A 57671-nucleotide genomic window follows, 5' to 3' on the forward strand; every position below is an offset into this window, starting at 1 on the left:
GCTTATTTTTGTTTTTAACTTATATCATAGATCTATGGGGTATTCTTTTTAATTTTAAATATATTTTTCAATTTATAACCATAGCTAAATCTATTTTCTTTCTTGGTCATATTTACCTGTACTTCCATCCTATCTGGATAAAGAAAAAATTCAAAATAATTTATTTCATTTTTTTTGACCTCGATATCTGCTGTCTGTTGTTTTCCTTTAAGCATATCATCGTATTCTCCTAAAAATTTAAAGTCTGAAGACATGCTGTCAAAATGGGGTGTTACTTTAAATAGGAGAACATAAGTTTTCTTATCAAAATCATACGTTAAGTTCTGTTCAATTTTTTCGATAAAAAAAGAAACATCAGATTGATCATTCTTCTTTTTCACATAGAAAAATTCATTAGGCAGTACCAGTTTTATGTCTTTTTCCATCATATTCAGGTCTCCTCTTGGAAGAACATAATCATTGGTCATATTCTGAAGAGACATATTACTCAATGATCTGAAAAAACGGTCAATATTTTGTCTTGTTACATTTTCATCCTTATCCTCAATATAAGCTTTATAAAGAGCCAGTGTACATTCGTCACCAGAAGTCTGGGAATTGATATCTTTACATAATCTTGTTAACAGTCCTGGTGCAAATTCATCAACCTTTTCTTCAACATTAATTTTGTTTGCCTTATTAATATCTCTGACCAACTGGACATATTTTGAAATCTTACTGTTTGCCGGAATATCCATCATATTAAAAAAATGAGCAAGAACCTGTTCATTCGTCATATTCCGACAAATAACCATGTACAGGAAATTGGTGACATTATTGCGGGGGTTGTAGGTGGCAAAGTCTACTGTTCCAAAAGCCATTTTCCATGTATTATTATTTCGGACTGCAACCGTGGAAATATTCTTTCCCATCAGCTGGCTGTTCATCTGGGGAACCAGCACAAATCCAGTATTCAGGAAATCATATTTTCTGTTTTCAAAAAAAATCAGTTCCAAAGAATTAAAACTACTGTCTCTTCCACTGGAACGTTGAAGATTCTGGTAAAATACCTCACCCGCAATTCTTCGTCCTTCGTCGATAAAAAAGTTATATTCTGCCGGAAGATTGACTTGTTCTCCCTGAGGCATATAAATTCCCTTCAATCCGTTTCTGTACTGAGCAAAAGAATAGGAGTACAATAGAGAAAAAACAATAAAAACTCCTTTATTTAAAAATTTCATGGTTAATAATTTAATCAAAATTCCTGCAAATATGATATTTTTTTTCGGGGTATAAAAGTAAAAAAAAGCAGCGTTTTTCTTAGGGAAAACATAAGGAATAGCTAACCAATAAAAGATTCAAAATTAAAATGTATTGCTGAAATATCAACTGTTGTAAATCATATTCAACATCAATAATTTATGCGTAAATTTATTTACTGAAAAGTTGATATTATGGATGATTTTATAGCAGCACGCGCTCAGATGGCACTTTCTCTGGGCTTTCATATCATATTCTCCTGTGTGGGTATGGTGATGCCTTTTCTGATGGCTTTTGCCCATTGGAAATACCTAAAAACCAATAATGAAGTATATAAAGGATTAACAAAAGCATGGAGCAAAGGGGTAGCTATCCTTTTTGCTACCGGAGCTGTTTCAGGAACCATGCTTTCTTTTGAACTGGGGCTTTTATGGCCCGGTTTTATGAAACATGCCGGTCCTATTTTCGGAATGCCGTTTTCTCTTGAGGGAACCGCTTTTTTCATTGAAGCGATTGCTATTGGCTTCTTTTTATATGGATGGGATAAATTCAATAAGTGGTTTCACTGGTTCTGTGGATTTCTTGTAGGACTGAGCGGACTGGCTTCCGGAATTCTGGTGGTAGCCGCCAATTCATGGATGAACTCTCCAACCGGTTTTGATTATATCAATGGACAGTATCTTAATATAGATCCTATTAAAGCGATGCTGAATGACGCATGGTTTCCGCAGGCTCTTCACATGACTGTTGCTGCTTTTTGTGCGACAGGATTTGCCGTAGCCGGAGTACATGCCTTTATGATCATGCGAAAAAGAAATATTGAATTTCATACCAAAGCTTTTAGAATTGCTGTAGGTTTTGCCTTGATTGGAGCATTTGGAGCACCTTTAAGCGGTGATATTGCTGCAAAATCGGTAGCGAAAAGACAACCTATTAAGTTAGCAGCCATGGAAGCTCACTTTGAAACGGAGAAAGGCGCGTCCTTTGTCATTGGTGGAATTCCTGATGAAGACAAGGAAGAAATAAAATATGCCATTAAGATACCTAAAGTATTAAGCTTCCTGGTGAGTAATGATTTCAATTCTGAAGTAAAGGGTCTTAAAGATTTCCCGAGAGATGAATGGCCTCCGATTGCAGTTGTTCATTATGCTTTTCAGATTATGATCTTCTTCGGAGTGGTGATGATTGGTATCGGAGTTATCTATTTATATGCTTTCTTCTTCAGAAAAGAATGGCTGAGTAAAAACTGGCTTCTAAAAACCTTTTTAATAGCAACTCCTTTCGGATATATCGCTCTGGAAGCCGGATGGACAGTTACCGAAGTGGGAAGGCAGCCCTGGATCATTTATGGAATCATGAGAACAGTAGATGCCGTTACTCCCATGCCGGGAATACAGTATTCATTCTACTTCTTCACTGCAATCTTCGTATCATTATCATTGATTCTTGTTTTCCTTTTAAAGAGACAGATCCAAATGGTACCGAAGCTTTACGACCCTACCGACTCTCTGTTTAACGATAAAAACAAACCATCATGATCTACGTTGTAATAGGTTTTCTCTGGCTATCCATCTGTCTTTATATTATTCTGGGAGGCGCGGATTTCGGAGCCGGAATTGTAGAGCTTTTCACCCATAAAAAAGCCAGAAACAAAACCCAGGAAATCATGTATGAGTCTATTGCTCCTGTGTGGGAAGCCAATCATATGTGGCTGATCATTGCGATTGTAATTCTCTTTGTAGGATTTCCCGAAATTTATACTACCATGTCGACCTATCTTCATATTCCTTTGGTTCTGATGCTTTTAGGAATTATTGCAAGAGGAACAGCGTTTACGTTCAGACATTATGATGCTGTAAAGGATAACTGGCAGGTTTTATATACGCATATTTTCTACTATGCGAGTCTTTTAACGCCTTTCTTTTTAGGATTAATTGCTGCGGCAACGGTTTCACATTCTATCAATCCTGATGCTGTTGGTTTTCTGGATTTGTATATTTTCAGCTGGCTGAACTGGTTTGGGGTTTCCGTAGGATTATTTACGGTAGCGCTTTGTGCTTACCTTGCCTCTATCTTTTCATTGAGAGAAACCCGTGATAAGGCTGATCTTTTACTCATGATCAGAAAATCCAAGCAGACAATGATCTTTGTCGTGATTACAGGAATTTTAGTATTTGTTACTGCTTATATTTCAGATATTCCTCTTTTGATGTGGGTATTTTCAAAGCCTCTGGGGATTATGTCTATTGCCTTTGCTACCATTGCGTTATTGCTTATTTTAAGAGCAATGAACCGTCAGAAATTACTTCCGGTACGTGCATTGGCAGGATTTCAGATGGTGATGATTCTGGTTGCAGCAACCTATCAGCATAATCCTGATATTATTTTATTAGGAAACGGACAGCATCTTTCACTGCTGGAGCATATGGCACCTCCGAAAACGATTGCTGCATTGGGTTGGGCTTTGATGCTGGGTTCCTTATTTATCCTTCCGTTTTTATTTTATCTGATGGCTTCTTTCAGTAAGCTGAGAAAATAGGTAAAATATGCAGAGTTATAAAGACAAAACAGAGCTTATTGAAGAGCTGAATAAAAGATATCTACTGTATGATCAGGAATTTAACGATATAAAAGAAGATGAAAAGGATCTTCTGCGGGCTGGAGTTGACAAAACTCCATCACAAAATATTTCCTATCAATTGGGATGGACCCACCTGCTTTTGCAATGGGAAGCTGATGAAAGCAAAGGAATTGAAGTAAAAACTCCTACTCCGGAATATAAATGGAATAATTTGGGAGGATTATATCAGTCTTTTTATGACCAATATGGATTTTATAGCTTGCAACAGCAAAGAGAACTGTTAAAAAATAAGGTTGATGAAATTATTGACTGGATAGAAAACCTTGACGAGGACACATTATTTACTCCTGGGCAGAGAAAATGGGCAACGACTCCTGCTCAATGGCCGGTCTGGAAATGGATACATATCAATACCGCAGCACCGTTTAAAAATTTCAGGGCACAGCTTCGGAAATGGAAAAAAGAAAAAGGTACAGAATAACTCTGTACCTTTTATATTTATATTTTCTGAGAAATATTAAGCCAATTTTATCAAAAGATTTTCGTCAATCTTCTCCACTTTCACAATATTATTCTTTGTCAAAGTCTTAGAAGCTTTATCCCATTTTTTTCCTGAAAGTTTAGATTTTTCTTTCACCTCACTTAGAGAAAACTGCTCACCTGATTTCAAAATATCAAGAATAGCATGTTCATCCTCTCCCAATTCAATTTGAGGAACCGCTTTTTCAGGTCTCATCTGAGGGAAGAATAATACTTCCTGGATTGATGCATTATTCGTTAAGAACATGATCAATCTGTCCATACCGATTCCTAACCCTGAAGTTGGCGGCATACCATATTCAAGAGCTCTTAAGAAATCCTGATCGATGAACATTGCCTCATCATCTCCTCTTTCAGATAAAGCCATCTGTGATTCAAAACGCTCTCTCTGATCAATAGGATCATTAAGCTCTGAATATGCATTGGCAATTTCTTTACCACATACCATTAATTCAAAACGCTCTGTTAAGCCTTCTTTGCTTCTGTGTTTCTTTGTCAATGGAGACATTTCGATCGGATAATCTGTAATGAACGTCGGCTGAATGAAGTTTCCTTCACATTTCTCACCAAAGATCTCATCAATCAGTTTTCCTTTCCCCATCGTCTCATTCACTTCAATACCGATAGACTTGGCAAAATCGTATAATTCTTTTTCCGTTTTTCCTGTGATATCGAATCCTGTAAATTTCAGAATCGCTTCTGTCATGGAAACTCTTGGATAAGGAGCTTTCCAATTGATGGTATGCTCACCAAAAGTAGATTCTGAATTTCCATTAACCTGAGTGGCACAGAATTCCAATAACTTCTCAGTGAAATCCATCATCCAGTTGTAATCTTTGTAGGCTACATAGATTTCCATAGCGGTAAACTCTGGGTTGTGTGTTCTGTCCATCCCTTCATTTCTGAAGTTTTTAGAGAACTCATACACTCCGTCAAAACCACCTACGATCAATCTCTTCAGATATAATTCGTTAGCAATTCTTAAATATAATGGAATATCCAACGCATTGTGGTGCGTGATAAACGGTTTTGCAGCAGCTCCACCAGGGATAGACTGTAGAATAGGTGTTTCCACTTCAAAGTAACCCGCATCGTTGAAGAATGTTCTCATGGCATTGAACAATTTTGTTCTCTTCACGAAAATTTCTTTCACCTGTGGATTTACTGTTAAATCTACATAACGCTGTCTGTATCTTAGTTCAGGATCTGTAAACCCATCGTGTACAACACCATTGTCATCCGTTTTAGCCTGAGGAAGAGGACGTAAAGCCTTGGTAAGAAGGATAAAGTTTTTCACTAAAACAGTCTTCTCTCCTACCTGAGTCGTAAACAGTTCTCCTTCGATACCGATAATATCACCGATATCCAAAAGGTGCTTGTATACTTCATTGTATAATTCTTTATCTTCTCCCGGACAGATCTCATCTCTGTTGAAATAAACCTGAATTTTTCCTTTAGAATCCTGCAATTCTGCAAAAGAAGCCTTTCCCTGAATTCTGCGGGACATCAATCTACCAGCGATCTTCACCTGTTTACTTTCAGAAAAGTCCTGTTTTATAGATTCTGTAGTGTCTGTGATTGTATATTCATCCGCAGGGAACGCATTAATCCCCATTTCAGTAAGCTTATTCAGCTTTTCTCTTCTAATGATTTCTTGTTCTGATAATTGCATTTCTTATTTTTCTAAAAGCGTACAAATTTAGGCATTTTTGAGTTGACCATCAATTGATTTTTTCATAAATCTAAATTATTTCCGAAAAATTGAGTTCAGTGGATGGTTTTATAAGCTGGAAATGGATATCATTTTGAAATAAGCATTGGCCATTTATTTAACCACAGATTTTCACAGATGTTTTTGAAAATATGGGGCTATACTGTATCATACTTGCATTAAGCCTTGCCTAAAGCCTACTTCTATTGATGTATGAAACAGATTTGGAGATTTAATGGCAACCTAATCTAGCCCCGATAGGAACGTTTACACCGCAACATTATCTGGCATTGAGCGTAGGCGTGAGGAGTATGAGTGGATAGCGGGATGAAGCTCCCAAAAGAAAAGAAATTATTATTTGGTTTTCCAACCCTTTCGGTTCTGCTGGGGAATAAATGTCCAGGCCAGCATTCTGCTGATTTTTTGCCCCTGAGCCATATCAATAGTTTTGATTTCTATAGCTTTTACCTTTTTTAAAAGATGAGTCAGCTTATTGAGATTTTCCTTTTTGGAAACCAGACATGTGAACCAAAGAACCTGTGATGAGAACAGTGCACTTTCATTAATCATTTTGGTAATAAAAGCCAGCTCGCCTCCTTCACACCATAATTCCGACTGCTGACCGCCAAAATTAAGCAAAGACTGCCTGGGTTTTGATTTCTTGAGATTTTTTGTTTTTCTGATATTCCCTTTTATGGCAGACTCTTCAGAATCATGAAAAGGAGGATTACACATAGTAAAGGTAAACCTGTCTTCAGGATTAATGATATTTTTAAAAATATGATCAGCATCAGGCTGACTTTTCAACTGAATGACAGAGGAAAGATCTTCATTTTGGTCCAGAATATGTTGAGCATTTTTTAAAGAATCCTGGTTAATATCTGTTCCCAGCATTGTCCAGCCATACGACCTGTGACTGATCAAAGGATACACAAGATTGGCTCCTGTTCCTATATCCAGCCCTTTTACAACGTTTCCTGTTGGGACTTCATTAAAATTTTCAGCTAAAAGATCGGCAATATAGTGCACATAATCTGCTCGTCCCGGAATGGGAGGACAAAGATTGGTGTCCGGAATATCCCAGCCTTTAATATTATAAAAATGTAATAGTAGAGCTTTGTTGAGCAGTTTAACTGCTTTTGGAATACTGAAATTAATGGTTACCGTTTGATAAGCATTAACAAAGACATAGTGTTTCAGTTCCGGCACACAAGAAATGAGCTGATCAAAATCATAGGGATTACGATGCAGATTTCTTGTGTGCAGACTGGATTTTTCAGTAGACATATTTTATTTCTTCTGACTTAAAATATATTCCACCATTTTTTTGGCATCTTCTTTAGACACCTGTGGATGGGCAGCCATAGGCACGCTTCCCCATACTCCACTTCCGCCCTCTATGATTTTGGAAGCCAGCAGTTCAGTATCCTTTTCAGAGTACTTACCTGCGATTTCCTTATAAGAAGGTCCTATCATTCTCTCATTCACAGAGTGGCATCCTGAGCAGTCTAATGTTTCCATGATCTGATCACCTGAAAGATTAGATTTTGCCGGTTCTGAAACAGCAGCTGTTTCAGAAGAAGCTGCCACTTCTGCTGTATTTTCTTTTTTAGAACAGGAAAGGATCAGAAGACCCAGAGTTCCTGCCAAAAGTATTTTTTTCATTATTTCTTCGCTGTAGAATCTGTTTTAGCAGCTTCAGTAGCAGGGGCAGCCGGAGTTGTAGCAGCTGGAGCAGCAGGCTTAGCAGTAGAATCTACAACAGTAGCTGTTTCTGGCTCTTCAAGCATTGTGTTGCTATCCTGTAAAGAGTGATCTGCTTTTTTTGAGCAGCTTGCTAATAATAAACCTCCGATAAATGCGATTGCTAATACTTTTTTCATTTTTTTCTAATTTGGAAGCAAAAATATAAAAAATAAACCTTTAAACTTATGACAAATGTTTTCTTTGATAAATATTTTTTAAGATCTGAATTTGAATAAAAAATATTTCAAACATTAGGGATATTTAAATAGGGTTGCTATTTTTGTAAAACGGATTATCCGAACCAAAATCAATCTATTAATAAAAAGTTTATGACTAAAGAAAATGTATTTGGTACAGCTTTTTTTGTTGTGCTAACTTCCCTCCTTCTTTCGTGTGATAACTCATCAAACGAACCACAATCAGAGTATTCTGATACAATTGAATCGGTCACTCTGCTAAAAACCACAAAATCATGGGACGGAACGACTTACCCTGCCTATCCAAGCAAACAACCTGAAATTTCTGTTCTTAAAATTGCCGTACCGCCTAACAAAGCATTGGACTGGCATAAGCATTCTGTAATCAATGCGGCTTATGTAGAGAAAGGAGAAATTCAGATAGAAAGAAAAGAAGATGGTAAAACGCAATGGGTAAGAAAAGGTCAGGTTCTTCCGGAAATGGTAAATGTAGCCCACAGAGGAAAAACCGGAGATCAGGGAGCAACGCTGATTGTTTTCTATAGCGGAACTCCGGATATTCCTTTGTCTGAACCAGTAAAATAGTTGGTTTAAACGCTATCTCCGCAAAGTAATTATGATAAAACTCTATTTTTTTGTTCGCAACGGCACTTTGTTTAGCTAATGACAACCGCTTTTGCTGAGTGAAACGCCTTTGCGACGGTTTTAACAGTAATTTAATAACATCTTTGTGATCCCAGCGTTTAACAAAAGATTATTATAGTTATATTTAATCCATGGTTTTAATTTCAAAAATCCTGTTTTTCACCAGCCATCATGGTTTTTATACTGTGATTCTGCTGTTTGTATTCTTTGGACTTCTCTCCTATCTGACAAAAAAAGCATGGTTTTTGATTCCGATCATTCCTCTTGCGATACTAAACGGGTTCGGAGGACAGTTCTTAAATGCCTGGTTCCTGAATAAATATGGTGTCGAAAGTACCGCTATTATCACGTCTGATGTGGAAACCAATTCTACTCTCAATGAGATGTATATTCACGATTATGAAGCTATTGTAAAGAAACAGGACGGGAAATACACCACTACTTTTTTCTCCACGACTTCTGCAGCGATCTATCCCATCAGCAATTCAATCAGAATACCCGGTGATAAGGATATTCCTGTAAAATACATTCCCGGATATGAAAAGAACATAGTCATCCTTTATGATCAGTCCAGAGAAGGAAAAATTTTATTAGAATACGAAAAGTTAGCCCCCGTCAATTCTGCAAAAACCAAGTATGAGGCAGACAAAACGAATAAGGAATTTATTGAAGAATATATAAACGCATTGGAAGAGTATGTAAAAGAATATGATGATGAAACCTACAAAGAAAAAATCAAAGAATTGAAACATGAGCTCAAACAACTTAAATAACAGACTCTTATATTAAGTTTTTTTATTTTTCTGATTTTTTTTATTCATTGTATTAAAAAAATTTCTACATTTGTCCCATGTTTAAAATGAGCAACAATATTTGGTGGTGGCTTTCAAACTCTTCGTCGGGTCTGGAGGTATTGTCATGTTGCTAATCACACAGCAGAAATAATAAAATAAACAATATATAGGCTTTGACGGATACCGTTAAAGCCTTTTTTTTATTCTTAAACCTTACAAAAAACAACACGATGTATACGAACACCATTACAATAAAAACTGTTTCGAAAAAAACACTGGGAGACCTTCACACTCCCATGAATATCTACCTTAAGATCCGAGACAAATTCCGGGATACTATTCTTCTGGAAAGCTCAGATTCAAAAACTATTGACAACAACTTTTCCTTTATTGCAGTGAATGCCATTGCCGGAATTGAAGTGAAAAATCTGAACGAATACGAAATAAAGCTGCCTGCTTCCCCTCCTGTAAAGCAATTTATTATGGAGCGAAATATCACAGATATATTTGAAGAATTCCGAAAGATTTTCAAATGTGAAGAAACTAATGATTCTATTGAACAGACAGCACAAAGTCTTTTTGGATATACAAGCTTTGAAGCGGTACAGTTTTTTGAAAATATCAACCTTAAAGCACAAAGTAAGGAAGTTGAAATTCCTGTTCTGAGATACAGATTATACCAATATGTGATCGCTATCAATCATTTCAATGACGAAATGTACATTATTGAAAACTCTATTGATGGGGTAAAATCTGAGTTTCATCTGTTGGAAAACCTTATTAAGAACCAGAATACTCCGGTTTATCCTTTTGAAAAAACAGATGAGGAAACGTCTAATATTACCGATGAAGAGTATATTGAACTGGTAAAAACAGCCCAAAAGCACTGTATGCGCGGAGATGTTTTCCAGTTGGTTCTGAGCAGAAGATTTGAACAGAAATTCAAGGGAGATGAATTTAATGTATACCGTGCTTTAAGAAATATCAACCCTTCTCCTTACCTCTTCTATTTTGATTACGGAAATTACAAATTATTCGGATCAAGCCCTGAAAGCCAGCTGATTATTAAAGACAACAAGGCAATCATTCATCCCATTGCCGGAACTTCAAAAAGAACAGGAAATTTTGAAGCTAACCTTGAAGCTATTGAAGTTTTAAAAGCTGATCCTAAAGAAAATGCAGAACACACCATGCTGGTAGACCTTGCAAGAAATGACCTTGGAAAGCTTGGAAAAAATGTAACGGTTACTAAACTTAAAGAAATTCAACTGTTCTCTCACGTTATTCATATGGTAAGTGAAGTAACTGCAGATATTTCTAATGACATCAATCCTCTTGAAATGGTTTCTGCCACTTTTCCTCAGGGGACTCTCAGCGGAGCACCCAAACATAAGGCGTTGCAACTGATCAATCAATATGAAAAAGATTCCCGCGGATATTACGGTGGATGTATAGGAATGATCGGATTGAATGGAACCTGCAACCAGGCTATTATGATCAGAACATTCTTAAGCAAAAATAATACACTCTTCTATCAGGCTGGTGCCGGTATTGTTGCAAAATCGGTTCCGGAAAGTGAACTGCAGGAAGTCAACAACAAGCTGAATGCTCTAAAAAAAGCAGTTGAAAAAGCTGAAAAAATAGTTGAAGGTTAAAAATAAATTCAATCAACGGATAAACTAGCAACACACTAACAAAAAAGAAATGAACAACAATATAAACACCCAGCAGCCACAGCTTAAAGTTCTCGTTTTTGATAACTATGACAGCTTCACGTATAACCTTGTCCAGATTATTGAAAGAATTCTGAATCAAAGAGTGGATGTAGTAAGAAATGATAAAATTACTCTGGAAGAGATTGAAAAGTATGATAAAATAATCCTTTCTCCCGGACCTGGAATTCCTGAAGAAGCAGGTATTTTATTGGAGCTGATTAAAGAATATGCCCCTACAAAAAGTATTCTTGGTGTATGTCTGGGACAGCAGGCTATTGCGGAAGCTTTTGGAGGAAGTCTTATCAACCTGTCTGAAATTTTCCACGGAGTAGCTACCACTACTGAGCTCGTGAAAGAAGACACTAAACTTTTCAAAAACTTAAGCTCAGGATTAGAAGTCGGAAGATACCACAGCTGGGCAGTTAATACGGAAGGTTTTCCGGAAGAACTGGAGATCACAGCCGTAGATAAAGACGGAATGATCATGGCTTTACAGCACAAAACCTATGATGTGCACGGAGTACAGTTTCACCCTGAAAGCATTTTAACGCCTGAAGGAGAAGTAATCATTAAAAACTTTCTTTTAGGATGAAAACATTAGAAATCCCCTCAACAACAATAAAAACTCCCCAAATGAAAGAAATACTGCAATACCTGTTCAACCACAATACGCTTTCAAAATCAGAAGCCAAAGCAACTATGATTGAGATTGCACAGAATAAGTTCAATACCGCAGAGGTTACTGCTTTCATCAGTGTTTTCCTGATGCGGAATATTACCCTGAAAGAGGTGGAAGGCTTCAGAGAAGCTTTGTTACAGATGGCTGTCCCTGTAGATATTGATACCCGTGACGCCATTGATATCGTGGGAACCGGAGGTGACGGAAAAGACACCATTAATATATCAACATTGGCCAGCTTTGTGGTAGCCGGAGCCGGGCAGAAGGTAACAAAACATGGAAATTATGGAGCTTCTACCATTACAGGCTCATCCAATGTACTGGAAGAACTGGGATATCAGTTCAAAAACAGTTCAGAACAGCTGAATGAAGATCTTGAAAGAGCTAATATCTGCTTTTTGCATGCTCCTTATTTTCACCCTGCTCTGCAATCGGTTGGGCTATTGAGAAAATCTCTGGGATTAAGAACATTCTTCAATCTTTTGGGACCATTAGTGAATCCTGCAAAACCTAAATATTCTATGATTGGAGTTTACAATCTGGAAATTGCAAGAATTTACCAGTATCTTCTTCAAAAAGAGGAACGTGAGTTTATTTTGGTGCATGGTCTGGATGGATATGATGAGATAAGTCTTACCGATGACAGCAAAATAATTACAAAAAACGGTGAAGAAATCTATTCTGCAGAAGATTTAGGCTTCAATCCGGTAACGCTGGAAGATATTAAAGCAGGAAGCTCCATCCAGGAAACCGCAAAAATATTTATGAATATCCTGGAAGGAAAAGGGACAGAACAGCAAAATTCTGTGATCCTTGCCAATGCTTCAGTAGCCCTTTACAATACTCATAAATTTGGCACGTATGACGACTGTCTTTTCTTGGCTCAGGAAAGTCTGCAAAGTGGAAAAGCCTTGAATAGCTTTAACCTTTTAATTAATTAGTCTTATTATTTTTTAACCGTTAAGAATTTTTAAGGGATGAAGAATAGTTAAGATCATAGCTAAAGCTATTTATTCAGCCAAATCCCTTATTCTCCATCTTTGATGGATCTTAATTTATCTTATCATCTTAATATCCCTTAATGGTTTATAATTTTTATCATCTTATTAAATTCTGTATCAAATGACTATACTAGATAAGATTATTGAACGAAAAAAAGAAGAAATTGCTGCTGCAAAATCAAGCGTTTCTGTCAACCAATTAAAAGACTCTGATTTTTTTGGAAGAAAAACCTATTCTCTGAAAGAATCTATCAAAAATAAAAGCGGGATTATCGCTGAATTTAAAAGACAATCTCCTTCAAAAGGAATCATCAATAATAATGTTCAGCCCTTAGAAGTGGTTTCCGCTTACGAAAATTTTGGTGCCAGTGGAATTTCTATTCTGACTGACAGTGATTTTTTCGGGGGGAATTTCGATGATATTTTAAGTGTAAGAAGTGAAATTAAAATTCCGATACTCCGAAAAGATTTCATGATTGATGAGTACCAGTTTTATGAAGCCAAAAGTATAGGAGCTGACGTTGTTTTACTGATCGCTTCCTGTCTTTCCCCTGCTCAGGTAGAGGAATTCACGGAACTTGCTCATGAACTGGAAATGGAAGTCTTACTGGAAATTCATACGGAAGAAGAACTGAAGCATTGTAATTCAAAAATTGACCTTGTGGGGATCAATAACAGAAATCTTAAGGATTTCAAAGTTGATCTTCAGCATTCTGTTCAACTGAAAAATCTGCTTCCAAAAGACGTATTATCTGTTGCAGAAAGTGGTATTTACAACCTTGAAGATTTTAAATTTTTAAAAGTAAAAGGATTTGATGGTTTTCTGATGGGAGAATATTTCATGAAAAATACAGATCCAGCCAAAGCATTTGAAGATTTTTCATTACAAATTAACTCATAACGATCAACTACAATGAACCTGCAACTTACTAATCCTCTTTCCCCTCAACTTAAAGTCTGCGGCCTTACAAAACAGGACCAGATTCAAGAGCTGATCGCGATGAAGGTAGATTTTCTTGGCTTTATTTTCTATGAGAAATCGCTCAGATATGTTTTGAACCATCTAAGCCTGGAAGAAATTGCAAGTATTGACCATCATGGAAAAGTAGGTGTTTTTGTGAATGAAGAAACGGATGCTATTACAAGAATTGCTCAAAAAGCAGGGTTGAATTTTGTTCAGCTTCACGGTGATGAAAATAACGATTTTATTATTGAATTAAGACAAAAACTGAATCCGGAAGTCGGGATCATAAAAGTGATAAGAATAGGAAATGACCCCTCTGAAAACAAAAATAAAATAACACAAACTTTCAGCCTGCAACCTGCAGCCTACAATCTACAACCTATTTCCTATTACCTGTTTGATACCGACAGTAAAGCATTTGGTGGAACAGGAAAACAGTTTGACTGGACTTTATTGAATGAATTTGAGATTCCTCTTCTCTATTTTTTAAGCGGTGGAATTTCAGAAGATAATATCGGAGACATTGAAACATTGAAACAACAGCCTTTTGCTTTGGATATCAATTCAAAATTTGAAACGGAACCAGGAAACAAGAATATTGACAGGATAAAAAAGTTTAAAACCTTATACCAGCAAAATAGATAAAAAATAAAAACACACAATGATGAACATACATTTGCTAAAGAAGACATTTTATAAAACATTATTTCCACCCAAATTCGGAAATGAAAAAATCCAGAATCTGTATCACTTTGTTTCTCAAAATGACAGCAATATAGAACATTGGGAAGTCGGTGGATTATTGTCTAAATTCATTAGCACGATTAAAGATTTTGAAGAAAGTGACATCCAGTATTTTTTTGAGAGAATCAGCCTCTGGAACAGTTATTATCTGGTCATTATTTCTGATAAATTTTTAGAAAATCATGTAAGATCAGTGGTAAAATATGATTTAGGACTGATTTATGCTAAAATATTTCTGCTGTATGAAGATTCCGATCCTTATTATCTGATTGACAACCTGGAGATTGCAATCACCATGTATCAGTCAAAAATAGATAAAGCAACCTTAATAGATTTAATGCATAAAATAGAATTGTTATATTATAAAAAACTGATTACCAAGCAACAGTACGATTACCATCTTACATTTATTAATAGTTTAAACCCATGAAATATCAGATAAAAGAAAGCAAGGATTTACTAGAACGTGACATAGAACATATCTTGCAACTTTGGGACGTTTCTGCCTGGAGTACTATGAAACCAGACTATTTCCGTACTTTTTTCAAAGATTCGGAATTTCATTTACTGCTGGATGCCGATGAAAATATACTGGCGGTGATACGGCTGAATTTTGATTTTACCTTAAAAATATCAGATCATAATTATTCATTTGCAGAAGTTGTAGGACTTGTTTCCGCCTATGAAAAGAAGGGATATGGAGCCGCTTTGGTCCACAGTTTCAAAGAGAATGTCATTCAGAGAGCGTTGGAAACGATTGGCTTTTGTCATTCTGATCTTCGGCCTTTTTATGAAAAATGTTCGATCGAAATTCTTCATGACAAAGCTAAAATGATCAAAGAAAGTATCGATTCGGAATGGGTAGCCTCTGATGAAGATGATGATATTTTGATTTTTAATGCTTCACAGGAAAGAAAAGAACTGCTCAATCAGCTAAGCTTACAAAACAATGCTTATTTAATTACTAAAGAATAAAAAAATGAATTATAAAAACCCCGATGAAAACGGATATTATGGAGAGTTTGGAGGAGCCTTTATCCCCGAAATGCTCTATCCCAATGTAGAAGAATTACAAAAAAATTATCTTGAAATTATAGAGTCTGAAGAGTTTCAGGCTGAATATCAGGATTTGCTGAAAAACTATGTAGGTCGTGCTACACCATTATATTTTGCTAAAAATCTAAGTAATAAATATAAGACTCAGATTTACTTAAAACGGGAAGACCTCAACCATACCGGAGCTCATAAGATCAATAATGCACTGGGACAGGTTCTACTGGCAAAACGCCTCGGAAAAACAAGGATCATTGCAGAAACCGGAGCCGGACAACACGGCGTTGCCACTGCTACAGCCTGTGCTTTGCTTGGTTTGGAATGTATCGTCTATATGGGTGAAATTGATATCCAGAGACAAGCCCCGAATGTTGCAAGAATGAAAATGCTGGGTGCAGAAGTTATAGCAGCTACTTCAGGCTCAAAGACCCTTAAAGATGCGGTAAATGAAGCATTAAGAGACTGGATCAACAATCCTGTGACGACACATTATGTGATTGGAAGTGTCGTAGGTCCTCACCCTTTCCCGGATCTTGTGGCAAGATTTCAGAGCATTATTTCAAAGGAGATCAAAGAACAGCTTAAGGAGAAAATCGGAAGAGAAAATCCTGATTATGTGATTGCCTGTGTAGGTGGAGGAAGCAATGCTGCCGGAACTTTCTATCATTTTGTAGAAGAAAAAGAAGTGAAAATCATTGCTGCCGAAGCCGGCGGTCTGGGAGTAGATTCAGGAAAATCTGCAGCGACTACATTTTTAGGAACTCTTGGAGTCCTTCATGGAAGTAAAAGTCTTGTGATGCAGACCGAAGATGGACAGGTTATTGAACCACACTCTATTTCTGCAGGACTGGATTATCCGGGAATCGGGCCTTTCCATGCGCATTTATTTCAGGAAAAAAGAGCAGAATTCTTTAGCATTAATGATGATGAAGCCTTAAAATGTGCTTTTGAACTGACCAAACTGGAAGGAATTATTCCTGCACTGGAAAGCTCTCATGCCCTTGCTGTTTTGGATAAGAAGAAATTTAATGAAAATGATGTGGTAGTCATTTGTCTGAGTGGCCGCGGAGATAAGGATATGGAAACATACCTCAAAGAAATAAGAAGTTAGATGCTAGAAATTAGTATAGCATTAATCAGAAAATAATAACCTCTTCTAACTTCTCATCACTAATTTCTAACTACTATAATAAAGAAATGAAAAAACTAAATATATACTTCACTGCAGGAATTCCACAACTGGAAGACACCACTGATATTATAAAACTGATTCAGGATTCCGGAGCAGACATGATCGAAATCGGAATGCCTTATTCTGATCCTGTGGCTGACGGGCCGGTGATTCAGAAAGCCCACGAACTGGCTTTACAGAACGAAATGACGATTGAAAAGCTATTATCTCAATTAAAAGCCATCAAAAATGAAATCAGAATTCCGATTATCCTGATGGGATATATCAACCCTGTATTGAGTTTTGGATTTGAAAAGTTCTGTGCGGCATGTTCTGAAAGTGGTGTTTCAGGATTAATTCTTCCTGACCTCCCTCCTATCGAGTTCGAGAAAAATTATCAGTCTATATTAAAGCAATATAATCTCAATTTTACCTTTCTGGTAACCCCGGAAACTTCCGATGAAAGAATGATGTATCTGGATTCTTTAAGTTCAGGTTTTCTCTATGCAGTAAGCTCCTCTTCTACAACGGGGAATGAAAATGCGGTCTTAAAAAATGAAAACTACCTTTCCAGAGTAGCTTCCCTTCCACTTAAAAATCCAGTGATGATCGGATTCGGAATCAAGTCGAAAGAGGATTTTGAAAATGTAACGGAAAAAGCGGATGGCGGGATCATCGGAACAGCCTTTGTGAATATTTTACTTCAGGATAAAGACTGGAAGAAAAGTGCCATAGATTTTATCCATTCCATCAAAGGGTAAAATTCACTAAATTTGTATATCAAAAATTGAAATGAATACAAATCAGAATAAAGCAGTAGAATTTGAAGATTTAGGGATCAAAGAATATCAGCCTGCCTGGGACTACCAGGAACAACTGATGAAAAATATCATTGATACCAAAATAAAAAATAGGGATCTTCCCGAAGAACAGCATATTACAACTCCTAACCACCTTCTTTTTGTAGAGCATCCCCATGTGTATACTTTGGGAAAAAGCGGACATGAAGAAAATATGCTTGCCGGTATGGATCAACTGAAAAAAATTGATGCCACTTTCGTAAAGGTAAACCGTGGTGGAGATATTACGTATCATGGCTACGGACAGGTTGTAGGCTATCCTATTCTGGACCTTGAAAACTTTTTTACGGATATTCATTTATATATGAGAAACCTGGAAGAAGTGATCATCAGAACCATTGCTGAGTATGGTCTTAAAGGAGAACGTTCTCCTGGAGAAACCGGAGTTTGGCTAGACGTTGGTAAGCCTTATGCCAGAAAAATGTGTGCTATGGGAGTGAAAGCTTCCCGATGGGTAACCCTACATGGTTTCGCATTGAATGTGAATACGGATATGCGCTATTTTGAATACATTATTCCATGTGGTATCAAAGATAAGCAGGTGACTTCTTTAAAAAGAGAGCTTGAAAGAGAACTGACACCAGAAGAAATGGAAGAATTAAAGGCTAAGATCAGAAAACATTTTGCAGACGTTTTCCAGGCAGAATTGATCTACAAATAGTCTGTATAAAATAAGATATAACAATCATAAAAACCAGTTTCAATAGTTGAAACTGGTTTTTTAGTTTAAATTATTATAATGTTTGATTCCCACGGAATGGGTAAAAAGATAGATAAACTGTACATAAAATGCAGGCATTCATCCACTAAAAACGGATCTATTTATATTTTATCTATTCCAGAGAATCCAGCCCGTAAGAATCAAAAACTTCGATATTTTACAATTTCCTGCTTTTCCTGAATATCACTATCAAAATCATTAGGTTTTCTCCCCTTTCCAATATCATAAAATCAAAAATATAACACAATTATGTATTTTTTGAAAAAAAATCTTGCATATGTTTTAATTTTTATTACTTTTAATATCACAAAATAGTGAACTATTACAATTAAAAAGTTCACTAAAAACTAACCACCAAAATATAAAAACTATGAAAAAATTTCTGCTATCCATGATGGTATTTGTGACGATGATGTCATTCAATGCCTGCTCAGATTCAAGCGCCAACCAGGATCCGAATCTTGTAGCAAAAGAGTCTAACGAAACTGCTATGAAAGATTTTGGCAAGACCGTCCCGGTAGGGATCGAGAAAGAAGATGGAAAATTCAAAATCTCATTTATGGTTACTGCCCAGCCTTATGAAATTAAGGACAGTAAAGAAAATGCAGCTTATATTTCCATGATCAAAACGGCTGTTGAGAACGAAACACCTATTCATGTTTTCCTGAAGGCCAATACTAACGAAATTGCAAAAGTAGACAAAGCAACAGATGATGACATCCGTTATTTCAAATCTGTCTTCACCAAAGAAGCAAAAGAAGAAAACAGGAAAGCGGTAAGTGTTATTCCTAATCTGGCCACTTTAAACAGTCTGTTTGCCCAAATCAAAAATCAGGCTTGCGGAACTTCTACGGCATCTTCACCATGTATCACGTTCAGATATCCTGTTGATGGCTGCTATGCAAGAGCTCACAAAATGAGACAAATATTACTGAATGCAGGTTACGACTGTGAAAAACAATTCGTATATGGAAACCTGAGAGCTTCTACAGGAACTTGCTGTGTATCTTGGGTATATCACGTAGCCATATTGGTAAGCTTTAAGAATGCTTCAGGAGTTGTTGAGAAAAGAATCATAGATCCTTCATTATTCTCAAGCGGACCTGTAACTGATGCTGCATGGAGAGCTGCATGTACCAATACCAGCTGTGGATCTGCTTCTGTATCTTCTTTCGCCAATACGGCAGGAAATGTTTATTACAGAAGTCCGTCAGGATCTTTACTGTATGATAACAATTATGTAAATACCAACTGTGTATTGAATATATTCTCATCCCTATCAGGATGTTCTCCTTCTCCTGCACCAAGTGTAGCTAGCTGTGGATTTTAACTAATTTATAGAGAGCTCCTGTATTTATTGTAATATATTGCAGGAGCTTTTTCACTTAATACTTTTCGTTATGAAACCCTGGTCCTATCTATTATTACTTTTTATTATGATCACATCCTGTTCCGGTAACTCCAGTTCACAGAATTTAACCTGGTATAACAATTCCACGATAACCAATATTACCGAAGATCCCGACAAACCGAATGAGGTTATACGTGTTTCTATCGGCATAAGTGCTCAGGTTTTTTATCTTTCAAAAAAATCTACTGACTACAAAATTCTTCTGGAAAAAGCGACCCAAAGCTTTAAGAAAAGTAAAACATATGATATAGGTATTGAAAATAAAACCAATATCATCAAAGAGATTAAGGAGGTCAAATAATCTTTGATCCTCATCAAAAGCTTAAATGATCCGGCGTTATCTGATCACAGAAATCCCGGCATCTACTTTTATCTCAGCTCCATGGATGTATGAAGCTTCCTCTGAAGCAAGGAAAAGAACGACACTGGCTATCTCTGATGGTTCTCCCTGTCTTTTGAAAGGGATTGTAGGAATAATATCATTAATGGCACTTTCGATCTGCTCCCCGGTTAAACCTGTATTATTAAAAATATTGGTTTTAATATGTCCCGGGCTTACTCCATTCACACGAATACCCCGTTCTGTGAGCTCTACCGCAAAGGTTTTGATGAAAGACTGTACTGCTGATTTGGCTGCCGAATACACCGAAAAATTAGGCATGGCAATATCTGTCGCCACTGAAGTATTGAAAATAACCGAACTTCCTCTTTCCATCAATGGCAGCATCTGCTGAACGGTGAAAAAAGGTCCTTTTACCAGCATATTGAAAAGTTCATCAAACTGGTTTTCATCTACATATTCTACGGGTACAAATTTTCCGTATCCTGCATTGGCAAAGACCAGATCAATATGTTCCGTATATTTTCTGACTTCCTGCTGCAGCTTTATCAGGTCTTTCATATTTCCGGCATTGGATACAATTCCAGAAGCCTTCTCCCCTAGTTTTTCCAAAGCCAGATTCACAGTTTCTTCACTTCTTCCTGTGATAATCACAGATCCTCCTTCTTCAATGAATCTTTGAGCGGTTGCCAAACCCATTCCATTGGTTCCTCCCGTAATTAAAGCGGTTTTGTTTTTAAATCTCTGCATTGTTTTTAGTTTAAAATTCTATTACAAAGATTAGAATAGCAGTGCTTTTAAAAAATCCGAATCATGTGGAAATGGGTAAAGGCAAATTCGTTTTTTCTCTTGCTTATTTTAGTTCATCAATAATCGCTATCAATAAAATCTTTCAAAATTAAATTGCGTGCAATTTAATTTGTCATATATTTGCATAGTTAATTTACTTCAAAAAATTAGAATTGAAGTTCAATAATCATCAAGTAGTTTAATTTAAAACCAAAAGAAAAATGTCATTAATAGAAAATCTAAACTGGAGACACGCTGTAAAAGCTTATGATCCCAACAAAAAAATTTCACAAGAAGACCTTAATACTATTTTAGAATCAGCAAGGCTGGCTCCTACTTCATCCGGTTTACAACCATTCAGAATTATTGTAGTAGAAAACCAGGAGTTGAAAGATAAAATGGTAGCCGGAGCTTTGAACCCTGAAGTGATGAGAGATTCTTCTCACGTTTTGGTCTTTGCAGCATGGGACAGCTATTCTAATGAAAAAATTGACAAAGTTTACGATTATCATACTGATGTAAGAGATCTTCCAAGAGGACGTTTCGGAAGCTATACCGATAAAATCAAAGAAATGTACAGCGCACAGTCTGCAGAAGAGCATTTTGCACACACTGCCCGCCAGACGTATATTGCTTTGGGTATTGCTCTTGCACAGGCTGCAGAGCTTAAAATCGACAGTACACCGGCAGAAGGTTTCAGCAACGCTGTAGTGGATGAAGTATTGGGATTAAAAGAATTAGGACTAAAAAGTGTAAGTCTTTTATACCTTGGATACCGTGACGAAGCTAATGACTGGCTGTCTTCTATGAAAAAAGTCAGAATTCCAATGGATGAATTTATCATAAAAAAGTAATACCTTCATCGAATCTTTCGTACTCAAACTTATGGAAAATCCGAAAACACCCAAATTAGAAAACCAGATCTGCTTTCCGTTGTATGTAATTGCTAAAGAGATTACAGGGCTTTATCGTCCTTTTCTTGATGAGCTCGACATTACATATCCGCAGTACCTTGTGATGATGATATTATGGGACGGAGACGGCCTGACGGTATCTCATATTGGAGAAAGGCTATTTCTGGATAGTGGGACTTTAACTCCTCTTCTCAAAAGACTGGAAACCAAAGGATTCATCATCAGAAAACGTAAAAAAGAAGACGAAAGAGTGGTTGAAGTATTTTTAGATGAAGCTGGCAAAAAACTTCGTGAAAAGGCTTGTGAAATTCCTGGAAAAATCCAGAAAAAAATTGATATACAGCCTGAAGAGCTTTTACAGCTTAAAGAAACAGTTTTAAAAATCTTAAACAAAATAGAAAAATAAATGAAAACATTATATACAACCCAGGTTACTGCTCAGGGTGGCAGAAATGGACATGTGAAAAGTGAAAACGGAGTATTGGATCTTGAAGTAAGAATGCCTAAAGCTCTTGGAGGAGCGAATGATGATTTTGCCAATCCTGAAATGCTTTTTGCAGCCGGATATTCTGCATGCTTCGATAGTGCGCTGAACAGAGTAATCAGTCTTTCTAAAGTAAAGACGGGAGAAACTACAGTAACGGCACAGGTAAGCATTGGCCAACTTGAAAATGGTGGTTTCGGACTGGCTGCAGAGCTTGATGTGAACATCCCTGGAGTTTCTATTGAAGAGGCCCAGGAGTTGACAGAAAAGGCACACCAGATCTGTCCTTATTCTAATGCTACCAGAAATAATATAGAGGTGAAGTTAGCGGTAACTAACAACGATTAATCCAATTTTTTTAAGCATAGTTATAACGAAAGGAGCTGTTTCCGTGGAAACAGCTCCTTTTTATTTTTTATTTTCCCTCAGATTTCGCAGATGGGCACAGATGATTATGTTTATTGTAAATGATTAATGCTGCTATTTATTTTCTTAAAAATAGAGTAATTTTATGTAATGGAAATCATTATAGATATTGTTTGTCAGGTTTATGCGGGACAAAAATCAAGAGAGATCATTGATTTGGTTTTGAATACTTTTATTCCCGACTATGAAAAATTAAATCTTGATTACACATATCCAAAACACGATAAAAATTATATTTTTAAAACAGAGGAGGAAATGATCAGTTATTTCATTGAAACTCCTTCCATCGATCAGACATTTTACTGGAATAAATATCATGACAATCCGAACAGAATAATGGTAGGAGCCAACATTACTGATGATGATAAGCTTATAATGAGCTTAACGATGGATGCTACTGAAGAAGAAAAGAACATGTATTTTAATCAGCTTAAAAAACTTTTACAATCTGATATTGGAATAGTTACTTACGTGAATCCCGCAGAATATGAAAATGGAAAAGATTTTATTGCAAAATATGAATAGAAAACAGAAATTCACTCAATCTTGTTGATCGATTCACATTATATAATAGCTTGTCATAATTCAAAATTTATAACTCATCATTATCTTCTATCTTTCATCAAATCGCTTTTCTGATAGGCGTCTACTTTTTTGTAAGAGTTATTTTTCTCTTTTTCCTTTTTATCGGAAATCAGGATTCCGGAAAGGTGGTCGATCTCATGCTGGAAAATAACGGCTGTAAAACCTTCCACTATTTCTGAATATTTCTGCCCTTTCAAATCCACATATTCCAGTTGAATCACTTTACTTCTATAGAACTGATCTCTGAAATCAGGAATAGATAAATCTCCTTCAGGGCCAAGGTTCTGCAGATCAGAACGCCAGATAATTACCGGATTGATAAAGTATTCCAATGGAGTTCCTTCTTTGTCAAAACGCTGCACCCAAATAATTTTTCTGTTGATTCCCACCTGAGGGGCTGCAATTCCTACTCCACCATCTGTTGAAAGAAGAGATTCTTTCATTCTTTTGACCAAAACAGCGGTATTCGGGTCAAGGGGATCGGCTTCCGAAGAAATACTCAGCAATGTTTTATGCTGATTGTTATCTGTCGTCTGATAGATTGGCAGCGCAGTATTTGCATCTCCCTGATTAATAATTGAAAGCTCATTAGAAGTGAGTTTCTGGGCATTCATTAAGCCTATAAAAAGGATCAGCAGGATGGGTAATTTCTTCATGTTTTTTGAATGTGATACAAAGGTAAATATTGTAGAATAAAAATGATTATTTATCCGTGAATTTTAAGTTTTGGCTAAAGCCATTGGAGTTTTATTATAAAAATAAAACGGGCTAAAGCCCGTTCCTATTGAATTGTATGTAAGTAATTGATTTTTGTCATTCTGAAAGGAATGCAATGGATTGAAGAATCTTATAATAAATTAATAGTGAGATTCTTCCTTCGTCAGAATGACACCTTTGCGAGAGAATAATTAAAAGGTCTTTGTCATATCTCCCGGAATAATCAGATTAAAATCTGTTGGGATATAATCTTTGGCGGGTACTTTCAACTCAGTATCATCTGATTCAAAAACTGAGATGACGGCCATTTTCAGGTTAGGATTTTTCTGTTTGATATACCAGTAAATTCCACCAAATTCTTTGCTGTGGTAATTTCCGTTGTAATGAATAAACATTTTTCCTGCCTTGTAGTTTTTCAGAATAGATTCAGCCATGGTAGCATCTTTTGTTGCCTGGGCTGAAATAAAATTCATTACTTTTGTTCCTTCAGCATGGTCACCCATCATTTTTTTCATCTCTTGATATCCGGGAGTGTCCAAAGTAACTTTGATAGGCAGCTGAGCAATGTATGTTTTCTCTTTTTCGCTTAATTTATTTAAAGATTCAAGACCTTCTTTAGCAGTTTGAGATGCATATCTTCTCGGAATATTGGTTGCAATAAAGTTCAGTTTTTTATCTTTAGCAAAATCTACCAAAGGTTTGTAATCTGTACTATAATTGTTCCATAAACGAGCGGAGTCTTTAAATGTTTTAGCATCAAACTTTCCGTTTAAATATTGGTCCAGCTGAGCCTGATTGTCTCTTTCAAACATTTCTGCTCCCAGAATAAGCTGTCCGTTCTTTTTTGCAAAAAGTGCTTCTGTTATTTTAAGCTGAAGCCAGTGGTTGATGGAGCTGTTATGATTTTCACCAAAAAAAACCACATCATAATCCGCCAGTTCTTTTACCAGTTTATCCGTCTTGACCTCCTTTCCTTTTTTATCATAAAATTGATACGCTTTAAAGTCCTGTGCCTTTAATGAGCAGAAACCTGCCAGCAGTATCGCGATGAAAATATTTTTCATTTTATTTTATATTTAAACACAAATTACACAAATATTTGACTTTCTCTGCATTACAATAGTGAATTCGTTCATTTACAAATCTGCCTTTTTACTTTTTTATCCACTATCCGCCAAAATCTGAAATAAAAAAGACCGCTTTGAATTTTACAAACAAAACGGTCTCATTCAAATTATCTAATTATTACTTTTCTAATGATGCTACAAGATCCTTCCATTCCTGAAGTTCAGGAATTCCAGGTTTTCTTTTTCCGAAGAACTGAACGATAAAGTCTCCTTCGTTGTTGAATACTTCGATAGCTGTTACTTCTCCGTCTTCTGTTGGTTTTTTCACGATCCATGCTTCTGCAATTTTCGTTACATCCAGGTGTAAATTGAAATCCGGGTCCATCACGTTGAACCATTGCTGATGCCAAAGTGTTTTCTTTACATTTCCTGTATGGATCTGGATAATTCCTCTGTTTCCTACGAAAACCATGATTGGAGTATTCTTTTCAGAAGCATCTTCAAGGATGTTTACCACTTTAGCATTATCAATTTTCTTAGCAAATCCTTCCGGTGCCAATCTTAATGCCTGTGTTCTGCTTACACCGTATTTTCTGGTCATCATGAAGAAATCATGTGTATCTTTTAGTTCTGTCCAAGCTTTTTTGAAACCTTCTACATCAATTTCTGAATCTGCTTTTTCAGCCTGTTTTGGAGCTACTGCTTCAAAAGTAAGTGCGTGATTCTGATCTTCTGCTTTAAATTTTTCTACAATGGCATCGAAAGCTGCTTCATTACTATCTTTAGTCAAATAAATCTTGTGAAGCGCCAAACCGTCTTTTCCGAAAAACTGAAGGCTTTTTTTATCTCCTTCCGCTACCGCAAAAGCAAATTTCCAGTGGTTAAGGAAAATTCTAAGATCAATATCTTCACCTACAAAAAGCTGTGCATGAGGACTGCTGAAATCTCCGTTCAGATACGTTCCTTTTCTTTCATGAACACATTCTTCATTACGGGTAAGGGCCATTACTTTTCCTAATTTTTCAGCTTCAGTAAGGATTCCCGGGAAATCTGGGTTCAGGGAAGTTACTCCTTCTCCAATGCTTGTTGCCAATAATTCTGCTTCACTTACTTCTAATTGTGCTGCTGCATTTCTTATTCTTATATGTGGATTTTCTGCTTTCAGAGCCTCCCATTTTTCCTTTAAATCATTAACTAATGTGCTCATTATTTTACTTTTTTATGGTTAAAATTGTATAAATTCTTTGTATTGTTTCGTTTCCTGTTTTGCTTTTTATTTCTTCTTCTTTTTCAGAAGTTTTCATTCTTTGAAAATGACTTTTGGAAATCAGTTCTTCCATTTCACTGTTGCTGTACAAGGTGAAATCAAATTCTGTAAAGGGTAGTTTTTCCATGAAGTCCCTCTGCCCGAATGTAAGAACGAAGGTTCCGTCATCTTTCAGAACTCTGTAGATTTCATTTAAGAATTCCACTGGGTTTTCCCAAAAATACACGGTATTCACTGTAAATATTTTATCAAAAACCCTATCCTGAAAAGGGAGCTTCTTTCCTTCATACAATATAAATTCAGCCTGATTTTCGAATTCTTTATTCAGTCTTTTGGCTTCATTATGCATGGTTTCGGAAATATCAATTCCCGTATATTTCAAATTCTTTGCGAGACTCATGATGCTTTTCAGATGTCCTGCATTTCCGTGTCCTATTTCAAGAATTTGCTGATCGTCATCTATCACAAGTGTTCTGATACTTTCTAACGTCATGCTGATGTTAGTGGCATTCATCATTTCACCGATCTCAATGCCTTTTTCCCCTTCTGGGTTGGCGAGATTCTGTGCGAGGATTTTGAGTTCTTCTTTTTCCATGGTTATCCAAAAATGATCATTGGGTTATTCGTAATAGGGTGGTCACAGATGGTACAGGGAAAGTTATAGGCATTGCTGATATTCTCTGCTGTAAAAACTTCCTGTGGGGTTCCATAGGCGGAAACCTGCCCTGATTTCATTAATAAAATCTTATCTGCAAATTGTGCAGCAAGGTTCAGATCATGCAAAACAACAATAGCACTGTTGGCCTTTTTGGTAAAGTTTTTTATAATTTCCAACGCCTTATACTGATGTTTTATATCCAAATTATTCAAAGGTTCATCCAGAAAAACCAGCTTATGGGCAATCTCGTTTTCAAGCTGCGCCATTACCCTCGATAAGTGTACACGTTGCTTTTCGCCTCCTGAAAGTGTATTGTATTCTCTTTCTTTAAGATGAAAAATATCTGTTTCGTACATCATATTGTTCATGGCTTCAAGATCTTCTTTTCCGGGTTGGGCATCAAAATACGGATACCTTCCCATCATAATTACATCTTTTACCTCAAGAGGAATATCATTGCTGTTATGCTGTGAGAACTTTGCTTTGTGTTTTGAAAGTTCTTTTATATTCCAATCTCTAATGGGCTTATCTTTAAACAGGACTTTGTTATTACCGGATTTCACCTCATCTGCCAGAACGCTCAGAAGGCTTGATTTCCCAGCTCCGTTAGGGCCTACAATGGCTAAAAATTCACCATATTCCAAAGAGACATCTACCCCATCCAGAATACGGAATTCTTTATGTTTATAATTTATCTGGTGCGCCTTGATCATTACAGTGATTTTTTAAATTTTACCAAAATAGCGATGAAAATAGGACCTCCCATTAAGGCTGTCAAAATTCCGATCGGCAATTCTGACGGTGCCACAATACTTCTGCTGAAGGTATCTGCTGTCAGCAACAAAATGCTTCCACACATTGCTGATAATGGCAAAATAAAAGCATAATTGGATTTGAATAAAAGTCTTAAAATATAAGGTACAATAAGACCTACAAAACCAATTGTTCCTGAAAACGCCACACAGCTTCCTACCATTAAAGCTACAATAATAATAATCTGCCTTTTTAGTGTTTCCACATTAATTCCTAAGTGCTGTGCATCTTTTTCTCCCAACATCATCGCATTCAATGCTTTTCCTTTAGGTAGTAAAATAATGAAAGCAATAACCAGAACAACGGCCAGGATAATATTCTTTGTCCATGTTGCTGCTGCTAAACTTCCTAAGTTCCAAAAAGTAAGATCCCTGAGTTGTTCATCTTTTGAGATGTAAATCAAAAATCCGGTTATTGAAAAACCGATCGCCGTTATTGCCACTCCGGTAAGCAGCATCATGACTACATTGGTCTTTCCTCCGTTTGTTGATATTTTATATACCAGCATCATTGATAAAAAAGAACCTATAAAAGCCGAGATTCCTACCAGTGAAAACTGTACTGCTTCAGGAAGATATTCTTTAAAATGCCCTCCTAAAACAATTGCAATTGCTGCCAGCAGGGTTGCTCCTGATGTAAGTCCTATTAAATCTCCCGTCGCCAAAGGGTTCTTGAAAAGTCCCTGAAGACTTGTTCCTGAAACCGACAACATACTTCCTACTAAGATGGCCATAATAATTCTGGCTGCTCTTACGTCCCAAATCACATATTTATCACTCAATGATAAATGGGTGTCTCCTTTTATAAATTGCCACAGAACCATGAATGGAGATTTCCCTCCAAAATCATAGACTCCTGTATTAAGTGACAGTACTGCTATAATGGCAAGCAGTACTGCACTTATAATAAGATAAAAGTATAGTTTACTTTGTGCTTTCAATTAAAAGTTTGTTTAATCCTACTGCTGCTTCTCCTACTCTCGGTCCAAAACCTGAAACTAAACCTCCGTCCATTGCGATGATTTTCTTATTCTTACCTGCGTTGGTTTGAGATACGCCCGGCATTTTTAGCGCTCCTTCATTTCCTCCTGCTCCCTGCAGACCAGTTTCAAAGAAGAACAATACATCAGGATTAGCTTTTACAACTGCTTCAGGGGTCAATGGTTTGAAATCTTCAAAATCAGTTACGGCATTTTCTCCACCAGCAAGGGTGATCAATGAAGCCATTGGTGTATTTTTACCACTAACCATCAACATATTTCCTCTTGCATAGATGAACAATACTTTTGGTTTTTTAGCAATGGGCTGTACCTGCTTCAGATCAGCATCAATTTTATCATTTAATTTCTGATAATCTGTATTTCCGATAGCTTTTGCTACTTGTTCTATAAGTTTTTTGGTTCCTTCAACCGTGTATTCCTGTTTGAAAACCTCAGTCTGAATACCTGAAGATTTGATTTTCCCCATCAATTCCGGGTTGATATCTTTATCCGAAGCTAAAATTAATGTCGGAGAGACTGCCATGATTGGCTCAATGGTCATTGATCTCATGTGACCCAAATCTTTTGCTGTAGCTTTTAAGCTTGCAGGATAAGTACTGGTAACATCTGTTGCAACGATTTCCTTTTCGTGGCCTAGAGCACTTACGATTTCAGTAATCCCACCGTTTAATGTTACAATTTTATTGTTGGTTTTTGGTGCTTCAGAAGTAGCTTCTGTTGTATTTTCTTTTGCGGCTCCTTCTGCTTTTTTGCAAGAGTATACTGCTACAAGAACAGAGGCTGCAAGGATGAATTTTTTCATGATATACTATTATTTGATTATTTATAAAGGTTCGAATTCAAAATTGGTGTATCCACGGTCTCCTTTCGTATTCTTCATGGTATTGAACCTCAATTTGAAATAGAAACCTTCAGCATCTTTTAATACAAAGAAACGGTCTGCATACACAAAAGGAACCGGGTTGGAAGCTGTACCTGTAGTTGTTCTCCATTTATCTCCGATAGCTCTCTGATCATTGAACACAAATTTTGCCGGCTCAACATCTTTTAACTTAAATGCACCATATGCAGCATCTAAACTTCCCGTAACACTTACCTGATATGCTCCTACTCCATTAAGCGTATTTGTTGTTACAAAATCAGCATAAAAATAACTTCCTGCACTGGTTGTAGGCCCCATGAATACTTCATTGGTAAATGTTGTGAATGCTAAATCCCAGCTCTTTTTCTTAGGCTGAATCTTTACCGGAGTTCCTGTTTTCAGGTTAAAGAATGTAAAGTTGTACTCTGTATCTTTGGTAATGATATATTCTTTGATATCTGTTCCTGTTGCATTCAAATCTGCATAACGGATTTTATATCCATTCTGAGCTCTCAGGATCTGAATTTTTTTCCATCCTCTCGGATCACTGGACAATGAAACAGAACCAGCTCCAATGTTTGATGAAGAAGGTATTTCTCTCCCAAGATTGATGAGATAAATAGGGTTGTCAGCATCATTTTCTTTTATAGCATCAATCCCGGAAGTCTGAGTTAAGAAATTTCCGTTCGGATTGTCAACATATTTCATATTTGCTGCATCAAATGTTCCCACCTGAGCGGTTTCTTTCAAACTTGCTACATCAGCTTCTTTTACTTTGCTGATATCTGTAGCATTGGGTATTTTAACTACTGTCATGGCAATAGATCCATTCATAGTAACTCTGTATGCATCACCGCTATAAAAACCAAGATCCCAAGCTGTTCTGCTGTTGACAGCCGGATTGGTATAGTCACTTAAGTCGATCCAAACCTGATTAGGCTCAGTAGGGCCTCCGATTTTTACATTTACTTCAGATCCTGTCATAGGAGGAACCGGAACCGGATCTTCATCTGCAGAAAGACAAGACTGTGTGGCCACCATGATAGAAAGAATAGAAAATATTTTTAAATACTTCATAATAGTAAATTATTATTTAAAATTGAAACATGAGTCGGGCAAAATAGCTTCTGCCGTAGTATAAATTCACAAAACCATTCGCTGCTGTATGGGCTGTTCCGGCAACTGCAGTAGAGTTTAATCGTGTTACATCAAATATATTTTTCACCCCTGCAGAAATTTCAAAATGCTTGTTCCAGAAAGGCTGGCTCACAATGAAATCCATCATATGAAAACTGTCTATCTTTCCAAGGCGGAAATCATTGGCTCCGTCTGATACATACAGTCTGTCCGGACCTGTGAATTTGTAATAAAGGGAAAAGTTGGTATCGGTACTTTTCAGTTTATAGGTTGCTGAAGCCCCTGCCTGTACCAAATACTGAAAATCTGTAGGAGAAGAAGATTTTAAATCATTCATAGATACAGATGTTCCGCTTACAGACCCTCTTAAAGATAAAGCAAACTGATCTTTTCTAAAATCTACATTGGCTGAAACCAATAGATTCTTATAATTATTAAAATTCATGTATTTATAGGTTGACGGCTCTTTTACCATCACCATTTCAATCCTGTCACGCACGTCAAGATATAATGCATCTACTTCATAAGCGATTTTCCAGTTATTTTCAGCAGCAAAATTCTGATTCCAGAAAAGTCCGGCGGAGAATCCTTTTTCAGGATTTAGGTCAGGATTTCCCTGCACATCATGATTGATATTTACAAAATACGTATACAACTCTTCATATTTAGGGAAACGATTTGCCGATCCTACGACTGCTCTAAGGTTTGAATTCTCAGAAGTTTTATATCTGGCAGATAAAGAGTAGTTGTATTGATTATTAAAGTTCTCGCTCAAAGAAAGCCTTACTCCCGGTCTTAAGGAGAATTTGTCTGAAACATTCCATTCTGCAGAAAGGAAATTGGAGTACGTAAATATCTTTCTTTTTATTGCTTCACCAAAGAAGTCTCCTGCAATCAATGCAGCATATCCGTTAGTATAGTCTAATTCATATCCTAACTGGAAGTCAAAAACTTTACTATCCAGGAAATTACTGAACATTCCTCTTGAATAGATAACATCTGTTTTATAATAAGATCGTTCTTCCTGTCTGCTTTTCACAGTTCTGTTCGGAATATCATAATTGTAATCGGAAAATTTTCTATCCTGGTTCTGATAGGAGAAATCTCCCATATAACGGATGTGCCCCAGATTGGTTTGAATATTGAATTGGTGAACCCAGCGATCTGTATTGTACTGTCTGTCTCTACTTTCATAGGCTACTCCACCCAATCCATCATTAAGAGGATTTCTGTTGACTTCCGGATTATAGAAGTTGAATTTTTCATTCAGATAAGACAGTTTATAAAAGAATGTCGTTTTATTTTTTGTATATCTTAATAATGCAGAAGCATCATACTGATCTTTCGGATTCCATTCATATCCTCTTTGGTTATCCTGTCCGAAGTATTTGTAACCTTTGCTCTCTCCTTCATATCCCATAAACTGGTTATGGTTGAAATTGATGCTTGCAAACCATTCATTATTGATATTGTAATCCACATTCAGATTCTGAATATGTCTTCCGTTTCCTCTTTTCTTAAGATCATACTGGTCTCTGACTGTTTCTTCCTGCAATGAGCCTCTTACACTGACCTTTTTTGTACTGCTCTTTTTTGTAATAATGTTGATTACTCCGGCAACTGCGCCATTTCCGTATTCAACACCCATACTTCCTTTTACAATCTCAATTCTCTCTATATTGCTTAAAGCAATTTTGGTAAGGTCAATATTACTTCCCAATCCTGTGTCCCCTACTACTGGGATATTGTCTATAAGGATCTTTACATAGTCACCATTAAGTCCCATTATTTTGGCGGTAGAATTCCCTGAGCGTGAATCTGGAGTAATCTGTATATTAAGACTTTGATTTAAAACCTCGGCAACATTGGTTGCTGCCATATTTTTAATCTGCTCGGCATCAATAACGTCAACCTTATAGATAGATTTGTTGATGGACTGCTGCATATACTGTCCTGTGATAACAACTTCTTCAATTTTCTTTTGATTAAGAGAATCCTTTTCTTGTGCATTCATCCAGAAAGCCACGGATAATGATAGAACGGAAAGCACTTTCTTCTTCATAAGGGTACAAATTTTCGACAAATATAAAACTTTATTTAGAATCATTAAAAATAAATGTATATTTTTGTGGAATAATTCTAAATAAAAATAATCTCATGAAATTAAAATTACTTTTAGGAACCCTGATGCTTACAGCCATTACTGCAAACGCTCAGCTGTCTAACATCAATGAAAATTTTAATAATTTTACTATTGGGAACACTACTTTTCCACAGTCTGGATGGTCTGCCATTGTTGCCCCTATAACAGGTGAGTTTCCTCCTGTACCTCCAAGAATGATTGTAGCTGGAGATACTAACAGAGCTGTTCAGTCTTACGCAGGAAATAACGCTACGGGAACATCATACCTGATTACTCCACAAATTGAAACACCTACAGGAAATAAAACATTAACTTTTGATACAACATTAGTTGTTCAGTCTCCAGGTACGGGAACAATCCAGATAGGTGTGGCCTCCAATCCGGCAGATATGGCAACATTTGTAGCTGTAGGAAGTCCAATAAGCGTGACTACGATTGGAACGATTCAGAATGTAAGTGTGAATATTCCGGCTTCTACAGGATCATATATTGTATTTAAATTTACCCCAACAGCTTCACACACTGCAATCCAGGTTGATAATGTTGTTTATAATACCACTTCTTCTTTAGGGGTATCTGATCATAATAAGTCAACAGAAAATTTCAGATTTGCATTAAACTCTGATCACTCAGCATTAGAATTTATTGTAAAAAAAGATCCAAAGAATATCCAGATCTATTCTGCATCAGGACAAAAAGCAGCAGAAGGAAAACTGAACGGACAAAGATTTGATATCAGCACACTTCAAACAGGAGTATATTTCATGAATGTTGAAACTGCAGAAGGAAAACTGATCCAATCAAAATTCATCAAAAAATAAGGTTTATTAGACTATTATAGCCTTTATAAAGCCGGCATGAGTAATTCTGCCGGCTTTTCCATGCTCTCAATTTATCTTTTCAAAACTATAATTAAAATAAAAACACGATAAAAATCATGTTTTTATTTAGACTGATTAAAAATAATTATATACTTTTGTAGAATCATTCTAAATAAGGATTTAAAAAATAAGTTATGAAAACAAAACTATTATTGGCTTCAGTATTGGCAATGTCTGTTCAGCAGACTGTTTTGGCCCAGACTGATGCATTGGGGTACTCACAGGTAAATATGACAATGGGAAGCGGATATCAAAACCGAGTTTTTGTAAACCTTGCAGATGGTAATATGGTTTCTCAACCTGCCAATACATGGGATATTGCTTTTTATAGAAATTCACCTTATACAGCCGGAACAAGAATAAATGATGCAAAAGATATAGAAGTATACACCGCTTCTACAAACTTAGCAGACTGGGATAATATCAATATCAACAATCTGACTTCCTGGGGAGCCCCTCTTTATAACCCAGACCAGACGACTGACTGGACTCAGGGAGCTTTCGAGCAAGGACCTGTAGTTTCTTCAAACCCTAATATTCCTTCAACAGGATGGGGAGTATACAATCCAATAAATCACCATATTGAAGGAAAAGCCATTTTTGTTTTAAAATATGCTTCTGGAGCTTATGTTAAACTTGCCATCGAAGATGCTTTTGCAGGATACACATTCAGATATTCAAAATGGAACGGTACATCATGGGGAGCTACAGAAACAAGAACAATCGCTAATGGAACGGATGATTCTTATTTCAATTATTTCTCATTTGACACAGGCGCAAAAGTTCCTAGTTTAGAGCCATCCAAAACAGCATGGGATTTTGTATTTACAAAATATTATACTTTCTATATGGGCGTACAGATGTATCCACTTTCAGGAGCAATCCAAAGCCCGAATATAAAAGTGGCTATGGCACAGCCTGAAACTCAGGAAACAGCTACCTATACAATGCCTGCAAGTGCAAGTTTTGCATCCGCTATTACAACAGTAGGACACTCCTGGAAAGGGATCGGAACAGTGAAAAATGATGTGGTATACTATATCAAAAAAGGAAGTGATTACTACAGAATGTACTTCACTACAAACGGTGGGGCAACTACAGGAAATATGTATTTCAAATACAAAAAAATCACGGAGACTTTAGGAATTACTGAGGTAGGGAAAAAAGCATCTTTCGGGATCTATCCTAACCCAACTACAGCTGATAAAAAAGTAACTGTTCTTTTTGATGTTAAAGAAAAAGCAGGTAATAAAGGAAGTGTAGAGGTATATGACCTTACCGGAAAAAAAGTATACTCTGCGGAACTCAGCAACCAGGCAGGATTCTACAAACAGGATTTGAATCTTTCTACGCTTACATCAGGGAATTACCTTGTTAAAATTACTTACGGAGGCCAATCGGAGACGAAAAAGCTGATCGTAAAATAAGATATTTTTATTTTAATACTTTCTATTTTTTCTAATAAAAGGGCGGTTTCAATGCTATGAAACCGCCCTTTATTTTTTAATAATTAAAGATTTAAATAAAAAGACTTAGGAATTACCCCTAAAATAAGTAGCTGTGCAGCACTCGTAAATCTTTCAATTTTCAAATATTTTAATCTTTCAATTACATTAATATATTTTAAATCCTTTATACACTTCTGCTGAGCTTTCCAACATTTTGGAAGCATCTCTGCGGAAATCTAAAAGGTGGTCCTCACCGTTATGTCTGTTGTGGTGTTCAACGCTTTCCCAAAGCTCGATCAGGAAGAAAGTTCCTTTATTATCTTTATCTTCAATAAGGTCATACTGCAGACAACCTTCTTCTTTTCTTGTTTCTTTCACAAGCTTCTGAAACAGCTCTACGGCATCCATCAGATAATTTTCATTAAACTTAAAAAGTGCAATGATATGTAAATTCATGTTCTAATATTTAGTGATGTAAAAGTAAAATATTTTCAAAACTGAATATCTTTTTAAGGCTTTTATTTTTCCACACCAAGCATAATTTTTAATTTAAAACTGATTTATAAATAGTTATAGAACTCATTACGATCACCAGTGTTCCTATAATCACAAACATTTTCTTCACGGGAAGCTTTGCAGTAAGCATTGCTGAAAACGGTGCCGTAATAATTCCGCCTATTAAAAGTCCAAGAATGATATTCCAGTGCTGGATTCCCAGAGTAAAGAAAAAGGTAACAGCAGCGGTTATGGTAAGAATAAATTTGGCTACGGTAGAACTTCCTACAGCAAATCTAGGGGTAAAAGCGTTTTTAATCAAGGTTCCGGTTACCAAAGGTCCCCATCCCCCACCGGCAAAAGAATCTATAAACCCACCTATCACTCCCAGTCTGGTCAGATTGGTTTTTCTTTTCAATGCCTTACTTTGTTTTTCTTTAAAAGCATTCGAAAGAATTTGAATCCCCAGGTATAAAGTATAAAAAGCAATCAATGTTTTGGTGATCTTCGCATAATATTCTCCAAGGTAAGTAAGACTTACAGCTCCAATAATGGCTCCAATAACTGCCGGCACAGCCAGTTTCTTCACCAAGCTCTTACTGACATTTTTCAACCTGATATGGCTGATACTTCCCGCAGCTGTCGTAAAGCTTTCAGCGGAATGAATACTTGCACTTACAATATGCGGCGGAATATTCAGAAGCATAAGGGTCGTTGTACAGATGACTCCATATCCCATGCCCATTGATCCCGCTACGATTTCTGCGAAAACTCCTACCAGAAGCATCCAGTAAAAAATGTAATTATCTTTTGCTAAAATGTTCAGGAGCTCATCCAGATATCCCAGTTCATACATTGAAAAAACGCCAATCGATATCGTGACAGCCGTCACAAAAAGGACATTAAGCCTTACTTGAATTTTTCTTGAAATCACCATATCACACAGTCGTTTTAATCTCTATTATCTTATTATCAGCATCTTTGATATTAAAAACACATGATGATTGATCGTATTTCTGACCTCTGAGTACAGAATTATTTTCAGATACAGTATGAGCAGTTACCGAATGTACTGCAGAAATGAAAGATGTAAGCTTTTGTGATGGGTATGCTTCTTCTTTTGAAATCATAATTTATTCATTTGAAGTCATGCAAATATCTGATAAAAATATTTATCCTACAAAACAAGTAGACTATTAATTCAAAAAAAAGGATCAGGTCAGTCGACCAGATCCATTAAAGTTTTACTTTCCAGAATATTCAGTGAAGCATCCCGAACCTCTATCAAAACATCGTGAAGTCCGCAGTGATCTTCATTACAGTCTTCACACTTTTCATAGAAATTCAGACTTACACAAGGAAGCATGGCAATAGGTCCGTTTACAAGACGAATAATTTTTGCCAGTTTCACATTTTCAGGATTTTCTTTTAAAAAATATCCACCACCCTTTCCTTTTTTACTGTCAAGAATGTCTGCCTTTTTCAATTCAAGCAGAATATTTTCCAAAAACTTTAAAGGAATTCTTTTGTGTTCCGCAATTTCAGAAATAAGAATCGGACCTTCATTTCTTTTTTCTACAAGATATGAAAGTGCCTTAAACGCATATTGAGATTTTTTTGAAAGCATTACAGCAAAAGTAAGAAAATTGTTTAATATTTGAAAAAAGGTGGAAGAATGAAATTATAAAAGAGTAAAAATGGAAATTTGTACATCCGTAATTTTACGGTTTTCAATACCACATTTTTGCCTTTCTCCTATTAAATCATTATGTTTGCCATATGTTCAGTAAACAAGAGGCACAGCAATTAAAAAAGGAATTTTGGACCGCTTTTGGAAGATCATTTCCCAGAAAATGGATTCTTTATGATACCAAAATCAAGGACATGGCATTTAAATTTTCTGCCGACAATAAAAAAGCAGAGGTTTCTCTTGATATCGAAATGAAAGACGAAATCTTCAGAAACGCTTACTATGAAAAAATCTGGTCACTGGAAGATATATTAAAAGATTTTGTCGGGGATTTTCAGAAAGATGAACACTTTATTCTTGAAAACGGCAAGATTATCAGCAGAATATGGATAGAAAAACACAATGTTTCTATTTTTAACAAAAACACCTGGCAAGAAATTTTTGAATTCTTTATAGACAAAATGGACGGTTTTGAAAGGTTCTATTACGAATATGAGGATTTTATAAAGGATATATAATATACCTGCGAAATAAATACTATTTTACGCTTCAAGCTAAGATAAAAAAGAAAACTTATCTTTGCGACCACCACTTAAACTAATAGATGAAACTAACTAACATGATTAAAAATGAAAAAAGTGTACAAAAACATTTTTGGAGAGGTCATTTCCAAAAATAATGCTGTGAAGCTAAACGAATATCATCTGTATTATTATGAAGAAGGGTCCGATTTCCTGAAAGAAATTGAATTTATCAACGAAGACAGTGTTTACAATATCAATTATTTTCTAAGTAACGATGAAGACGAGGCGCAGGTAGTAGATTATCTCAAGGAAAAGTCAGATTTTTTTGATATTGAAAAAAAAGAATCTACCGACGGATTTATTATTTCCACCAATAAATTATATTCCTTATCCGTAGACGATCTGCCCTTAATTTCTAAAACGGCTTTCAAAACAGATGATCCTGAAAACTTTATCTGTTCCCAGGTTATCGATAATGAAACTCACCAACCCCAACTTGAAAGAACCATCAAATGCTGGTATACCACAGACGAAAATGGTGAAAAATATGCCGCGATAGAATGCAGCTATCAGGAAGACGGTAAACTGGAGCTGGCTATAAAAAAGACCTCCGATCCTGAAGATGATGAAAGCTGGGCCCATTATGATTATGATACTTTCCAAGACCTTCAGTCGCAAATTCCAACCGATATCAGTTATTATAAAACAGCAGCTTTGCTCCCAACAGAAGCCTATCAACAATAATTTTTATTCTTTTTTATACCAATAACATCAAAATTAGTACATGAAATAAATATCAATTTTTTTTTAATGGTAAGTGTATCAATGCCAACCTGTCCGATCTATCTATATCTTCAGATAGATCCAGATGGATGGCTATGTAGAAATTCCTTTATAAAATCTCAGTGACTGGCTTTTCACCATCATTCCGAGAAATCATTGCAGAAAACTTACATCAGTATTGAGTGGATAAAACTATACAATCTAAAGCTGCAAAACAGCTCTACTGAAACAATAAAACAGAGAAACCTTCGGGTTTCTTTTTTGTTATAGACCTGTCTTGTTTTTTATATATTTGAAGACTCTTTATAACTTTGAAATTATAGTTACCGTGAAAATTAACAAAACAGCCTTATCATTTTTATCTATCCTGCTATTTTTTATAAAGGGATATGCACAGTCGGATAGTATATATGCAAAAGTTAATGTTTACGAGCCTGCAAATTTTAAAGAAGTTTATCTCCCTCAGCATACGTTTTTAAATCCATCTATTGATTTTAACCGCATGTCAGATAATTTTATTCCTGAGGCAAAAACCAGTCTTCCTAATCAATATGAAAACCATACCCTAAACGGGAAAATAAAAAAAATAACAAAATTCTATAAATATCCTAAGGAAAAACGAATTGCTGACATTCATTATTTTAACAGCAAAGGTCTTTTGGAAAAAGTAAATTTTATGGTTTTCACAAATGTTCATTATCATTATGATATTCAAAACAGACTGATCAGAAAGGAAACTATAAGAGACAAAGACACCTTAAATATAAGACAATACTCTTACAACAATAAAAATCAGATTACTGAATATAGAGAGTCTCATTTTGAAAAAGGCCAACGCAGAGATGCTCATTGGGCTATCATTTATGAACCTGAAAACAATTCTATTTTCGTGAATTATGTTCAACCTGATCAAAAAACAATACTTGTCAGGAAGATTAAGTATGATGGAAATAAAGTTAAATCTGAAGAGTACAGCAACGGAAAATTATTCCCGGAAGCCAATGTTGAATTTATTTATTCTGAAAATAACAATCTGATCAGCAGGAAATCCCACCAATACAATTATTTTTACAGCTACGATAAACAGCATCGGAATACTAAAGAAGTCAATATCAGAATCGGCAAAACATGGGATGTAAGTACAAAGTCATATGACAAAAATGGTTACATAACCCACTTTTACCATGAAAATCCTGTCAGCAAGTCATCGGGATCTACCAAGTTTCAATACGATAAATTCAACAATAAAATTTATGAGGCTTCAGGTCCTGATATATCTGTAAATCCTTATGAATACATTTATGAAATAGAATATTATTGATTCTATTGGAGACCTATCCGGATGGTAGGTTTATCACAAACATCCACTTCCCGAGTAAACAAGGTCTGGTGTCTCTGCTTTTTTTTGATCTTAAAAATAATCTGGGAAAGATTATAATTTCCAACACCAATTTCTCTGATAAAAAAGGAAATGATGCTTTTTATGGAATCTGGAATATGCCGGAGAAGTATCAAACAAAGCTGTGAATTCAGTCGCTATCTACTTTACAGAACATTAATTAAAAACTTACTAAACAGACCGTTAGGTATTTTAACGCAAGATAATATTTGGTTGTTTATACTCTACCATTGCTCTTTTTTTCTTTGTTACTTTGAGTTCCTCAATCAGGAAGATCAGAAGAGAATTATTATCTCCGAATAACTGATTGAGAATTCTATTCCCGGGAATTACCGACTCATTATAACGAGGGTAAAAACTAATCAACAACCAAAAAACAACAAAATGGAAACAATTGAAATCACAAGAACCGAAGTGGGGATTAATGATCCTTTTGAAAGGGTTATTTCCGAAGAACTATTAAGTATGACCGGAGGATCTACAGAATCCTATTCTATTGAGGTTGCAGGACAGGGGCAGCTTACAGGACTTTCTTACACCGTGCCCGCTCATACAGAAGGCAGAATCAAAGCAAAACTTCAGATCAATGCGATGTCAAGCGATGATGTAAAAAAGCTTAACGACCTTGCTATGGGAATGCTGAATATTACTGCCAAAGAAGAAATCAAGGAGTTTGAAAAAACATCCGCGAGCGCCAATCTGTCTGTATGGACATGGTTTTTTGGCGGCGGAGGTGCTTCAGCATCTTATGAAAAAACAAAAAGTCTGATGAAGTCAAAAGGACTTAATGAGGCTCAGATCACCACATTGATGGATACTTTCCTAGAAATGGCAAAAAAAATGTCAACAGTGCAAATTAATTTTTATGTAAACAATTCTGCAAACAGTTACTCCGTTTCCGGGGATCTTTATCTGTATACTGTTTCCGGAACGATCAAAACTGAAAAAGGAACATCACAGTACCGTATGTTATCAGATCAGGCTTCTGCCGGCGGTCCTCCTCCTGCGGGTGGTGGAGCACCTTCTTCAGGAATTATTAAACTGAATTAACTCAGATAAGACAAGGTTCAATAGTAACAAAAATCCCGAAAGAGCTCTCTTCCGGGATTTTATTTATGTTATCCAAATTTCTTTTTTCTCAACCAGAAGAACAATCCTCCGATAAGACCGATAATTACCAGTGGAAGCAGTAAGTTCAGCCACTGCCAGTTGGCTTTTTCTTCAGTAATTCTTTGTCTGTCCAGAAGTCTTTCTTCAATGTTTCTGTTTCTCAGCTCCATCAGATTGCTGTCATCCAGCAAATAGTCTAAAGCATTTCTAAGGAACTGCTCATTTCCGAACTGTTCATTCGTCAGCAGATCTACTCCCAGCGGAAGCGGTTTTCCTTTGATCACTTTATTTCTTCCTACATCTCCGTCTGCAATAATGATCATTTTATTTTCAGGACTTGATGTTTTGAATCCAGGATAAGATTTCCTTTCAATTCTGGACGCATACGCAGAATTAAATTTTCCTTCCAAAGCTACAGCGAAGATTTTCGGTGTACTCGGTTTTTCCATTTGCCCAAGGCTGTCTACGCTTGCAATCTCTTTTAGATCTACATAGTTTGGAACCTGTTTCAGCAATGTTCTTTCACTGGATTCGAAAAGAACTTTTGTTTTGATATTCTTTCTTCCTCCTAAAGTATCGATAGAAGTCGGGAATTCAAATTTTACAGGATTGATATTTTTGGTGATCGGATTGTTATTTTCTGCAATTCCCAATGGAAAATAAGGCCAAGGCAAGCTTGTGTACTGAGGATTCCCTCCTACTTCACCTGTTACAAGTCTTAATAAAGCAAACTTTTTGACGTCTTTTACCAAAGCAGGATTGATTCTTATCCCATAATTGAAAAAGAAGTCTGTCATATTGATGTCCACCGGGAAAGGCATCACTTTTTTGGATCTTGTTAAGGTATCCATTTCAGCATTTACCGCATCAATCATCCAAAGTGTTTTCCCACCGTTCATGATATACTGATCAAGGATCACTTTTTCATTATCTGTAAAAGCTTTTCTTGGTTTTGCAATCACCAAAGCGCTCATTTGCTTCAATAATGGAATATCTTCTAAAGAAAGTTCGGTTTGGTTTCTAGGAATAATGGGGCCTGCATCATAGTTTTCCATGGCCAGATGTACAAATCCCTGAAATTCATCCGGGTTCAATTCATCATGATTAACCAGAATTCCGACTTTCTTTTTCTTTGCGGCTGCAATATTTTTGATGTTGGAAACAAGATTGTACTCCAACCCTTCTATAGATCTTGTAAGCTGCTGATCTGCATCAATTCCTGCCTGCTGTACAACCAACGGAATAGAAACCCCATCATTTCCATATTTGAGGACTGCGTATGGGAAAAGGGTGATCTGTGAGATCTTTCCATCTTTTACATCCGGAAGAATAGAGGGCTGCATGCCCATTGCCATCAGGCTATCCTGAGACATTTTTGTTTTAATAGGATCGATGAATTTAAAATCAATCTTCGGATTAATTTTTCTGAATTCCTCCAGCATGAATTTCGTTTCGCTCTGAAGCTGTTTGAAGCTTGCCGGAAAGTCTCCTTCCAGATACACTTCAACAGTCAGAGGTTTCTTTACAGACTCCAGTACTTTGATCGTGTTATCGGAAAGTGTATATCTTTTTTCTTTTGTTAAGTCTAATCTGATTCCCGAATATGTCAGGATAATAACCAAAGGAACAATCGCAAATAAGAAAATTCCCAGTGGAGATTTAGCATTGATCTTATTCATGTTTTTACTTCTTTTTGTTAATAAAATGATTAGACAATACTAATGATGCTCCGATGACAAGGATAAAATAAGCTACATCTTTAAAATCAATAAGCCCTCTTGTAAAGCCTAGGAAGTGCTGGTAGAAACCTATATTCTGAAGGATAAAATCTGCTCCTCCCAATAGTTTGTAGCTCGCCAGCTGTTCGATTCCAAAATACATAATAAAGCACATGAAAACGCCCAACAGATAAGCCATAATCTGGTTCTGTGATAGTGAAGAAGCCAAAATACCTACAGCAGCAAATCCTGCAATTAAAATAATCAGCCCAAGATAGCTTCCGAAAGTCATTCCGAGGTCAATATTTCCTGCAGGAACTCCCAGCACATATACCGTATAAAGGTAAATTAGTGATGGAATAAGGCATAAAATACCAACAACCCATACGGAAAGAAATTTTCCGATGACCAATTCTGAAACTCTTAATGGCTGTGAAAAAAGCCAGTTTAATGTTCCAGTTTGCTGTTCTTCTGCAAAAGTTTTCATAGAAAGGGCCGGAATGATAAACATCAACAGCCATGGAACCAATACAAAATAGCTCTGTAAAGAGGCCATTCCGATCTCAAAAATATTAGAATCGTTGTCGAAAAAGAACAGGAAAAGAGTCGCTATCAAACTGAAAGCAGCAATGATCACCCATGCGCTCCAGTTCCCGAAGTAACTCCAAAGTTCTTTCTTTAAAATTGCAATCATAGTTTTTTTGTAAGATGTAAAAAGGACATGTGCCCTCCTCTACAATTATTTGTTTTTTTTATTTTTATTAACCAGTTTCACGGTCATCATGATCAGAAATACAAGAACGAAAAATCCTGTAATTAATTGCCACCAGTATTCAATTGCCATAGATTTTAAAATGACCGTAAATACAACCAGAAACAAAATGAATGTAGCAATTTCATTGGCCTGTCTCAGTTTGATATTGGCAGTTGGCAGTGTATTTCCATTCAATGCTTTCAAATGAAGCACTTTTTTCCAGCACCAGTAATGGTAAATTGCAAGCCCGATAAGGAATGTCAGTTTCAAATGAAACCATCCCATTTTCATCAGACCCGGATTTAAAAATATCATGACCAATCCGCATATTGTCATAATTACTCCCGCCGGAACGGTAATAATATTCCACAGCCTTCTGGCCATAAAGGTATACTGCTCTCTCAGAATTTTCTTTTTTTCTTCCGGAAATTCATCGGTATCCTTATAGTACACGAAAATCCTTACGAGATAAAAAATTCCCGCAAAGTAGCTTACCATAAAAATAATGTGCAGCGCTTTGATTATTGTATAAAGCATTCAGAAAAAATTAACAGCAAAGATAAGCTTATTATATAATTGTTAAAAATAAATTTCTTTTGATCAGGAAAATCCAATCAAAATGGGGTTTATATAAAAAATAGTTCGGCTCGGGGCAGCAAAGCTGCCCGAGCCGAACATTATATTTTCATTGTTGTAACCAATTCAACGATTAAGAGATCACTCCTAATTCTTTTCCAACTTTTTCAAAAGCAGCAATTGCCTTATCCAAATGTTCTCTGGTATGAGCAGCAGATAACTGTACTCTGATTCTTGCTTTTCCTTTCGGTACTACAGGATAGAAGAATCCGATTACGTAGATTCCTTCATCCATAAGCTTTTCAGCCATTTTCTGAGAAAGTGGAGCATCGTAAAGCATTACCGGAACAATCGCAGCATCTCCATCTGGAATATCAAAGCATTTTGCTTTCATTTCTGTTCTGAAATAGTCTGCATTTTCCATTACCTGATCACGAAGAGAAGTATTGTCAGAAATCATATCCAATACTTTTAAAGCAGCTCCTACAATTCCAGGCGCTAAAGAGTTGGAAAATAAATAAGGTCTGGAACGCTGTCTCAGCATATCAATGATCTCCTTTTTACCGGAAGTAAATCCTCCCAAAGCACCCCCTAAAGCTTTTCCTAATGTAGACGTAATAATATCTACTCTACCCATTACTTCATTAGCTTCGTGAGTTCCACGACCCGTTTTTCCGATGAAACCTGTTGCGTGAGAGTCATCTACCATTACCAAAGCATCATACTTGTCAGCAAGGTCACAAACTCCTTTTAAGTCAGCAACGATACCATCCATAGAGAAAACTCCATCAGTAACGATAATTTTGAAACGGTGATTCTTTTCAGAAGCTGCAATCAATTGAGCTTCCAGATCCGCCATATTATTATTCTTATATCTGTATCTTGCTGCCTTACAAAGACGAACACCGTCAATGATCGATGCGTGGTTCAGTTCATCTGAAATAATAGCATCTTCTTCTGTAAATAACGGTTCAAAAACACCACCATTAGCATCAAATGCAGCTGCATAAAGGATTGTATCCTCAAGACCTAAGAAATCAGCAATTTTTTTCTCCAAATCCTTGTGAATATCCTGTGTTCCGCAGATAAAACGTACTGATGACATTCCATATCCATGAGACTGGATCATTTCCTGGGAAGCTTTCATAACTTCCGGATTGTTGGATAATCCCAGATAATTATTTGCACAGAAGTTCAAAAGCTTTTTTCCGTTCGCTTCTATTTCTGCACTCTGCTGAGAAGTGATGATTCTTTCTCTTTTGTAAAGTCCGTCATTCTCAATATTCTGAAGTTCATTCTGTAAATGTTGAAGGTATTTTTCAGAGATCATTTTTAGTAATTTTTTAGATGTGCTAATTTACTAAAAAGGCAGTAAAATAAAACCTTTTATAAGCTTAATTCTAAAAATTTGCTATCACTTTCACTTTTAACACTATTAGTCTACAAAATTAGTAGGATAATATTTATATTTGCTTAAAATTCGAGAGTATGAAGTTAAAGCCGGTACAAAAAATAAAGACAATTGATTCTGCAACCTTTATTAGCAGCCATATGAAGCCCAGAATTCCCATTATTCTTAAAGACTTTGTACATCCGGAGAGCCCGGCTTTCAAAAAGTGGAATTATAATTATTTCAAAGAAATTGCGGGAGATCATATCGTGAATATATACGGCAGTGAACTGGATTCCCTGGACAGAGTAGCAAGTGATCCTATAGCACAATCTACATTTTCAGAATATCTTGATCTGATACAATCTACTCCCACTGAGCACAGGCTTTTCTTATTTAACCTATTGAAAATAAAGCCTGAACTTAAAAACGATATTATATACAATGACATTACGGATGGTAAAATACTAAAATGGCTTCCATTTATGTTTTTTGGAGGTGAAGGTTCTGTTACCAGAAATCATATTGATATTGACATGTCTCATGTTTTTATTACCCAATTTCAAGGTATTAAAAGGATCTGGCTGTTTCCCTGGGAACAATCAGATTTTATGTACAAGCTCCCTTTCAATTTCCACAGTCTCACTCAGATAAAAAAACCTGATTACAGAAAATACCCGGCTCTACTTTATTTAAACGGTTATGAAGCAGTCCTTCATCCCGGTGAAACCCTTTATATCCCGTCTGGCTGGTGGCATTACATACAATATGATACTGAAGGATATTCTGTGTCCCTGAGAGCCCTCCCATCAAGTCCGATAGAAAAATGGCGCGGCTTCAAAAACTTAATGATCACCAGACACTTTGATAATTTTATGCGTAAAGTATTTAAAGAAAAATGGTTTAAGTATAAGGTAAAAGTAGCTCGGGCTAGAGGAGCCCGAGCTGCAAGAAAACAAAGAAGCTTTCAAATCTGAAAGCTTCTTTTTATGATGAATGTAATCAGTAGAGCAATTACTTACTCTTTACTGCTATTTTAATGTTTGATGAATTTGATATTTTTCTCATCCACAGTAATAATGTACGCTCCCGGAACTAATTCTGAAATTCCGATTGCCTTACCTGGCTGATAGATCCCTTTTCCTACAAGTTTTCCGTCAATAGCATGGATCACGAAATCTGCAGGTCTGTTAATTCCTTTCAGATTAATTTCATTCTTTGCAGGATTCGGATATAATCCAAAATTTTCCTTTTCAACAGAAGAAATACTTAAAGTATTGTCCTGAGTAACGGTAGAGTTTTTCTCAAGAATCTGATATTCATAATTAAACTGAACACTTGCAATAGGGAAAGTTACCGACTGCAGGAAGCTTTGGTTGTTTGAAGTATTGTTAAGCACAAAATAAGCAGTTTGTCCAGCAGTTCCTGTCACCTTAATAGGTAAAGGCATTTCAAAAAAGCTTACGGTAGGACTACTTTGTGTCTGAGAAACCTTGAACAAAGCCTGATTCCCGCCTTGCATCCATTTTATAGTATACGTAGGATATCCTTCTCCATACACCCAGTCATTGAAAAACTCTGTAAAATCTGTTCCTGTTGACTGAAGCAAAGAAGCATTAAAATCACTGGTACGCGCATAGCTGTACGCCAGATTTGGTCTTGCATGATAATCTTTAAGTGCCTGATAAAAAGCGGCATCACCTAAAGCCCATTTCAACATTCTCAAAATATAGCCCCCTTTAGAATACGTCAGTCTGCTGTCGAATATTCTATTGATGCTGGAAAGTCCACTGTCCGGTACATAAACACTTCCTGTCGAACTTCCCATAATATAATTGGCCTGACCCTGCAGGAAATTCATAAATTCCGTGTTGGTCATCAGCAATTTTTCATTGGCAACATGCTCTCCAAAAGTAGCAAATCCTTCATTCAGCCAGATATCATTCCATGCACCGCAGGTTACTTTATCCCCAAACCATTGATGGGCAAGTTCATGAGCGATAAGTATTTTACTCCAGCCTCCCATAGAAGACATTGTCTGATGCTCCATACCTCCTCCATACATAAATTCCATATGACCGTATTTTTCATTGCGGAAAGGATAAGTTCCGAAATAGGTTTCAAAAGTATTCATGATCTGCTTCGTCCAGTTGATATTTGCTATACTGGTAGCATTTGAATTAGTAGACGGATAAATATAATTCACAAAAGGAAACGGAGGGTTTCCAATGGTATCAGTAAGCTTGACAAAATTAGTAATCGAAAGTGCAATCAGATAAGCTGGTGTGGGATACATCGTTCTCCAGAAGGTAAGCTTAGTAGATCCTGTAGGAAAAGTTTCGGACATCAGCTTTCCGTTGGCTGCAACGCTGTAATTGGATGGCGTTGTAATTTTAAAATCAAATCTTTCGATCTTATCATTTAAACTTTGCTTGGTCGGAAACCAGTCCTGCGCCCCGTAAGGTTCATTCAATGTAGAAAGAACCGGAGTTCCGCTCTGAAGAGCTGTTTTGAAAGCATCATTACTTGTAGACGGTGCTCCTGCATAATAGATGGTAAGAGAGTCTAATGTATTGGCGGGAATAGAAGCCGGAAAATCAATCTTCAGTTCTTTTGAAGGAAGCTGCTGGAAGCTAGTGATATTGGTTCCGTGATATTTTACCTGAGAAACGGTTAAAGAATTGGAAAGATCAAAGTAAATACTTCCCATACTCTGTGTCGGCTTAAAATGAGAAGTCACCGATCCGGAGATATTATACACCGCAGGATCCAGGCTGACATCCATTCTCTGGTATTGCAAGTCATAATTCAGGGTATTTGGGTTGGTATTCCCAATATTCATTTTTTGAGTAAAGGATTTTTTCTCCTTCTCAATTAACCCCTTCATATCGGTGTTTTGCTCATGTTTTTGGCTATAGAACTGTTGAGATAGTAACAATCCCAGCACCAAAAGGTACAATTTTGTCATGTTTAGAAAAATTTAATCAAATATAAAAAAAAACCTTTTAATCAATGATTAAAAGGCTGTTATAATATATAAAATAAAAAATTTTTAAAGATCCAGTGCCGGTTCAAGAATTTTCTCCATTCTTTTTTTCACCATATCTACTGATCCGGAATAGTTATTTACCATTAAAGAGAAAACCAATGTTTTTCCGGAATTTGTTTTCAGGTAGCCTGCTAATGTTTTTACTTTATTCAAAGTTCCTGTTTTAGCAAAAACCTGTCCGTTACCTCCTCCGATGAACATTCTTTTTAAAGTTCCGGATTGTCCTCCGATAGGCAGAGAAGTAAGGTAAGATCTGTAGTATTTCTGCTCCATCAGAGAAGTCAGAAACTTCACCTGAGAAATTGGAGTTACATTATTGCTTCTTGAAAGTCCGCTTCCATCAATATAGTTAAGACCATTCATATCAAAACCGGCATCTCTTAAGTGACCTGTCACCACAATTCTTCCTGATTCTGAAGTCTGATCACCCATTTTCTGATAACCCACAGTTCTTAGCAAAGCTTCTGCCAATGAATTATCACTGTGCTGATTGGTATAATAAATAATATCACCTAAAGTTGGGGATTTGTATGCTGAAAGCATTTTTCTGTTATCCGGTGCTGCGTCTGTCATTTTCGGACTTACTTTTCCGGTAACAGGAATTCCGCTTTTTACCAGTGTTGTTCTGAAAGAATTGGCAAGGTAAGCCGGAGCATCAGGAAGTTTGGTTGTTAAAGTCCCAGTGCCATCATACTTTTCAGCATATACCATCTGATGATTGTAAGGTGAGACATAGAAAAATTTCTTTTCCGGAGAAAATCCTCCTTTCTTCACGATCAGTTTTTCGTTGGCTGGATTGATCCCTTGAGTTGTCCCTACAGGCAGGTAGTAATTATTGTTTTCTAACCATACAACATTTTCCGGAAGCACTGAAATATTGCCTTTGAAAAGCGCTGTCTGAATGATAATATCACCATTTACCTTTTTGATTCCCTCTCTTGAAACTCCACCTACGAAATCTGAAATAATGTCTCTATAAGATCCTGCACCTGCTTTGTTTGTTCCCAAAGAAGGATCACCGCTTCCTATGACATAAAGATTTCCATTTAAAACTCCGTTTTCATCTATAGTTCCTGAGTACTCCAGCTGCGTCATCCAGCGGTAGTTTTCACCCAGCATGTTTAACGCTGTTTCCGTTGTCAGGAGCTTTGTCGTAGAAGCAGGTACTAAAGGAGTATTTTCATTGTACGAAGAGATTACTTTCTTCGTTTTCGGGTCGTACACTACGAATCCCCAGGTTGCATTTTTCAGCACAGGATCCGCTATCATTGTGTTTACATTAATGTCTACAAGTTCTTTTGCTGACAAAACAGTTCTCTCCACGACCGAACTAACGGGCGAAGGCAGGTTTAAGCTGCTTTTCTGATTGTCATAATTCTGAGAATAAAGAACGGTAGAAACGGTAGATTGAGCCAGGAAAAGACCAGAAGCCAACACCGCCGCACTTGAAATATATTTTCTGAAATTTACCATCTATCTTCTTTTTGTTTTATAGTTTTGACTCTATAAAAAATGACAGGTTACATCATTCAATTTAAAAGCCAAACACTTAATCAACGTCCAAAAGTAGAAATTATTGTCATATAACAGACCACTATTACCTTATAAAAGAGTGTAAAGTTTGTTAAAAATTGTTAAAAATCTACAAAAACCCCTTTTTTAACACTTTGATAAGCAGTAATTTCGTCAAATTCTTTCAAACTTATCAAAACCATGTTCTTGAATTTCTCATAGTTTTTACCACGGGGAAGCTTAAGCATAATCTGGAACTGATACAAGTTATTTAACCTTGCAATCTGGGCTCTTTCCGGTCCCAAAACACAATCTTCAGGAAGATATTTTCTTAAGATGGAACCCAAAAACTGAGAAGCACGATCCACTTTTTCATCTCTGATATGCTTCAACTCAATCATAATCAGCTTTGTAAATGGAGGATAATGGAATTTCTGACGTTCTGTAAGAATGTATTTATAGATCTTCGCAGGATTGTTCATCTTGATCAGCTGAAATACAGAATGATCAGGATTATAGGTCTGAATCAGGATTTTTCCTTTCCCTGAAACCCTTCCTGCTCTTCCGGAAACCTGTGTGATAAGCTGATAGGCCCTTTCTTCCGCTCTGAAATCCTGTACATATAATAAGGAATCGGCTTTTGGAATAGCCACCAGCTCAATATGATCAAAATCAAGCCCTTTGGAAATCATTTGTGTTCCTACTACAATATCTGTTTCTCCGTCTTCAATCTTCTCATACAGCTTTTCGTAAGCAAATTTCTTACGCATGGAATCTACATCCATTCTATCCACTTCATTTTCCGGGAACAGCTTGGAAACTTCCTCATGAATCTGCTCTACCCCTACTCCTCTTTCGTTCAGCTTTTCGGAATGACATTTCGGACAGGTTTTCGGTTTTGAAGCTTTCTGGCCGCAATAATGGCATTTCATTTCGTTGGCTGCTTTGTGATACGTCATGACCACATCACAATTGGAGCAGTAATTCACATATCCGCAACTTTCACATTCTATGACATTGGAATATCCTCTGCGGTTGTGAAGAACAATTGTCTGATTCTTTTCATCTATGGTCTTTTTGATCTCCTCAATGAGCTTCAGCGAGAAGTTTCCTGAAACCTTTTTAGATTCCTGGGCTTCTTTGAAATTGATCAGCTCATATTCCGGCAGATTAACATTCCCGAACCTTTCATTCAGGAAGACATATTTCATTTTATCTTTTCTGGCCCGGTAATAACTTTCAACGGAAGGGGTTGCCGATCCTAAGATCGCCCCTGCTTTATAAAAGCCTCCCAATACCAAAGATGCATCTTTAGCATTAAAATAAGGAGATACTTCCCGTGGTCTGTATGCCGAATCATGCTCTTCGTCTACAATAATAAGCCCTAAGTTCTGGTAGGGTAAAAACAATGCATTACGAGTCCCTATCAAAATATGGATGTCATTTTGCTTCACTCTTCTCCATACTTCTACCCTTTCAAAATCTGTGAGTTTCTGATGATAGAAGCCCAGCTGTCTTCCATATTTTTTTTCTAACCTCTGGGTAATCTGCTTGGTAAGAGAAATTTCAGGAAGCAAAAACAATACATTTTTTCCTTCTTTGATGCATTCATCGATTTTCTCTAAATAAATATGGGTTTTTCCAGATGATGTAACACCGTGAAGGAGGACATTTTTCCCTTCTTCAAAAGCTTCATCAATCTCGGCTTTAGCTAATTTCTGCTGTTCGGAAAGTTCTTCAAGCTCCTCAATTTCGCCTTCATAACTTTCAATCCTGTCTTTCTGCATGTAATACTCTTCAACAAGACCTTTATCTGCCAAAGGTTTGAAATGCGAGCTCCCAAAATAACCACTTTCAAACAGCTCGGCCTTTTTGATGGGGATATCAGGGTTTTCCGTCTGCTTTTCCAAAATAAGAAGGAACAGTTCTTTCTGCTTGGGTGCTTTATTCAGTTTTAAAAGAATTTCTGTAAGATTCTGATTGACTAAAATTTCATCATTAATTCTTACATAGGCTACTTCTTTAGCTTTATATTTTTCAGCAATTTTTTCATCAATCTCAATATACTGAAGGTCAATCAATGAGTTGATGGTTTTGATAATATCTTTTTTGGGAATAAATGCTTCAATATCTGTCAGATTGATCAGCTGTCGTACTTCAAGTGCCTGAATCAGATACATTTCATTGACATCCAGATTTTCAAAATCAACAACAGCACCCGGTTTTAGTTTTAAATAGGTTTCACTTTCCAGTTTTAATGAAGAAGGAAATGAAAACCTGTAAATTTCTCCAAGGCTGCACAGATAATACTCCGAGAGCCAGTTCCAGAAATTGATCTGTTCTTCGGGCATAATCGGTTTGTCATCCAACATGCTGATTACCTCCTTTGCTGTAAAGTTTTCCGGTGCATTATCATGAAGCTCAAATACAATTCCCGTATAGATCTTCTTTCCGCCAAATGGGACCAAAACCCGCATTCCAAGCTGGATTTCAGACATCATTTCTTCAGGAACTTTATACGTAAAAGATCCTTTCAGGTTCAGGGGTAAAACAATTTGAGCGTATTGCAAGGGAAATATTTAAAGTGTAAAATTAGATTTTTCTTTAGAGAATTGCAACTTTGCAGAGATTCTTTCCTGCCCTTTGGCAGATGTAAAATCACTGCAAACCTCAACGCTATAGAAGAACAGTATTAATTTGTCCTTAAAAAAGAAGTTCCGTGATCTGATACCAAAACGCGGACGTAAAAAATCCTACAATAATACTGACTCCAATGATGAGATTCGTGAGTTTTGTATTCAGTTTGAATTGTTCTGCAATAATGCTTGAGGTCACTAATGTTGGCATTGCGGCTTCAAATATGGTGATTTTTGCAACATCTCCTTTTATTCCTAATAATAAAGCTATTCCCAAAACAATGGCCGGTGCCAGAATAAGCTTATAAAGCATTGACATAGACATTTGCGGGATCAGTTTTTTCCATCCGTTAAACTTCAATTGCAATCCGACTGAAAATAGAGCTAAAGGGCTTACTGTTGAGGCTAATTTATCAAAGAATGGCTCTGCAGCAGTAAAATCAATGAATTGTGACAATACCAATGCAGAAATACAACCAATTAATGGAGGGAATGTGACCAGTCTTTTTAAAATAAATAAGGCACTTACTTTTCCGGATTTACTTCCTCCTTTCACTGCGGCAATAATTCCCAGTGTAGAAAGAGAGAAAAACATGGTCTGATCACAAATAACGGCAATACTTAAAAGCCCTTCTCCATAAAAGGCACTGACTAAGGGAAATCCAATGAAAGATGTGTTGCTGTAACCGCTTGCCAATTCTAAGGTACTTCTGGACCGCCTTGAATATCCCTTACTTTTACTGTAAAACATCATAAAGAAGAAACAAAACACCGCAACTAAAAATGTGGCCACAATTGGAAATAACATTTCAGCTGTCCATTTTACTTTAGGCAGATATTTAAACGAAACTGCCGGAAGAGCAAGATAAAGAATCCATGTATTGATACCTTTGTGGGCATCGGGGTGGATAAATTTTGTTGCTTTGAATATCATTCCTGCAATAATGCACACTGCAATCAGAACAAAATTTACCATAACTATAAAGAAATATGCAGCAAATTTACGGCTGATTTTTGAGTTGGAAGGGTAAAATTTATATTTTTTTGAGTAGAATTACCACTCAATCCCAAAGTATTGGAATGAAGAAATTTCTTTTTTTATTTTTAAACCTTATAGGTTTTTGAAACCTATAAGGTTGATCCACTTTTTTATAAACTACTCAAATCCTATTGTTTAGCTTTAGAGATCGAATAAGCAATCAAAATATAAACTAAGAACAGAACTCCACTTATAATAATATACAATGCCGGATCACTGAAGCCTATCAATGAAAAAGCAAGGTTACTCACAATGGCCAATCCGAAAAATACGGCAGAAACAGTTTTTACCAGCGAAGTTGTTCTGGGCAGATTAAACCTAACTCCAATTGTCAGAATTAAAGTAGGGATTAGAAAAATCAAACTGCCAGCAGTTAATAATTCTTTGTTATGAGTCGTGTTTAATGAGTAGAATCCATAAGCCATCAAACAGCTGACAGCAATGGCAATCGTGGTTTTTATAAAATCTAATTTCATCATTTCTAAATAATTGGCGGCGGTGGTGGTGTTATATTAAATAATCTGGCAGTTTCAGGGACATTCCCGGCTAATTCCCAGCCTGGCATTCCTTCTTTCCAGACATGATGATTCATTGAAAACTGTCCCGACTGTACAAGCTGTCTAAGCGATTCAGAATTGTATGGACCGGATTGCTGTCCGTTTATAGCAATATGAAACATCAGATCAGGATGAAAAGGTGGTGGTGTATTTGTCATATTATCCATGAGGCCTCCAAGCTGAGTTCTCATAGAAGCGCCTACGCCCATTCCCACCATGAGTCCTGCAGCATTCAATCCATCTCCATGCCCTAGATCTACATGGCCCATTCCTCCAAGGCTGGCAGCAGCTGTTTTCAGAACATCGGCGTGCTGATTCAGCTGATGAACCGCAAAATGTTTCCCTTCTACCCCCAGTTCCATATCTTTTCGCTGGATTCTGGTTACTTCAGAAAGGTTTTCAATTTCAATATTTGTTTTGGCTTCTGTAAACTTCGTTTGCTGGTCAGCCGTTGCTCTTTTAAGCTGTTTGTAATGTGGATGTTCTTTATCAAGTTCGATAGTTCCAATATCCAAGCGTTTCAAATTAACACCAAAATATTCTTCCAATTCAGCTTTTAACTTATTCTTTATGATATCGCTTACCTCATCAATTTTTCTTTCAATCTGCATGACAGGAATATTATAATCCTGTGGAGCACTGATGAGCACTGACTTAATTTTTCTTTGAAAAAAGTCTTTAATCTGTACCTTAAAATCATCCAGATTAAAATTGATTAAACGGTTTAATTTAATAAAGTTCTTATAATCAGTCAGGTTAAAAGTCAGTGTTCCGCGTACAGCACAAGGAACTCCCAGATCCATAAACCTCGGATCATACATATCGAAATAAGGAATCCCAAATTTGATCTGTATATTTCCGGAAAGGTTGATAAAATAGATCTCTGCCTGAAATGGCGAGCCTCCCCCAAATGCCGTTCCCACTATATTTGTGAGAACAGGAAAATTTGCAGTCTGAATGATCTGATCATGAGGCCCCTGTATAAAATCCTGAATGGTTCCGTCATTTTGCTTGTAAAAAAAAACAGCAAGTTCGCCTTCCTTTACCCTCAAACTGCTTCCATAGCGGATACTGTTTTCTTTATGTGTAGAGTCGGCAGATCCGGAAGGTCTCCATTTCCAAACCAGATATTCCGGTTCATCACAACGGATCACATCCATCATACCACCCTCTTTTTTATTTCCAAATAGTCTCATTTGTTTTAATTTATTTTTAGCTGTTTTGCATAATTTTCAATCTCTTCTAAAGTCTTTCTATCCTCTTTCATAGAAAATCTTGCTCGCATTATGATTTGCTCACATTTGGATCTCCAAACCGGAACAAATTCATTGTGAATTCTATTTATATCATTAGTTGGACTATTAAATGCTCCTGATGTAAAAAAGTTTCCAGCCTTTTTTGCCTTGGGTAATGCTAGTGTAAGAAACTCAATGATATCATTCTTTGTATTCGGAACCGGGAAATTTGAAATTAGCTCTCTTTTTTGAGAATCAATACGATCTAATATTCCCAATCTAAATGATTTTGACAGAAAAGATGTTAAAGGGTTAGATTCTGTTCTTTTAGACTCTAATTCATTAATCATTACAAATAATTTCTGAATAGATTCATTCGCTCCAACATTAATAAAATTAAATCCACAGTCTGAACAACAGGTTGAAAAAGATTCTACTATAGCACCACACGAAGGGCACTTTTTGATGTCTCCAAATTTATCTGATTTAGGAGCTGCTGATTCCGAATTTTTATCATTTGTTTTCTCAAAAAGCCTTGCTTCCAAAACAATTTCAAATTCATCAAGGTCTATTCCCTCAGCTTCGGCATTTTTAAAAAGCACTTGCTTTTCTTTTTCGGTTAATTCTCCGTCGGCTAAAGCAAACTCGATAAGCCTTTCCAATTTTTCGTTATACATACGATAGATATTAGTAATTTTTTACAATGTTATAAAAAAGCCTCTGTGAATTTTTACGGGTTCCCGTAATCTGATTTTCCGATCTGCCCACAAAAAAAGGACTGGCTATTGGCCAATCCTTTAAGCTGAATATTCAGTTAAGTATTTTTTCTAGTTTTCCGTTACATCCCAGAGACTCATTACCTCAACTTTATCCAAAGGTTTTGAAAGGGTAATTCTTTTGGAAGTCCCCGGTAACAGGTCAAAGAAGTTATCACTGAAATGGGTGTCTCCAATCAGATAAACATCTTTTGCCAGGACATCTGTTGATATTTCAATTTCAGTAGGTGAAATCTTTCTGATTTTAATCTCAGGTTTTGAAAGTTGTAAATCTTTAGGCTTATTAAAAAAGAAAAGCTTTTCAAATTTTGTACCCTTTCCGGAGCTGATCTTTAAAACGGCTTTCGACAGGTCAAACTGAGCCAGCTCTGACTTACTGATAGCTCGTATCTTCTTACTAACATCAGCTTTTACATCGTCTGACTGACTGGCTTTCCAGAGTATTTTTCCTTTAAAATCAACGAGTTCAAATTTTGTATCAAGCTTCAGCTCATTCAACAAATCACTTATCAGGTAAACATCATAATTTTTATCTGTTTCAGCGACTGATATAAGTACCGGTTCAAAGCTTCTTTTTGCCTGATAATGGAACGCTTTCCAGTTTCCAAGATAATCAATAGAAGACCATGAAACTACGGGCCAACAGTCATTAAGCTGCCAATATAATGTTCCCATATTGTAAGGTTTTGCCCGGCGGTGAGCTTCAATAGCGATCTGCATTCCTCTTGCCTGCAACAGTTGTGAAACATAGTTGTACTGTACAAAGTCTGTAGGAATTTTATAATCACGCTTCAGATATTCGTTAATGATGTCCCAGCCTCTAGCATGCTTTTCATGCGCTTTTATTGTTGGATTCTGAAGACTTAAATCCGGAGTTCCGGAAAACATTGATTTTGTCGTTTCAAGACTGGGCGTCCCCTGAAAACCATATTCAGACATGAAACGTCCCACTTTTTCGTTATAAATTTCGAATGGCTGTTCACCCCACCAAACACCCCAATAATGGGAATCACCTTCTGTAAGGCTTTCTTTGTGCCCCCAACCGATTGACGGGGAACTTGGCCAATATATATTTTTATCAGACTTCAGATTTTCTGCCAATGCTTTCGGAATTACCTCATGAAA

General features: G+C 36.5%; 59 protein-coding genes (1 of these 59 running past the window's edge). 29 read left to right on the plus strand and 30 right to left on the minus strand.

The genetic code is table 11. The features are described 5' to 3' along the window. Positions 1 to 32: 32 nt before the first annotated feature. Positions 33 to 1220: a hypothetical protein gene (locus DBR39_RS20810; RefSeq protein WP_124536312.1), complete on the minus strand. Its 1188-nt coding sequence runs from the start codon at positions 1218 to 1220 to the stop codon at positions 33 to 35. Between the two features lie 213 nt (positions 1221 to 1433). Between DBR39_RS20810 and DBR39_RS20815 the strand changes: the two genes are divergently transcribed. The 3 genes from DBR39_RS20815 to DBR39_RS20825 are packed head-to-tail and all read left to right on the plus strand — an operon-like array spanning position 1434 to position 4301. Continuing rightward, on the plus strand, positions 1434 to 2777 hold the full coding sequence (locus tag DBR39_RS20815) for a cytochrome ubiquinol oxidase subunit I (RefSeq protein WP_124536314.1): 1344 nt from the start codon (positions 1434 to 1436) through the stop codon (positions 2775 to 2777). Beyond that, a complete protein-coding gene (locus DBR39_RS20820) occupies positions 2774 to 3778 on the plus strand; it encodes a cytochrome d ubiquinol oxidase subunit II (protein WP_124536316.1) in 1005 nt (334 codons plus the stop codon). Before DBR39_RS20815 ends, DBR39_RS20820 begins: the two co-directional genes overlap by 4 nt. Before the next feature lie 7 nt (positions 3779 to 3785). After that, positions 3786 to 4301 carry a ClbS/DfsB family four-helix bundle protein gene (locus DBR39_RS20825; protein ID WP_124536318.1) on the plus strand — a complete coding sequence of 172 codons (516 nt, stop codon included), beginning with the start codon at positions 3786 to 3788 and terminating at the stop codon, positions 4299 to 4301. A gap of 36 nt (positions 4302 to 4337) precedes the next feature. Here DBR39_RS20825 and lysS read toward each other — a convergent pair whose 3' ends face one another. From lysS to DBR39_RS20845, 4 genes are all read right to left on the minus strand, one after another. After that, positions 4338 to 6032, minus strand: a complete 1695-nt coding sequence (lysS, locus tag DBR39_RS20830) for a lysine--tRNA ligase (RefSeq protein WP_124536320.1) — start codon at positions 6030 to 6032, stop codon at positions 4338 to 4340. Between the two features lie 393 nt (positions 6033 to 6425). Further along, entirely contained in the window at positions 6426 to 7358 is a 933-nt protein-coding gene (rlmF, locus tag DBR39_RS20835; protein ID WP_124536322.1) for a 23S rRNA (adenine(1618)-N(6))-methyltransferase RlmF, read from the minus strand. Between the two features lie 3 nt (positions 7359 to 7361). Next, the gene (locus DBR39_RS20840) at positions 7362 to 7736 is read right to left on the minus strand and encodes a c-type cytochrome (protein ID WP_124536324.1); all 375 of its coding nucleotides are present in this window, start codon (positions 7734 to 7736) and stop codon (positions 7362 to 7364) included. Next, positions 7736 to 7954 (minus strand): hypothetical protein, encoded by a 219-nt coding sequence (locus DBR39_RS20845; RefSeq protein ID WP_124536326.1) that lies wholly within the window; start codon positions 7952 to 7954, stop codon positions 7736 to 7738. Before DBR39_RS20845 ends, DBR39_RS20840 begins: the two co-directional genes overlap by 1 nt. A 192-nt stretch (positions 7955 to 8146) precedes the next feature. Between DBR39_RS20845 and DBR39_RS20850 the strand changes: the two genes are divergently transcribed. From DBR39_RS20850 to DBR39_RS20915, 14 genes are all read left to right on the plus strand, one after another. Beyond that, positions 8147 to 8599 (plus strand): cupin domain-containing protein, encoded by a 453-nt coding sequence (locus DBR39_RS20850; RefSeq protein WP_124536328.1) that lies wholly within the window; start codon positions 8147 to 8149, stop codon positions 8597 to 8599. 191 nt (positions 8600 to 8790) lie between these two features. After that, entirely contained in the window at positions 8791 to 9432 is a 642-nt protein-coding gene (locus DBR39_RS20855) for a hypothetical protein (protein WP_124536329.1), read from the plus strand. A gap of 251 nt (positions 9433 to 9683) precedes the next feature. Next, positions 9684 to 11108, plus strand: coding sequence for an anthranilate synthase component I family protein (locus tag DBR39_RS20860; protein WP_124536331.1), 1425 nt, complete (start codon positions 9684 to 9686; stop codon positions 11106 to 11108). A 49-nt stretch (positions 11109 to 11157) separates the two neighbouring features. Further along, positions 11158 to 11760, plus strand: coding sequence for an anthranilate synthase component II (locus DBR39_RS20865; RefSeq protein WP_124536333.1), 603 nt, complete (start codon positions 11158 to 11160; stop codon positions 11758 to 11760). Between the two features lie 41 nt (positions 11761 to 11801). Continuing rightward, complete coding sequence (gene trpD / locus DBR39_RS20870) at positions 11802 to 12788, plus strand: anthranilate phosphoribosyltransferase (RefSeq protein ID WP_124536335.1); 987 nt, start codon at positions 11802 to 11804, stop codon at positions 12786 to 12788. A 181-nt stretch (positions 12789 to 12969) separates the two neighbouring features. Next, on the plus strand, positions 12970 to 13749 hold the full coding sequence (trpC, locus tag DBR39_RS20875) for an indole-3-glycerol phosphate synthase TrpC (RefSeq protein WP_124536337.1): 780 nt from the start codon (positions 12970 to 12972) through the stop codon (positions 13747 to 13749). A gap of 12 nt (positions 13750 to 13761) precedes the next feature. Next, positions 13762 to 14457: a phosphoribosylanthranilate isomerase gene (locus DBR39_RS20880; RefSeq protein ID WP_124536339.1), complete on the plus strand. Its 696-nt coding sequence runs from the start codon at positions 13762 to 13764 to the stop codon at positions 14455 to 14457. Between the two features lie 16 nt (positions 14458 to 14473). Then, positions 14474 to 14986 (plus strand): hypothetical protein, encoded by a 513-nt coding sequence (locus DBR39_RS20885; protein WP_109738125.1) that lies wholly within the window; start codon positions 14474 to 14476, stop codon positions 14984 to 14986. After that, positions 14983 to 15531 (plus strand): GNAT family N-acetyltransferase, encoded by a 549-nt coding sequence (locus DBR39_RS20890; protein ID WP_124536341.1) that lies wholly within the window; start codon positions 14983 to 14985, stop codon positions 15529 to 15531. The genes DBR39_RS20885 and DBR39_RS20890 overlap by 4 nt, the downstream gene beginning before the upstream one ends. A 4-nt stretch (positions 15532 to 15535) precedes the next feature. Continuing rightward, entirely contained in the window at positions 15536 to 16720 is a 1185-nt protein-coding gene (gene trpB, locus DBR39_RS20895; RefSeq protein WP_124536343.1) for a tryptophan synthase subunit beta, read from the plus strand. An 86-nt stretch (positions 16721 to 16806) separates the two neighbouring features. Next, a complete protein-coding gene (gene trpA, locus DBR39_RS20900; RefSeq protein ID WP_124536345.1) occupies positions 16807 to 17541 on the plus strand; it encodes a tryptophan synthase subunit alpha in 735 nt (244 codons plus the stop codon). A 31-nt stretch (positions 17542 to 17572) separates the two neighbouring features. After that, positions 17573 to 18301, plus strand: a complete 729-nt coding sequence (gene lipB, locus DBR39_RS20905) for a lipoyl(octanoyl) transferase LipB (RefSeq protein ID WP_103233737.1) — start codon at positions 17573 to 17575, stop codon at positions 18299 to 18301. Between the two features lie 430 nt (positions 18302 to 18731). Next, positions 18732 to 19691, plus strand: a complete 960-nt coding sequence (locus DBR39_RS20910; RefSeq protein WP_124536347.1) for a protein-glutamine glutaminase — start codon at positions 18732 to 18734, stop codon at positions 19689 to 19691. A 106-nt stretch (positions 19692 to 19797) separates the two neighbouring features. Continuing rightward, positions 19798 to 20073 carry a hypothetical protein gene (locus DBR39_RS20915; RefSeq protein ID WP_228447883.1) on the plus strand — a complete coding sequence of 92 codons (276 nt, stop codon included), beginning with the start codon at positions 19798 to 19800 and terminating at the stop codon, positions 20071 to 20073. 36 nt (positions 20074 to 20109) lie between these two features. On the opposite strand, the gene DBR39_RS20920 is transcribed toward DBR39_RS20915, so the two are convergent. Further along, a complete protein-coding gene (locus tag DBR39_RS20920; RefSeq protein WP_124536351.1) occupies positions 20110 to 20862 on the minus strand; it encodes an SDR family oxidoreductase in 753 nt (250 codons plus the stop codon). A gap of 260 nt (positions 20863 to 21122) precedes the next feature. Here DBR39_RS20920 and DBR39_RS20925 point away from each other — a divergent pair, with 260 nt between their 5' ends. The 4 genes from DBR39_RS20925 (at position 21123) to DBR39_RS20940 (ending at position 23250) form a co-directional block, all read left to right on the plus strand. Further along, positions 21123 to 21755, plus strand: coding sequence for an NAD(P)H-dependent oxidoreductase (locus DBR39_RS20925; protein ID WP_103233743.1), 633 nt, complete (start codon positions 21123 to 21125; stop codon positions 21753 to 21755). Between the two features lie 31 nt (positions 21756 to 21786). Then, positions 21787 to 22221, plus strand: coding sequence for a MarR family winged helix-turn-helix transcriptional regulator (locus DBR39_RS20930; protein WP_124536353.1), 435 nt, complete (start codon positions 21787 to 21789; stop codon positions 22219 to 22221). After that, a complete protein-coding gene (locus DBR39_RS20935; protein WP_124536355.1) occupies positions 22222 to 22647 on the plus strand; it encodes an organic hydroperoxide resistance protein in 426 nt (141 codons plus the stop codon). A gap of 168 nt (positions 22648 to 22815) precedes the next feature. Then, positions 22816 to 23250: a hypothetical protein gene (locus tag DBR39_RS20940; RefSeq protein WP_124536357.1), complete on the plus strand. Its 435-nt coding sequence runs from the start codon at positions 22816 to 22818 to the stop codon at positions 23248 to 23250. An 80-nt stretch (positions 23251 to 23330) separates the two neighbouring features. On the opposite strand, the gene DBR39_RS20945 is transcribed toward DBR39_RS20940, so the two are convergent. The 9 genes from DBR39_RS20945 to DBR39_RS20985 form a co-directional block, all read right to left on the minus strand. Then, positions 23331 to 23966 carry a peptide deformylase gene (locus DBR39_RS20945; RefSeq protein WP_124536359.1) on the minus strand — a complete coding sequence of 212 codons (636 nt, stop codon included), beginning with the start codon at positions 23964 to 23966 and terminating at the stop codon, positions 23331 to 23333. A gap of 252 nt (positions 23967 to 24218) precedes the next feature. Next, the gene (locus DBR39_RS20950; protein WP_124536361.1) at positions 24219 to 25091 is read right to left on the minus strand and encodes a ChaN family lipoprotein; all 873 of its coding nucleotides are present in this window, start codon (positions 25089 to 25091) and stop codon (positions 24219 to 24221) included. Between the two features lie 181 nt (positions 25092 to 25272). After that, positions 25273 to 26301 (minus strand): hemin-degrading factor, encoded by a 1029-nt coding sequence (locus tag DBR39_RS20955; RefSeq protein ID WP_124536363.1) that lies wholly within the window; start codon positions 26299 to 26301, stop codon positions 25273 to 25275. 4 nt (positions 26302 to 26305) lie between these two features. Next, complete coding sequence (locus DBR39_RS20960) at positions 26306 to 26956, minus strand: class I SAM-dependent methyltransferase (RefSeq protein WP_124536365.1); 651 nt, start codon at positions 26954 to 26956, stop codon at positions 26306 to 26308. Between the two features lie 2 nt (positions 26957 to 26958). Continuing rightward, positions 26959 to 27732 carry a heme ABC transporter ATP-binding protein gene (locus tag DBR39_RS20965; protein ID WP_124536367.1) on the minus strand — a complete coding sequence of 258 codons (774 nt, stop codon included), beginning with the start codon at positions 27730 to 27732 and terminating at the stop codon, positions 26959 to 26961. Continuing rightward, entirely contained in the window at positions 27732 to 28772 is a 1041-nt protein-coding gene (locus tag DBR39_RS20970; protein WP_124536369.1) for a FecCD family ABC transporter permease, read from the minus strand. The genes DBR39_RS20965 and DBR39_RS20970 overlap by 1 nt, the downstream gene beginning before the upstream one ends. Further along, on the minus strand, positions 28756 to 29634 hold the full coding sequence (locus DBR39_RS20975; RefSeq protein WP_103234974.1) for a hemin ABC transporter substrate-binding protein: 879 nt from the start codon (positions 29632 to 29634) through the stop codon (positions 28756 to 28758). Before DBR39_RS20975 ends, DBR39_RS20970 begins: the two co-directional genes overlap by 17 nt. Before the next feature lie 21 nt (positions 29635 to 29655). Next, positions 29656 to 30771 carry an HmuY family protein gene (locus tag DBR39_RS20980; RefSeq protein ID WP_228447884.1) on the minus strand — a complete coding sequence of 372 codons (1116 nt, stop codon included), beginning with the start codon at positions 30769 to 30771 and terminating at the stop codon, positions 29656 to 29658. Positions 30772 to 30787: 16 nt separating this feature from the next. Continuing rightward, positions 30788 to 32893: a TonB-dependent receptor plug domain-containing protein gene (locus DBR39_RS20985; RefSeq protein WP_124536373.1), complete on the minus strand. Its 2106-nt coding sequence runs from the start codon at positions 32891 to 32893 to the stop codon at positions 30788 to 30790. Positions 32894 to 32988: 95 nt separating this feature from the next. Here DBR39_RS20985 and DBR39_RS20990 point away from each other — a divergent pair, with 95 nt between their 5' ends. Both DBR39_RS20990 and DBR39_RS20995 read left to right on the plus strand, forming a co-directional pair. After that, the gene (locus tag DBR39_RS20990) at positions 32989 to 33795 is read left to right on the plus strand and encodes a T9SS-dependent choice-of-anchor J family protein (protein WP_124536375.1); all 807 of its coding nucleotides are present in this window, start codon (positions 32989 to 32991) and stop codon (positions 33793 to 33795) included. Positions 33796 to 33989: 194 nt separating this feature from the next. Further along, positions 33990 to 35282 (plus strand): T9SS type A sorting domain-containing protein, encoded by a 1293-nt coding sequence (locus DBR39_RS20995; RefSeq protein ID WP_124536377.1) that lies wholly within the window; start codon positions 33990 to 33992, stop codon positions 35280 to 35282. Positions 35283 to 35468: 186 nt separating this feature from the next. On the opposite strand, the gene DBR39_RS21000 is transcribed toward DBR39_RS20995, so the two are convergent. From DBR39_RS21000 to DBR39_RS21010, 3 genes are all read right to left on the minus strand, one after another. Beyond that, on the minus strand, positions 35469 to 35759 hold the full coding sequence (locus DBR39_RS21000; protein WP_124536379.1) for a putative quinol monooxygenase: 291 nt from the start codon (positions 35757 to 35759) through the stop codon (positions 35469 to 35471). Positions 35760 to 35847: 88 nt separating this feature from the next. Continuing rightward, the gene (locus DBR39_RS21005) at positions 35848 to 36735 is read right to left on the minus strand and encodes a sulfite exporter TauE/SafE family protein (RefSeq protein WP_124536381.1); all 888 of its coding nucleotides are present in this window, start codon (positions 36733 to 36735) and stop codon (positions 35848 to 35850) included. Between the two features lie 282 nt (positions 36736 to 37017). Beyond that, the gene (locus DBR39_RS21010) at positions 37018 to 37425 is read right to left on the minus strand and encodes an RrF2 family transcriptional regulator (protein ID WP_103235005.1); all 408 of its coding nucleotides are present in this window, start codon (positions 37423 to 37425) and stop codon (positions 37018 to 37020) included. A 152-nt stretch (positions 37426 to 37577) separates the two neighbouring features. On the opposite strand from DBR39_RS21010, the gene DBR39_RS21015 reads away from it, so the two are divergent. From DBR39_RS21015 to DBR39_RS21035, 5 genes are all read left to right on the plus strand, one after another. After that, on the plus strand, positions 37578 to 38006 hold the full coding sequence (locus DBR39_RS21015; protein WP_109738115.1) for a DUF4268 domain-containing protein: 429 nt from the start codon (positions 37578 to 37580) through the stop codon (positions 38004 to 38006). Between the two features lie 111 nt (positions 38007 to 38117). After that, positions 38118 to 38756, plus strand: coding sequence for a hypothetical protein (locus DBR39_RS21020; RefSeq protein ID WP_124536383.1), 639 nt, complete (start codon positions 38118 to 38120; stop codon positions 38754 to 38756). 367 nt (positions 38757 to 39123) lie between these two features. After that, on the plus strand, positions 39124 to 40116 hold the full coding sequence (locus DBR39_RS21025) for a hypothetical protein (RefSeq protein ID WP_124536385.1): 993 nt from the start codon (positions 39124 to 39126) through the stop codon (positions 40114 to 40116). Continuing rightward, complete coding sequence (locus DBR39_RS21030) at positions 40113 to 40322, plus strand: hypothetical protein (protein WP_124536387.1); 210 nt, start codon at positions 40113 to 40115, stop codon at positions 40320 to 40322. The genes DBR39_RS21025 and DBR39_RS21030 overlap by 4 nt, the downstream gene beginning before the upstream one ends. Positions 40323 to 40578: 256 nt before the next feature. Further along, positions 40579 to 41244 (plus strand): hypothetical protein, encoded by a 666-nt coding sequence (locus tag DBR39_RS21035; RefSeq protein ID WP_124536389.1) that lies wholly within the window; start codon positions 40579 to 40581, stop codon positions 41242 to 41244. A gap of 68 nt (positions 41245 to 41312) precedes the next feature. On the opposite strand, the gene gldG is transcribed toward DBR39_RS21035, so the two are convergent. The 4 genes from gldG to kbl all read right to left on the minus strand — a co-directional run bounded on the left by gldG (position 41313) and on the right by kbl (position 45682). Then, complete coding sequence (gene gldG / locus DBR39_RS21040; RefSeq protein ID WP_124536391.1) at positions 41313 to 42983, minus strand: gliding motility-associated ABC transporter substrate-binding protein GldG; 1671 nt, start codon at positions 42981 to 42983, stop codon at positions 41313 to 41315. A 4-nt stretch (positions 42984 to 42987) separates the two neighbouring features. Continuing rightward, positions 42988 to 43716, minus strand: coding sequence for an ABC transporter permease (locus DBR39_RS21045; RefSeq protein ID WP_124536393.1), 729 nt, complete (start codon positions 43714 to 43716; stop codon positions 42988 to 42990). 45 nt (positions 43717 to 43761) lie between these two features. Next, entirely contained in the window at positions 43762 to 44313 is a 552-nt protein-coding gene (locus DBR39_RS21050) for a CopD family protein (RefSeq protein ID WP_103233881.1), read from the minus strand. 172 nt (positions 44314 to 44485) lie between these two features. Then, positions 44486 to 45682 carry a glycine C-acetyltransferase gene (gene kbl, locus DBR39_RS21055; protein ID WP_124536395.1) on the minus strand — a complete coding sequence of 399 codons (1197 nt, stop codon included), beginning with the start codon at positions 45680 to 45682 and terminating at the stop codon, positions 44486 to 44488. 158 nt (positions 45683 to 45840) lie between these two features. On the opposite strand from kbl, the gene DBR39_RS21060 reads away from it, so the two are divergent. Then, positions 45841 to 46719: a cupin-like domain-containing protein gene (locus DBR39_RS21060; protein WP_124536397.1), complete on the plus strand. Its 879-nt coding sequence runs from the start codon at positions 45841 to 45843 to the stop codon at positions 46717 to 46719. Positions 46720 to 46778: 59 nt separating this feature from the next. Here the strand turns inward: DBR39_RS21060 and DBR39_RS21065 are convergent, their stop codons facing one another. From DBR39_RS21065 to DBR39_RS21100, 8 genes are all read right to left on the minus strand, one after another. After that, positions 46779 to 48710 carry a M1 family metallopeptidase gene (locus tag DBR39_RS21065; RefSeq protein WP_124536399.1) on the minus strand — a complete coding sequence of 644 codons (1932 nt, stop codon included), beginning with the start codon at positions 48708 to 48710 and terminating at the stop codon, positions 46779 to 46781. Positions 48711 to 48794: 84 nt separating this feature from the next. After that, positions 48795 to 50264, minus strand: coding sequence for a D-alanyl-D-alanine carboxypeptidase/D-alanyl-D-alanine-endopeptidase (gene dacB, locus DBR39_RS21070; RefSeq protein WP_124536401.1), 1470 nt, complete (start codon positions 50262 to 50264; stop codon positions 48795 to 48797). Between the two features lie 161 nt (positions 50265 to 50425). Further along, the gene (gene priA, locus DBR39_RS21075; protein WP_124536403.1) at positions 50426 to 52873 is read right to left on the minus strand and encodes a primosomal protein N'; all 2448 of its coding nucleotides are present in this window, start codon (positions 52871 to 52873) and stop codon (positions 50426 to 50428) included. A gap of 133 nt (positions 52874 to 53006) precedes the next feature. Next, complete coding sequence (locus DBR39_RS21080; RefSeq protein WP_124536405.1) at positions 53007 to 53915, minus strand: AEC family transporter; 909 nt, start codon at positions 53913 to 53915, stop codon at positions 53007 to 53009. Between the two features lie 191 nt (positions 53916 to 54106). Continuing rightward, positions 54107 to 54457, minus strand: coding sequence for a hypothetical protein (locus DBR39_RS21085; RefSeq protein ID WP_124536407.1), 351 nt, complete (start codon positions 54455 to 54457; stop codon positions 54107 to 54109). 2 nt (positions 54458 to 54459) lie between these two features. Continuing rightward, positions 54460 to 55731: an SPFH domain-containing protein gene (locus DBR39_RS21090; protein WP_124536409.1), complete on the minus strand. Its 1272-nt coding sequence runs from the start codon at positions 55729 to 55731 to the stop codon at positions 54460 to 54462. A gap of 5 nt (positions 55732 to 55736) precedes the next feature. Further along, on the minus strand, positions 55737 to 56447 hold the full coding sequence (locus DBR39_RS21095) for a hypothetical protein (RefSeq protein WP_124536411.1): 711 nt from the start codon (positions 56445 to 56447) through the stop codon (positions 55737 to 55739). Positions 56448 to 56597: 150 nt separating this feature from the next. After that, a protein-coding gene (locus DBR39_RS21100; RefSeq protein WP_124536413.1) for a beta-mannosidase crosses the window boundary here: on the minus strand, positions 56598 to 57671 show its 3' portion. Its footprint extends 1386 nt past the window's final position; only the last 1074 of its 2460 coding nucleotides appear in the window; the start codon falls outside the window, past its right edge; its stop codon occupies positions 56598 to 56600.

The sequence above is a fragment of the Chryseobacterium sp. KBW03 genome (assembly GCF_003852415.1).
GTDB classification, from domain to species: Bacteria; Bacteroidota; Bacteroidia; order Flavobacteriales; family Weeksellaceae; genus Chryseobacterium; species Chryseobacterium viscerum.

Coding starts and splice junctions, on each gene's coding strand:
- DBR39_RS20990 (WP_124536375.1), top strand. CDS start 32,989: ATGAAATTAAAATTACTTTTAGGAACCCTGATGCTTACAGCCATTACT.
- DBR39_RS21060 (WP_124536397.1), top strand. CDS start 45,841: ATGAAGTTAAAGCCGGTACAAAAAATAAAGACAATTGATTCTGCAACC.
- DBR39_RS21035 (WP_124536389.1), top strand. CDS start 40,579: ATGGAAACAATTGAAATCACAAGAACCGAAGTGGGGATTAATGATCCT.
- DBR39_RS20880 (WP_124536339.1), top strand. CDS start 13,762: ATGAACCTGCAACTTACTAATCCTCTTTCCCCTCAACTTAAAGTCTGC.
- DBR39_RS20955 (WP_124536363.1), bottom strand. CDS start 26,301: ATGAGCACATTAGTTAATGATTTAAAGGAAAAATGGGAGGCTCTGAAA.
- DBR39_RS20860 (WP_124536331.1), top strand. CDS start 9,684: ATGTATACGAACACCATTACAATAAAAACTGTTTCGAAAAAAACACTG.
- rlmF (WP_124536322.1), bottom strand. CDS start 7,358: ATGTCTACTGAAAAATCCAGTCTGCACACAAGAAATCTGCATCGTAAT.
- trpD (WP_124536335.1), top strand. CDS start 11,802: ATGAAAGAAATACTGCAATACCTGTTCAACCACAATACGCTTTCAAAA.
- kbl (WP_124536395.1), bottom strand. CDS start 45,682: ATGATCTCTGAAAAATACCTTCAACATTTACAGAATGAACTTCAGAAT.
- DBR39_RS20920 (WP_124536351.1), bottom strand. CDS start 20,862: ATGCAGAGATTTAAAAACAAAACCGCTTTAATTACGGGAGGAACCAAT.
- DBR39_RS21045 (WP_124536393.1), bottom strand. CDS start 43,716: ATGATTGCAATTTTAAAGAAAGAACTTTGGAGTTACTTCGGGAACTGG.
- DBR39_RS20995 (WP_124536377.1), top strand. CDS start 33,990: ATGAAAACAAAACTATTATTGGCTTCAGTATTGGCAATGTCTGTTCAG.
- DBR39_RS20855 (WP_124536329.1), top strand. CDS start 8,791: ATGGTTTTAATTTCAAAAATCCTGTTTTTCACCAGCCATCATGGTTTT.
- DBR39_RS21080 (WP_124536405.1), bottom strand. CDS start 53,915: ATGGTAAATTTTGTTCTGATTGCAGTGTGCATTATTGCAGGAATGATA.
- lysS (WP_124536320.1), bottom strand. CDS start 6,032: ATGCAATTATCAGAACAAGAAATCATTAGAAGAGAAAAGCTGAATAAG.
- DBR39_RS20975 (WP_103234974.1), bottom strand. CDS start 29,634: ATGAAAAAATTCATCCTTGCAGCCTCTGTTCTTGTAGCAGTATACTCT.
- DBR39_RS20985 (WP_124536373.1), bottom strand. CDS start 32,893: ATGAAGAAGAAAGTGCTTTCCGTTCTATCATTATCCGTGGCTTTCTGG.
- DBR39_RS20950 (WP_124536361.1), bottom strand. CDS start 25,091: ATGAAAAATATTTTCATCGCGATACTGCTGGCAGGTTTCTGCTCATTA.
- DBR39_RS20815 (WP_124536314.1), top strand. CDS start 1,434: ATGGATGATTTTATAGCAGCACGCGCTCAGATGGCACTTTCTCTGGGC.
- dacB (WP_124536401.1), bottom strand. CDS start 50,264: ATGGTAAATTTCAGAAAATATATTTCAAGTGCGGCGGTGTTGGCTTCT.
- DBR39_RS21095 (WP_124536411.1), bottom strand. CDS start 56,447: ATGTATAACGAAAAATTGGAAAGGCTTATCGAGTTTGCTTTAGCCGAC.
- DBR39_RS20935 (WP_124536355.1), top strand. CDS start 22,222: ATGAAAACATTATATACAACCCAGGTTACTGCTCAGGGTGGCAGAAAT.
- DBR39_RS21020 (WP_124536383.1), top strand. CDS start 38,118: ATGAAAAAAGTGTACAAAAACATTTTTGGAGAGGTCATTTCCAAAAAT.
- lipB (WP_103233737.1), top strand. CDS start 17,573: ATGAATACAAATCAGAATAAAGCAGTAGAATTTGAAGATTTAGGGATC.
- DBR39_RS20960 (WP_124536365.1), bottom strand. CDS start 26,956: ATGGAAAAAGAAGAACTCAAAATCCTCGCACAGAATCTCGCCAACCCA.
- DBR39_RS21085 (WP_124536407.1), bottom strand. CDS start 54,457: ATGATGAAATTAGATTTTATAAAAACCACGATTGCCATTGCTGTCAGC.
- DBR39_RS20825 (WP_124536318.1), top strand. CDS start 3,786: ATGCAGAGTTATAAAGACAAAACAGAGCTTATTGAAGAGCTGAATAAA.
- DBR39_RS21065 (WP_124536399.1), bottom strand. CDS start 48,710: ATGACAAAATTGTACCTTTTGGTGCTGGGATTGTTACTATCTCAACAG.
- DBR39_RS20845 (WP_124536326.1), bottom strand. CDS start 7,954: ATGAAAAAAGTATTAGCAATCGCATTTATCGGAGGTTTATTATTAGCA.
- DBR39_RS20940 (WP_124536357.1), top strand. CDS start 22,816: ATGGAAATCATTATAGATATTGTTTGTCAGGTTTATGCGGGACAAAAA.
- DBR39_RS20810 (WP_124536312.1), bottom strand. CDS start 1,220: ATGAAATTTTTAAATAAAGGAGTTTTTATTGTTTTTTCTCTATTGTAC.
- DBR39_RS21005 (WP_124536381.1), bottom strand. CDS start 36,735: ATGGTGATTTCAAGAAAAATTCAAGTAAGGCTTAATGTCCTTTTTGTG.
- DBR39_RS21050 (WP_103233881.1), bottom strand. CDS start 44,313: ATGCTTTATACAATAATCAAAGCGCTGCACATTATTTTTATGGTAAGC.
- DBR39_RS20945 (WP_124536359.1), bottom strand. CDS start 23,966: ATGAAGAAATTACCCATCCTGCTGATCCTTTTTATAGGCTTAATGAAT.
- DBR39_RS20930 (WP_124536353.1), top strand. CDS start 21,787: ATGGAAAATCCGAAAACACCCAAATTAGAAAACCAGATCTGCTTTCCG.
- trpA (WP_124536345.1), top strand. CDS start 16,807: ATGAAAAAACTAAATATATACTTCACTGCAGGAATTCCACAACTGGAA.
- DBR39_RS20925 (WP_103233743.1), top strand. CDS start 21,123: ATGTCATTAATAGAAAATCTAAACTGGAGACACGCTGTAAAAGCTTAT.
- DBR39_RS20885 (WP_109738125.1), top strand. CDS start 14,474: ATGATGAACATACATTTGCTAAAGAAGACATTTTATAAAACATTATTT.
- DBR39_RS20865 (WP_124536333.1), top strand. CDS start 11,158: ATGAACAACAATATAAACACCCAGCAGCCACAGCTTAAAGTTCTCGTT.
- DBR39_RS21000 (WP_124536379.1), bottom strand. CDS start 35,759: ATGAATTTACATATCATTGCACTTTTTAAGTTTAATGAAAATTATCTG.
- gldG (WP_124536391.1), bottom strand. CDS start 42,983: ATGAATAAGATCAATGCTAAATCTCCACTGGGAATTTTCTTATTTGCG.
- trpB (WP_124536343.1), top strand. CDS start 15,536: ATGAATTATAAAAACCCCGATGAAAACGGATATTATGGAGAGTTTGGA.
- DBR39_RS20850 (WP_124536328.1), top strand. CDS start 8,147: ATGACTAAAGAAAATGTATTTGGTACAGCTTTTTTTGTTGTGCTAACT.
- trpC (WP_124536337.1), top strand. CDS start 12,970: ATGACTATACTAGATAAGATTATTGAACGAAAAAAAGAAGAAATTGCT.
- DBR39_RS20840 (WP_124536324.1), bottom strand. CDS start 7,736: ATGAAAAAAATACTTTTGGCAGGAACTCTGGGTCTTCTGATCCTTTCC.
- DBR39_RS20915 (WP_228447883.1), top strand. CDS start 19,798: ATGATCACATCCTGTTCCGGTAACTCCAGTTCACAGAATTTAACCTGG.
- DBR39_RS20980 (WP_228447884.1), bottom strand. CDS start 30,771: ATGAAGTATTTAAAAATATTTTCTATTCTTTCTATCATGGTGGCCACA.
- DBR39_RS21090 (WP_124536409.1), bottom strand. CDS start 55,731: ATGAGACTATTTGGAAATAAAAAAGAGGGTGGTATGATGGATGTGATC.
- DBR39_RS21015 (WP_109738115.1), top strand. CDS start 37,578: ATGTTCAGTAAACAAGAGGCACAGCAATTAAAAAAGGAATTTTGGACC.
- DBR39_RS20965 (WP_124536367.1), bottom strand. CDS start 27,732: ATGATCAAGGCGCACCAGATAAATTATAAACATAAAGAATTCCGTATT.
- DBR39_RS20890 (WP_124536341.1), top strand. CDS start 14,983: ATGAAATATCAGATAAAAGAAAGCAAGGATTTACTAGAACGTGACATA.
- DBR39_RS20820 (WP_124536316.1), top strand. CDS start 2,774: ATGATCTACGTTGTAATAGGTTTTCTCTGGCTATCCATCTGTCTTTAT.
- DBR39_RS21010 (WP_103235005.1), bottom strand. CDS start 37,425: ATGCTTTCAAAAAAATCTCAATATGCGTTTAAGGCACTTTCATATCTT.
- DBR39_RS20910 (WP_124536347.1), top strand. CDS start 18,732: ATGAAAAAATTTCTGCTATCCATGATGGTATTTGTGACGATGATGTCA.